This window comes from Enterobacter sp. ku-bf2 (assembly GCF_001742765.1).
Classification (GTDB): Bacteria; Pseudomonadota; Gammaproteobacteria; order Enterobacterales; family Enterobacteriaceae; genus Enterobacter; species Enterobacter quasiroggenkampii.
Map to the genome: position 1 here is coordinate 115,344 of NZ_MDVW01000012.1, position 56,849 is coordinate 172,192.

Annotated in this window: 52 protein-coding genes, 1 other RNA gene and 2 pseudogenes (2 of these 55 cut by a window edge); 30 read left to right on the forward strand and 25 right to left on the reverse strand. The window is 56.0% G+C overall.

The features are described 5' to 3' along the window. From infB to mtr, 9 genes and pseudogenes are all read left to right on the forward strand, one after another. Positions 1-2,269: the 3' portion of a translation initiation factor IF-2 gene (gene infB / locus BFG58_RS12900; protein ID WP_045910098.1), read on the forward strand. It extends 419 nt beyond the left edge of the window; the window shows 2,269 of its 2,688 coding nt (coding positions 420-2,688); its start codon lies off the left edge, out of view; it ends in the stop codon at positions 2,267-2,269. Positions 2,270-2,358: 89 nt separating this feature from the next. Then, entirely contained in the window at positions 2,359-2,763 is a 405-nt protein-coding gene (gene rbfA, locus BFG58_RS12905) for a 30S ribosome-binding factor RbfA (RefSeq protein WP_003024988.1), read from the forward strand. Continuing rightward, on the forward strand, positions 2,763-3,713 hold the full coding sequence (truB, locus tag BFG58_RS12910) for a tRNA pseudouridine(55) synthase TruB (protein ID WP_069719909.1): 951 nt from the start codon (positions 2,763-2,765) through the stop codon (positions 3,711-3,713). The genes rbfA and truB overlap by 1 nt, the downstream gene beginning before the upstream one ends. Positions 3,714-3,867: 154 nt before the next feature. Then, the gene (gene rpsO, locus BFG58_RS12915; protein WP_003861789.1) at positions 3,868-4,137 is read left to right on the forward strand and encodes a 30S ribosomal protein S15; all 270 of its coding nucleotides are present in this window, start codon (positions 3,868-3,870) and stop codon (positions 4,135-4,137) included. A gap of 242 nt (positions 4,138-4,379) precedes the next feature. After that, a pseudogene (gene pnp / locus BFG58_RS12920) lies at positions 4,380-6,576 on the forward strand (polyribonucleotide nucleotidyltransferase). 50 nt (positions 6,577-6,626) lie between these two features. Continuing rightward, complete coding sequence (gene nlpI, locus BFG58_RS12925) at positions 6,627-7,511, forward strand: lipoprotein NlpI (protein WP_008501476.1); 885 nt, start codon at positions 6,627-6,629, stop codon at positions 7,509-7,511. 107 nt (positions 7,512-7,618) lie between these two features. Next, complete coding sequence (gene yrbN / locus BFG58_RS24450; RefSeq protein ID WP_100122156.1) at positions 7,619-7,699, forward strand: protein YrbN; 81 nt, start codon at positions 7,619-7,621, stop codon at positions 7,697-7,699. Continuing rightward, the gene (locus BFG58_RS12930) at positions 7,692-9,587 is read left to right on the forward strand and encodes a DEAD/DEAH family ATP-dependent RNA helicase (protein WP_069719910.1); all 1,896 of its coding nucleotides are present in this window, start codon (positions 7,692-7,694) and stop codon (positions 9,585-9,587) included. The genes yrbN and BFG58_RS12930 overlap by 8 nt, the downstream gene beginning before the upstream one ends. Before the next feature lie 142 nt (positions 9,588-9,729). Beyond that, positions 9,730-10,974, forward strand: a complete 1,245-nt coding sequence (gene mtr, locus BFG58_RS12935) for a tryptophan permease (RefSeq protein WP_069720039.1) — start codon at positions 9,730-9,732, stop codon at positions 10,972-10,974. A gap of 84 nt (positions 10,975-11,058) precedes the next feature. On the opposite strand, the gene BFG58_RS12940 is transcribed toward mtr, so the two are convergent. The 3 genes from BFG58_RS12940 to BFG58_RS12950 form a co-directional block, all read right to left on the reverse strand. Beyond that, a complete protein-coding gene (locus BFG58_RS12940; RefSeq protein WP_069719911.1) occupies positions 11,059-12,066 on the reverse strand; it encodes an LLM class flavin-dependent oxidoreductase in 1,008 nt (335 codons plus the stop codon). A gap of 78 nt (positions 12,067-12,144) precedes the next feature. Then, positions 12,145-13,023 (reverse strand): U32 family peptidase, encoded by an 879-nt coding sequence (locus BFG58_RS12945; protein WP_008501480.1) that lies wholly within the window; start codon positions 13,021-13,023, stop codon positions 12,145-12,147. Positions 13,024-13,030: 7 nt separating this feature from the next. Beyond that, positions 13,031-14,026 carry a peptidase U32 family protein gene (locus tag BFG58_RS12950; RefSeq protein ID WP_045415306.1) on the reverse strand — a complete coding sequence of 332 codons (996 nt, stop codon included), beginning with the start codon at positions 14,024-14,026 and terminating at the stop codon, positions 13,031-13,033. Positions 14,027-14,237: 211 nt separating this feature from the next. On the opposite strand from BFG58_RS12950, the gene BFG58_RS12955 reads away from it, so the two are divergent. Together BFG58_RS12955 and BFG58_RS12960 are read left to right on the forward strand one after the other, a co-directional pair. Continuing rightward, complete coding sequence (locus BFG58_RS12955) at positions 14,238-14,762, forward strand: SCP2 domain-containing protein (protein WP_045910093.1); 525 nt, start codon at positions 14,238-14,240, stop codon at positions 14,760-14,762. Then, the gene (locus BFG58_RS12960; protein WP_045910092.1) at positions 14,756-15,259 is read left to right on the forward strand and encodes a GNAT family N-acetyltransferase; all 504 of its coding nucleotides are present in this window, start codon (positions 14,756-14,758) and stop codon (positions 15,257-15,259) included. Before BFG58_RS12955 ends, BFG58_RS12960 begins: the two co-directional genes overlap by 7 nt. Here BFG58_RS12960 and BFG58_RS12965 read toward each other — a convergent pair. Beyond that, positions 15,246-15,575: a GIY-YIG nuclease family protein gene (locus tag BFG58_RS12965; protein ID WP_008501484.1), complete on the reverse strand. Its 330-nt coding sequence runs from the start codon at positions 15,573-15,575 to the stop codon at positions 15,246-15,248. The genes BFG58_RS12960 and BFG58_RS12965 overlap by 14 nt on opposite strands. A 14-nt stretch (positions 15,576-15,589) precedes the next feature. Between BFG58_RS12965 and BFG58_RS12970 the strand changes: the two genes are divergently transcribed. Then, entirely contained in the window at positions 15,590-16,024 is a 435-nt protein-coding gene (locus BFG58_RS12970; protein WP_069719912.1) for a YhbP family protein, read from the forward strand. Here BFG58_RS12970 and BFG58_RS12975 read toward each other — a convergent pair. Then, the gene (locus BFG58_RS12975; RefSeq protein ID WP_069719913.1) at positions 16,004-16,522 is read right to left on the reverse strand and encodes a type 1 glutamine amidotransferase domain-containing protein; all 519 of its coding nucleotides are present in this window, start codon (positions 16,520-16,522) and stop codon (positions 16,004-16,006) included. The genes BFG58_RS12970 and BFG58_RS12975 overlap by 21 nt on opposite strands. A gap of 128 nt (positions 16,523-16,650) precedes the next feature. On the opposite strand from BFG58_RS12975, the gene BFG58_RS12980 reads away from it, so the two are divergent. After that, entirely contained in the window at positions 16,651-17,295 is a 645-nt protein-coding gene (locus BFG58_RS12980) for an NAD(P)H-binding protein (RefSeq protein ID WP_045910091.1), read from the forward strand. A gap of 39 nt (positions 17,296-17,334) precedes the next feature. After that, on the forward strand, positions 17,335-18,372 hold the full coding sequence (locus tag BFG58_RS12985) for a permease (protein WP_069719914.1): 1,038 nt from the start codon (positions 17,335-17,337) through the stop codon (positions 18,370-18,372). Between the two features lie 65 nt (positions 18,373-18,437). On the opposite strand, the gene dolP is transcribed toward BFG58_RS12985, so the two are convergent. Genes dolP through BFG58_RS13005 form a run of 4 tightly spaced genes read right to left on the reverse strand, consistent with a single transcriptional unit; the run spans position 18,438 to position 22,162 of the window. Further along, positions 18,438-19,013 carry a division/outer membrane stress-associated lipid-binding lipoprotein gene (gene dolP, locus BFG58_RS12990; RefSeq protein WP_024906379.1) on the reverse strand — a complete coding sequence of 192 codons (576 nt, stop codon included), beginning with the start codon at positions 19,011-19,013 and terminating at the stop codon, positions 18,438-18,440. Between the two features lie 9 nt (positions 19,014-19,022). Next, positions 19,023-19,613: a DnaA initiator-associating protein DiaA gene (diaA, locus tag BFG58_RS23890; RefSeq protein ID WP_003861754.1), complete on the reverse strand. Its 591-nt coding sequence runs from the start codon at positions 19,611-19,613 to the stop codon at positions 19,023-19,025. Between the two features lie 21 nt (positions 19,614-19,634). Beyond that, positions 19,635-20,030, reverse strand: coding sequence for a YraN family protein (locus BFG58_RS23895; RefSeq protein WP_045910089.1), 396 nt, complete (start codon positions 20,028-20,030; stop codon positions 19,635-19,637). After that, entirely contained in the window at positions 19,988-22,162 is a 2,175-nt protein-coding gene (locus BFG58_RS13005) for a penicillin-binding protein activator (protein ID WP_069719915.1), read from the reverse strand. Before BFG58_RS13005 ends, BFG58_RS23895 begins: the two co-directional genes overlap by 43 nt. Positions 22,163-22,224: 62 nt before the next feature. On the opposite strand from BFG58_RS13005, the gene rsmI reads away from it, so the two are divergent. Further along, the gene (gene rsmI, locus BFG58_RS13010) at positions 22,225-23,088 is read left to right on the forward strand and encodes a 16S rRNA (cytidine(1402)-2'-O)-methyltransferase (RefSeq protein ID WP_048028870.1); all 864 of its coding nucleotides are present in this window, start codon (positions 22,225-22,227) and stop codon (positions 23,086-23,088) included. Positions 23,089-23,157: 69 nt separating this feature from the next. Here rsmI and BFG58_RS13015 read toward each other — a convergent pair whose 3' ends face one another. The 11 genes from BFG58_RS13015 to kbaZ form a co-directional block, all read right to left on the reverse strand. Further along, positions 23,158-25,047, reverse strand: coding sequence for an enterotoxin (locus tag BFG58_RS13015; RefSeq protein WP_069719916.1), 1,890 nt, complete (start codon positions 25,045-25,047; stop codon positions 23,158-23,160). 16 nt (positions 25,048-25,063) lie between these two features. Continuing rightward, positions 25,064-26,236 carry a MalY/PatB family protein gene (locus BFG58_RS13020; RefSeq protein WP_069719917.1) on the reverse strand — a complete coding sequence of 391 codons (1,173 nt, stop codon included), beginning with the start codon at positions 26,234-26,236 and terminating at the stop codon, positions 25,064-25,066. Positions 26,237-26,248: 12 nt separating this feature from the next. Further along, positions 26,249-27,820: a maltose/glucose-specific PTS transporter subunit IIBC gene (malX, locus tag BFG58_RS13025; RefSeq protein ID WP_045415298.1), complete on the reverse strand. Its 1,572-nt coding sequence runs from the start codon at positions 27,818-27,820 to the stop codon at positions 26,249-26,251. 115 nt (positions 27,821-27,935) lie between these two features. Next, entirely contained in the window at positions 27,936-28,808 is an 873-nt protein-coding gene (gene kbaY / locus BFG58_RS13030) for a tagatose-bisphosphate aldolase subunit KbaY (protein WP_048225073.1), read from the reverse strand. Positions 28,809-28,820: 12 nt separating this feature from the next. Continuing rightward, positions 28,821-29,966, reverse strand: a complete 1,146-nt coding sequence (locus tag BFG58_RS13035) for an SIS domain-containing protein (protein WP_069719918.1) — start codon at positions 29,964-29,966, stop codon at positions 28,821-28,823. 246 nt (positions 29,967-30,212) lie between these two features. Next, entirely contained in the window at positions 30,213-31,346 is a 1,134-nt protein-coding gene (nagA, locus tag BFG58_RS13040) for an N-acetylglucosamine-6-phosphate deacetylase (protein WP_069719919.1), read from the reverse strand. Then, positions 31,343-31,777 (reverse strand): PTS galactosamine/N-acetylgalactosamine transporter subunit IIA, encoded by a 435-nt coding sequence (agaF, locus tag BFG58_RS13045; protein WP_045355421.1) that lies wholly within the window; start codon positions 31,775-31,777, stop codon positions 31,343-31,345. The genes nagA and agaF overlap by 4 nt, the downstream gene beginning before the upstream one ends. 16 nt (positions 31,778-31,793) lie before the next feature. After that, the gene (gene agaE, locus BFG58_RS13050) at positions 31,794-32,672 is read right to left on the reverse strand and encodes a PTS N-acetylgalactosamine transporter subunit IID (RefSeq protein ID WP_024906386.1); all 879 of its coding nucleotides are present in this window, start codon (positions 32,670-32,672) and stop codon (positions 31,794-31,796) included. After that, positions 32,662-33,441, reverse strand: a complete 780-nt coding sequence (gene agaW / locus BFG58_RS13055) for a PTS N-acetylgalactosamine transporter subunit IIC (protein WP_024906387.1) — start codon at positions 33,439-33,441, stop codon at positions 32,662-32,664. Before agaW ends, agaE begins: the two co-directional genes overlap by 11 nt. A gap of 10 nt (positions 33,442-33,451) precedes the next feature. Further along, positions 33,452-33,925 carry a PTS N-acetylgalactosamine transporter subunit IIB gene (gene agaV / locus BFG58_RS13060; protein ID WP_023333561.1) on the reverse strand — a complete coding sequence of 158 codons (474 nt, stop codon included), beginning with the start codon at positions 33,923-33,925 and terminating at the stop codon, positions 33,452-33,454. A gap of 18 nt (positions 33,926-33,943) precedes the next feature. Beyond that, positions 33,944-35,251, reverse strand: coding sequence for a tagatose-bisphosphate aldolase subunit KbaZ (gene kbaZ / locus BFG58_RS13065; RefSeq protein WP_069719920.1), 1,308 nt, complete (start codon positions 35,249-35,251; stop codon positions 33,944-33,946). A gap of 239 nt (positions 35,252-35,490) precedes the next feature. Here kbaZ and BFG58_RS13070 point away from each other — a divergent pair, with 239 nt between their 5' ends. Next, positions 35,491-36,294, forward strand: coding sequence for a DeoR family transcriptional regulator (locus BFG58_RS13070; protein ID WP_045415290.1), 804 nt, complete (start codon positions 35,491-35,493; stop codon positions 36,292-36,294). Between the two features lie 45 nt (positions 36,295-36,339). On the opposite strand, the gene garD is transcribed toward BFG58_RS13070, so the two are convergent. Then, positions 36,340-37,911, reverse strand: a complete 1,572-nt coding sequence (garD, locus tag BFG58_RS13075; RefSeq protein WP_069719921.1) for a galactarate dehydratase — start codon at positions 37,909-37,911, stop codon at positions 36,340-36,342. Between the two features lie 374 nt (positions 37,912-38,285). On the opposite strand from garD, the gene garL reads away from it, so the two are divergent. The 13 genes and pseudogenes from garL to BFG58_RS13135 all read left to right on the forward strand — a co-directional run bounded on the left by garL (position 38,286) and on the right by BFG58_RS13135 (position 53,126). After that, entirely contained in the window at positions 38,286-39,056 is a 771-nt protein-coding gene (gene garL, locus BFG58_RS13080; protein ID WP_045910075.1) for a 2-dehydro-3-deoxyglucarate aldolase, read from the forward strand. 21 nt (positions 39,057-39,077) lie between these two features. Continuing rightward, positions 39,078-39,968 (forward strand): 2-hydroxy-3-oxopropionate reductase, encoded by an 891-nt coding sequence (gene garR, locus BFG58_RS13085; protein WP_069719922.1) that lies wholly within the window; start codon positions 39,078-39,080, stop codon positions 39,966-39,968. A gap of 59 nt (positions 39,969-40,027) precedes the next feature. Further along, an RNA gene (gene rnpB, locus BFG58_RS13090) (RNase P RNA component class A) lies at positions 40,028-40,404 on the forward strand. Positions 40,405-40,828: 424 nt separating this feature from the next. Then, positions 40,829-41,080 (forward strand): annotated as a pseudogene (locus BFG58_RS24405) (pentapeptide repeat-containing protein); the annotation flags it as partial. A gap of 54 nt (positions 41,081-41,134) precedes the next feature. Continuing rightward, positions 41,135-41,992 (forward strand): colanic acid biosynthesis glycosyltransferase WcaA, encoded by an 858-nt coding sequence (gene wcaA / locus BFG58_RS13095; RefSeq protein WP_048029294.1) that lies wholly within the window; start codon positions 41,135-41,137, stop codon positions 41,990-41,992. Positions 41,993-42,747: 755 nt separating this feature from the next. After that, positions 42,748-43,668 carry a transcriptional regulator TdcA gene (gene tdcA, locus BFG58_RS13100; protein WP_045910073.1) on the forward strand — a complete coding sequence of 307 codons (921 nt, stop codon included), beginning with the start codon at positions 42,748-42,750 and terminating at the stop codon, positions 43,666-43,668. 100 nt (positions 43,669-43,768) lie between these two features. Next, positions 43,769-44,758 (forward strand): bifunctional threonine ammonia-lyase/L-serine ammonia-lyase TdcB, encoded by a 990-nt coding sequence (gene tdcB / locus BFG58_RS13105; protein WP_023326154.1) that lies wholly within the window; start codon positions 43,769-43,771, stop codon positions 44,756-44,758. 9 nt (positions 44,759-44,767) lie between these two features. Beyond that, positions 44,768-46,099: a threonine/serine transporter TdcC gene (gene tdcC / locus BFG58_RS13110; protein WP_045415282.1), complete on the forward strand. Its 1,332-nt coding sequence runs from the start codon at positions 44,768-44,770 to the stop codon at positions 46,097-46,099. Positions 46,100-46,129: 30 nt separating this feature from the next. Continuing rightward, positions 46,130-47,338, forward strand: coding sequence for a propionate kinase (gene tdcD, locus BFG58_RS13115; protein ID WP_069720040.1), 1,209 nt, complete (start codon positions 46,130-46,132; stop codon positions 47,336-47,338). Positions 47,339-47,353: 15 nt separating this feature from the next. After that, the gene (pflB, locus tag BFG58_RS13120) at positions 47,354-49,648 is read left to right on the forward strand and encodes a formate C-acetyltransferase (protein WP_069719923.1); all 2,295 of its coding nucleotides are present in this window, start codon (positions 47,354-47,356) and stop codon (positions 49,646-49,648) included. 149 nt (positions 49,649-49,797) lie between these two features. Then, positions 49,798-50,208, forward strand: coding sequence for a Spy/CpxP family protein refolding chaperone (locus tag BFG58_RS13125; protein ID WP_045415278.1), 411 nt, complete (start codon positions 49,798-49,800; stop codon positions 50,206-50,208). A 261-nt stretch (positions 50,209-50,469) separates the two neighbouring features. Further along, positions 50,470-51,801: an amino acid permease gene (locus BFG58_RS13130; RefSeq protein WP_069719924.1), complete on the forward strand. Its 1,332-nt coding sequence runs from the start codon at positions 50,470-50,472 to the stop codon at positions 51,799-51,801. Positions 51,802-51,821: 20 nt separating this feature from the next. After that, the gene (locus tag BFG58_RS13135) at positions 51,822-53,126 is read left to right on the forward strand and encodes a serine dehydratase subunit alpha family protein (protein ID WP_069719925.1); all 1,305 of its coding nucleotides are present in this window, start codon (positions 51,822-51,824) and stop codon (positions 53,124-53,126) included. An 80-nt stretch (positions 53,127-53,206) separates the two neighbouring features. On the opposite strand, the gene BFG58_RS13140 is transcribed toward BFG58_RS13135, so the two are convergent. After that, complete coding sequence (locus BFG58_RS13140; RefSeq protein WP_023309295.1) at positions 53,207-53,908, reverse strand: pirin family protein; 702 nt, start codon at positions 53,906-53,908, stop codon at positions 53,207-53,209. 104 nt (positions 53,909-54,012) lie between these two features. On the opposite strand from BFG58_RS13140, the gene yhaJ reads away from it, so the two are divergent. Continuing rightward, positions 54,013-54,915: a DNA-binding transcriptional regulator YhaJ gene (gene yhaJ / locus BFG58_RS13145; protein WP_008503135.1), complete on the forward strand. Its 903-nt coding sequence runs from the start codon at positions 54,013-54,015 to the stop codon at positions 54,913-54,915. 39 nt (positions 54,916-54,954) lie between these two features. Here the strand turns inward: yhaJ and BFG58_RS13150 are convergent, their stop codons facing one another. From BFG58_RS13150 to BFG58_RS13160, 3 genes are all read right to left on the reverse strand, one after another. Next, complete coding sequence (locus BFG58_RS13150; RefSeq protein ID WP_023615581.1) at positions 54,955-55,320, reverse strand: DUF805 domain-containing protein; 366 nt, start codon at positions 55,318-55,320, stop codon at positions 54,955-54,957. Positions 55,321-55,426: 106 nt separating this feature from the next. Then, positions 55,427-56,413, reverse strand: coding sequence for a glutathione S-transferase family protein (locus tag BFG58_RS13155; protein WP_045910067.1), 987 nt, complete (start codon positions 56,411-56,413; stop codon positions 55,427-55,429). 71 nt (positions 56,414-56,484) lie between these two features. Then, positions 56,485-56,849, reverse strand: partial view of a DoxX family protein gene (locus BFG58_RS13160; RefSeq protein ID WP_023309292.1) — the 3' portion only. Its footprint extends 28 nt past the window's final position; only the last 365 of its 393 coding nucleotides appear in the window; its start codon lies off the right edge, out of view — the gene reads right to left on this strand; the stop codon is at positions 56,485-56,487.

A 56,849-nucleotide genomic window follows, 5' to 3' on the forward strand; every position in this document is an offset into this window, starting at 1 on the left:
AGCGAAACGCGACGCAAGTGATAAAGTGAAGCGTGACGCTGCGGAAAAAGACAAAGTGAGCAATCAACAGACAGACGAAATGACCAAAACCGCCCAGGCTGAAAAAGCCCGCCGTGAAAATGAAGCTGCCGAGCTGAAGCGTAAAGCGGAAGAAGAAGCCCGCCGTAAGCTGGAAGAAGAAGCTCGCCGCGTCGCCGAAGAAGCGCGTCGTATGGCTGAAGAAAATGAGAAGAACGGTGTTGATACCGCTGAGCAGTCTGAAGACACCAGCGACTATCACGTGACCACTTCTCAGCACGCACGTCAGGCTGAAGATGATAACGACCGTGAAGTAGAAGGCGGCCGTGGCCGTGGTCGTAATGCAAAAGCAGCGCGTCCAGCGAAAAAAGGCAACAAGCACGCTGAATCCAAAGCTGACCGTGAAGAAGCACGCGCGGCTGTTCGCGGTGGTAAAGGCGGCAAGCGTAAAGGTTCCGCTCTGCAGCAGGGCTTCCAGAAGCCGGCTCAGGCCGTTAACCGTGACGTTGTGATCGGCGAAACCATTACCGTTGGCGAACTGGCGAACAAGATGGCGGTTAAAGGCTCTCAGGTCATCAAAGCGATGATGAAGCTGGGCGCGATGGCAACCATCAACCAGGTGATCGATCAGGAAACTGCACAGCTGGTTGCGGAAGAGATGGGTCACAAAGTTATCCTGCGTCGTGAAAACGAGCTGGAAGAAGCAGTAATGAGCGACCGTGACACAGGTGCTGCGGCAGAACCGCGCGCACCGGTAGTGACCATCATGGGTCACGTTGACCACGGTAAGACCTCTCTGCTTGACTACATTCGCTCTACCAAGGTTGCCTCTGGCGAAGCGGGTGGTATTACCCAGCACATCGGTGCATACCACGTAGAAACTGACAACGGTATGATCACCTTCCTGGATACCCCGGGCCACGCCGCGTTTACCTCTATGCGTGCTCGTGGTGCTCAGGCGACGGATATCGTTGTTCTGGTTGTTGCGGCGGACGACGGCGTCATGCCCCAGACCATCGAAGCTATCCAGCACGCGAAAGCAGCCGGTGTGCCGGTTGTGGTTGCCGTGAACAAGATCGATAAGCCAGAAGCGGATCCCGATCGTGTTAAAAACGAACTTTCCCAGTACGGTATCCTGCCGGAAGAGTGGGGCGGCGAAAGCCAGTTCGTACACGTGTCTGCGAAAGCGGGTACCGGTATCGACGAACTGCTGGACGCGATCCTGCTGCAGGCCGAAGTTCTGGAGCTGAAAGCCATCCGTAACGGTATGGCGAGCGGTGCGGTTATCGAATCCTTCCTGGATAAAGGACGTGGCCCGGTTGCTACCGTTCTGGTTCGTGAAGGTACGCTGCATAAAGGCGATATCGTTCTGTGCGGTTTCGAATACGGTCGCGTTCGTGCGATGCGTAACGAACTGGGTCAGGAAGTGCTGGAAGCGGGTCCGTCCATTCCAGTGGAAATCCTGGGTCTGTCCGGTGTTCCGGCTGCCGGTGACGAAGTGACCGTTGTGCGTGACGAGAAGAAAGCGCGTGAAGTGGCACTGTATCGTCAGGGCAAATTCCGTGAAGTTAAACTGGCTCGTCAGCAGAAATCTAAACTCGAGAACATGTTTGCCAACATGACCGAGGGCGAAGTTCACGAAGTGAACATTGTGCTGAAAGCCGACGTTCAGGGCTCTGTGGAAGCGATCTCCGACTCCTTGCTGAAACTGTCTACCGACGAAGTGAAAGTGAAGATCATCGGTTCTGGCGTAGGTGGTATCACCGAAACCGACGCAACCCTGGCTGCTGCGTCCAACGCTATCCTGGTTGGCTTCAACGTTCGTGCGGATGCGTCTGCGCGTAAAGTGATTGAATCCGAAAGTCTGGATCTGCGTTACTACTCCGTCATCTATAACCTGATCGACGAAGTGAAAGCAGCAATGAGCGGCATGCTGTCTCCTGAGCTGAAACAGCAGATCATCGGTCTGGCTGAAGTACGTGACGTGTTCAAATCACCGAAATTCGGTGCGATCGCGGGCTGTATGGTTACCGAAGGTAACATCAAGCGTCACAACCCAATCCGCGTACTGCGTGACAACGTGGTTATCTACGAAGGCGAGCTGGAATCCCTGCGCCGCTTCAAAGATGACGTTAACGAAGTCCGTAACGGCATGGAATGTGGTATCGGCGTGAAGAACTACAACGACGTTCGCGTTGGCGATATGATCGAAGTGTTCGAGATCATCGAAATTCAGCGTACCATCGCTTAATTACCGATTGTAAGCCGGGATCGCCTCGCGCCACCCGGCAATAATTTCAAAAAGGGGCTTTAGCCCCTTTTTTGTCTGGAGAATTTATTATGGCGAAAGAATTTGGTCGCCCTCAGCGCGTAGCGCAGGAAATGCAGAAAGAGATCGCACTCATTCTGCAACGTGAAATTAAAGACCCACGCGTTGGCATGATGACCACCGTTTCCGGTGTGGAAATGTCCCGTGACCTGGCCTATGCCAAAGTGTTCGTCACCTTCCTGAACGATCAGGACGAAGCCGCAGTGAAAAACGGCATCAAAGCGCTGCAGGAAGCGTCTGGTTTCATCCGCTCTCTGCTCGGCAAGGCGATGCGCCTGCGTATCGTGCCTGAACTGACCTTCTTCTACGACAACTCGCTGGTCGAAGGTATGCGTATGTCCAACCTGGTGACCAGCGTGGTTAAACATGACGATGAGCGTCGTGTTAACCCGGCGGACGACAGCAAGGAGGACTGATGAGTCGTCCTCGTCGTCGTGGTCGCGACGTGCATGGTGTGCTGCTGCTGGATAAACCCCAGGGCGCTTCCAGCAACGACGTGCTGCAGAAAGTTAAGCGTATTTATAACGCCAACCGTGCGGGCCACACTGGCGCGCTCGACCCGCTGGCAACCGGCATGCTGCCGGTCTGTCTGGGAGAGGCGACAAAATTTTCCCAGTACCTGCTCGACTCCGATAAGCGTTACCGCGTTATCGCTAAGCTGGGCCAGCGCACGGATACCTCCGACGCGGATGGTCAGGTCGTGGAGGAGCGTCCGGTGACGTTCAGCGCGGAGCAGCTTGATGCGGCGCTGGAGAGCTTCCGTGGGGATACGATGCAGGTACCGTCGATGTATTCGGCGCTGAAGTATCAGGGGAAAAAACTCTACGAATATGCGCGCCAGGGCATTGAGGTCCCGCGTGAAGCCCGTCCGATTACCGTGTATGAGCTACTCTTTATTCGCCACGAAGGCGATGAGCTGGAGCTGGAAGTGCACTGTTCGAAAGGGACCTATATTCGCACCATCATCGACGACCTCGGTGAAAAGCTGGGCTGCGGCGCGCATGTGATTTACCTGCGTCGTCTGGCAGTGAGCAAGTATCCGGTGGAGCGGATGGTGACCCTGGAACATTTGCGCGAGCTGGTTGAACAGGCGGAAGCGCAGGGGATCGCGCCGGCAGATTTGCTGGATCCGCTGCTGATGCCGATGGACAGTCCGGCTGCGGACTTCCCGGTTGTTAATCTTCCTTTAACATCGTCCGTTTACTTTAAGAACGGCAACCCGGTTCGTACGGCGGAAGCGCCGCTGGAAGGCCTGGTGCGCGTGACCGAAGGTGACGAAGGGAAATTCATCGGGATGGGCGAAATGGATGGCGAAGGGCGCGTTGCGCCGCGTCGTCTGGTCGTCGAATATCCGGTCGACGCGTGACGGTGATAACGGCTCACCTTGCGATAAGCAGGGGAGACGAGTAGAATATCGCCGCTTAACGCCTGGTAAATTGTTTAACAATCTGCGGGGCGTACATGGGATTGCTGAATTAGAGATCGGCATCCTTACATTCTTTATACTTTGGAGTTTGAAAATGTCTCTAAGCGTTGAAGCTAAAGCTAAAATCGTTTCTGAGTTTGGTCGTGGTACTAACGACAGCGGTTCTACCGAAGTTCAGGTTGCACTGCTGACTGCACAGATTAACCACCTGCAGGGTCACTTTGCAGAGCACAAAAAAGATCACCACAGCCGTCGTGGTCTGCTGCGTATGGTTTCTCAGCGTCGTAAACTGCTCGACTACCTGAAACGTAAAGATGTTGCACGCTACACCGCGCTGATCGAGCGTCTGGGTCTGCGTCGCTAATTCTTGCGAGTTTCAGAAAAGGGGGCCTGATGGCCCCTTTTTTCAAGCAGACGGCAGCAATTCACTGGAAACTATTGTATTGTTGCTATAAATGATCTTCATTGCAGAGGTTCGCGCGGCTAATGAGAGGCTTCACCCAGGGGGGTGTTGGTTGTCATTAGTCGCGAGGATGCGAAGAAGGTCGGGTCAAATCGACAGCACACCGGTGGTGTGCTGTCAAACATTTAAGAAAGGACAGAACTTTGCTGAATCCGATCGTTCGTAAATTCCAGTATGGTCAACATACCGTCACGCTGGAAACCGGCATGATGGCACGTCAGGCTACTGCTGCCGTTATGGTAAGCATGGATGACACCGCGGTATTCGTTACCGTTGTTGGCCAGAAAAAAGCTAAACCAGGTCAGGACTTCTTCCCGCTGACCGTTAACTACCAGGAGCGTACCTACGCTGCCGGTAAAATCCCGGGTGGCTTCTTCCGTCGTGAAGGCCGTCCAAGCGAAGGCGAAACCCTGATCGCGCGTCTGATTGACCGCCCGGTTCGTCCGCTGTTCCCGGAAGGCTTCGTTAACGAAGTACAGGTTATCGCGACCGTTGTTTCCGTTAACCCACAGGTTAACCCGGACATCGTGGCGATGATCGGTGCGTCCGCTGCCCTGTCACTGTCTGGTATTCCATTCAATGGCCCAATCGGTGCCGCGCGCGTCGGTTACATCAACGACCAGTACGTACTGAACCCAACTCAGGAAGAGCTGAAAGAAAGTAAGCTGGACCTGGTGGTTGCGGGTACTGAAGCCGCTGTGCTGATGGTTGAATCCGAAGCTGAACTGCTGAGCGAAGACCAGATGCTGGGTGCTGTGGTCTTTGGCCATGACCAGCAGCAGGTTGTTATCCAGAACATCAACGATCTGGTGAAAGAAGCCGGTAAGCCACGTTGGGACTGGCAGCCAGAAGCAGCAAACGACGCGCTGAATGCACGCGTTGCAGCTCTGGCAGAATCTCGTCTGAGCGATGCGTACCGCATCACTGACAAACAGGAGCGTTACGCTCAGGTTGACGTGATCAAGTCTGAAACTATCGCAACGCTGGTTGCTGAAGACGAAACGCTGGATGCTAACGAGCTGAGCGAAATTCTGCACGCTATCGAGAAAAACGTTGTTCGTAGCCGCGTTCTGGCAGGCGAGCCGCGTATCGATGGCCGTGAAAAAGACATGATCCGTGGTCTGGATGTGCGTACTGGTGTGCTGCCACGTACTCACGGTTCCGCGCTGTTCACCCGTGGCGAAACGCAGGCGCTGGTTACCGCGACCCTGGGTACGGCACGTGACGCACAGATCATCGACGAACTGATGGGCGAGCGTACTGACAGCTTCCTGTTCCACTACAACTTCCCTCCGTACTCCGTAGGCGAAACCGGTATGGTTGGCTCGCCGAAGCGTCGTGAAATTGGTCACGGTCGTCTGGCGAAGCGCGGCGTGCTGGCAGTCATGCCAGAAGCAGACAAATTCCCGTACACCGTACGTGTGGTGTCTGAAATCACCGAATCCAACGGTTCTTCTTCTATGGCTTCCGTGTGTGGTGCCTCTCTGGCGCTGATGGATGCAGGCGTGCCAATCAAAGCCGCCGTTGCGGGTATCGCAATGGGCCTGGTGAAAGAAGGCGACAACTATGTTGTTCTGTCTGACATTCTGGGCGACGAAGACCACCTGGGCGATATGGACTTCAAAGTGGCGGGTTCCCGCGACGGTATCTCTGCGCTGCAGATGGATATCAAAATTGAAGGTATCACCAAAGAGATCATGCAGGTTGCTCTGAACCAGGCTAAAGGTGCGCGTCTGCACATCCTGGGCGTGATGGAACAGGCTATCAACGCGCCACGCGGTGATATCTCTGAATTCGCACCGCGTATTCACACCATCAAGATCAATCCAGACAAGATCAAAGATGTTATCGGTAAGGGCGGTTCCGTAATCCGTGCGCTGACCGAAGAGACTGGCACCACCATCGAAATCGAAGATGACGGTACTGTGAAGATCGCAGCAACCGACGGCGAGAAAGCGAAATTCGCGATCCGTCGCATCGAAGAAATCACTGCAGAAATCGAAGTGGGCCGCGTCTATGCAGGTAAAGTGACCCGTATCGTTGACTTTGGCGCGTTCGTTGCCATCGGTGGCGGTAAAGAAGGTCTGGTTCACATCTCTCAGATCGCTGACAAGCGCGTTGAGAAAGTGACCGATTACCTGCAGATGGGTCAGGAAGTACCGGTTAAAGTTCTGGAAGTTGATCGCCAGGGCCGTATCCGTCTGAGCATTAAAGAAGCAACCGAGCAGTCTCAGCCAGCTGCTGCGCCAGAAGCACAGGCCGCAGAACAGCAAGGCGAGTAAGTTGCCATTTGCCCTCCGCTTTGCGGAGGGCCTATTATCAGGCAGGACGCCTTGTTAAGCCGCCGGGGGACAGGACGTTCATCCAATAGTTGTCTTCGGGAGTGGGAAATGAAGCCTTTTTTGCGCTGGTGTTTCGTTGCGACAGCTTTAACGCTGGCAGGATGCAGCAACTCTGCCTGGCGTAAGAGCGAAGTCCTCGCAGTGCCATTGCAACCGACTTTGCAGCAGGAAGTGATCCTGGCACGCATGGAACAAATACTTGCCAGTCGGGCTTTAACCGATGACGAACGCGCACAGCTTTTATATGAGCGCGGAGTGTTGTATGATAGTCTCGGTCTGAGGGCATTGGCGCGAAATGATTTTTCACAAGCGCTGGCTATCCGACCTGATATGCCTGAAGTATTCAATTACTTAGGCATTTATTTAACGCAGGCAGGCAATTTTGATGCTGCCTATGAAGCGTTTGATTCTGTACTTGAGCTTGATCCAACTTACAACTACGCGCACTTGAATCGCGGTATCGCATTGTATTACGGCGGTCGTGACAAGTTAGCGCAAGATGATCTGCTGGCGTTTTATCAAGACGATCCTAATGATCCTTTCCGTAGCCTGTGGCTTTACATCGTTGAGCGGAAGCTCGATGAGAAGCAGGCAAAAGAGGCACTGAAACAGCGCTTCGATAAATCGGACAAGGAACAGTGGGGATGGAACATTGTCGAGTTCTACCTGGGCAACATTAGCGAAGCAACGCTGATGGAACGCCTCAAGGCGGACGCAACGGATAACACCTCGCTCGCTGAGCATCTCAGTGAAACCAACTTCTATTTAGGTAAGTACTACCTAAGTCTGGGGGATAAGGACAGCGCTACGGCACTGTTCAAATTAGCGGTTGCTAACAACGTACACAACTTCGTTGAGCACCGTTATGCATTGTTGGAATTATCGCTCTTGGGCCAGGAGCAAGACGACCTGGCAGAATCGGACCAGCAATAGCTGACGACATAAACATCAGCCCGTAATCTTTTGATTGCCATCACCTTAACTGGTGAGGGCGTTGTTGTTCGTCAATACACCTACTTTGAGCCGGTTCACACTTTTCAATGAAAATTGCTAATCATTTTCACGATGAGCTAAGTAGACTGGCCGCCATTGACATTGAGGCACTCGTACTACATGGCTGAATTCGAAACCACTTTTGCAGATCTGGGCCTGAAGGCTCCTATCCTTGAAGCCCTTAACGATCTGGGTTACGAAAAACCATCTCCGATCCAGGCTGAGTGTATCCCACACCTGCTTTCTGGTCGTGACGTGCTGGGCATGGCCCAGACTGGTAGCGGTAAAACTGCAGCGTTCTCGCTGCCGCTGCTGAACAACATTGATCCGGACCTGCGTGCACCGCAGATCCTCGTTCTGGCTCCAACCCGTGAACTGGCTGTTCAGGTTGCAGAAGCCATGACGGAATTCTCTAAACATATGCGCGGCGTAAACGTGGTTGCCCTGTACGGCGGCCAGCGTTATGACGTGCAGTTACGCGCCCTGCGCCAGGGCCCACAGATTGTTGTCGGTACGCCGGGCCGTCTGCTGGATCACCTGAAGCGCGGTACCCTGGACCTCTCTAAACTGAGCGGTCTGGTACTGGATGAAGCAGATGAAATGCTGCGTATGGGCTTCATCGAAGACGTTGAAACCATTATGGCGCAGATCCCGGACGGTCATCAGACCGCGCTGTTCTCTGCAACCATGCCGGAAGCTATCCGTCGCATTACCCGCCGCTTCATGAAAGAGCCGCAGGAAGTGCGTATTCAGTCCAGCGTAACCACTCGCCCGGACATTAGCCAGAGCTACTGGTCTGTGTACGGCATGCGTAAAAACGAAGCGCTGGTACGTTTCCTGGAAGCGGAAGATTTTGATGCGGCGATTATCTTCGTTCGTACCAAAAACGCGACCCTGGAAGTGGCTGAAGCCCTGGAGCGTAGCGGCTACAACAGCGCAGCGCTGAACGGTGACATGAACCAGGCCCTGCGTGAGCAGACTCTGGAGCGTCTGAAAGACGGTCGTCTGGATATCCTGATTGCAACCGACGTGGCAGCACGTGGTCTTGACGTTGAGCGTATCAGCTTGGTTGTTAACTACGACATCCCGATGGATTCCGAGTCTTACGTTCACCGTATCGGCCGTACCGGTCGTGCGGGTCGTGCTGGCCGTGCGCTGCTGTTCGTTGAGAACCGCGAGCGTCGTCTGCTGCGCAACATCGAACGCACCATGAAGCTGACCATTCCAGAAGCGGACCTGCCAAACGCAGAGCTGCTGGGCAAACGCCGTCTGGAAAAATTCGCCGCCAAAGTACAGCAGCAGCTGGAAAGCAGCGATCTGGATCAGTACCGTGCGCTGCTGTCGCAGATTCAGCCTGTTGCTGAAGGCGAAGAGCTGGATATGGAAACCCTGGCTGCAGCACTGCTGAAAATGGCTCAGGGCGAACGTAGCCTGATCGTGCCACCAGATGCACCGATGCGTCCTAAGCGTGAATTCCGTGACCGTGACGACCGCTTCGAACGTCGTGGCGACCGTAACGATCGTGGCCCACGTGGTGACCGTCCAGAGCGTGGTGGTGAAGACCGTCCTCGTCGTGAACGTCGCGACGCAGGCGATATGGAACTGTACCGCATTGAAGTGGGCCGTGATGATGGCGTTGAAGTTCGTCACATCGTTGGCGCGATCGCTAACGAAGGCGACATCAGCAGCCGTTACATCGGTAACATCAAGCTGTTCGCAGCCCACTCAACCATCGAGCTGCCAAAAGGCATGCCGGGTGAAGTACTGCAGCACTTTACGCGTACCCGCATCCTGAACAAGCCGATGAACATGCAGCTGCTGGGCGATGCACAGCCACGTCCTGACCGTGGCGGCGAACGTCGTGGCGGTGGTCGCGGTTTCGGCGGCGAGCGTCGTGAAGGCGGCCGCAGCGAAGGTCGCGGTGGTGAAGGCCGTCGTTTCTCCGGCGAGCGCCGCGAAAGCCGTGGTCCACGTCGTGAAGAAGGCACCAGCCGTCGTCGTTTCGGTGACGCGTAAGCCTTACGCTTCTGACGTAAAGTAAAATATACAGCCCCGATACATGCTATCGGGGCTTTTTTTATTCCCTTTGTACTCTTGTACTGGTACAGTGCGTCACATTAAAATGCAGAACCGCATGATTGACTGGAGAAAAGGCTGTATGGCGACACTAACCACCACCCAAACGTCACCTTCGCTGCTTGGCGGCGTGGTGATCATCGGCGGAACCATTATAGGTGCCGGGATGTTCTCCCTGCCCGTGGTCATGTCCGGTGCGTGGTTCTTCTGGTCGCTGGCCGCGCTGGTCTTTACCTGGTTCTGTATGCTTCATTCCGGGCTGATGATCCTCGAAGCCAACCTGAACTACCGCATTGGCGCGAGCTTCGACACCATCACCAAAGACCTGCTGGGCAAAGGCTGGAACCTGGTGAACGGTTTGTCCATTGCCTTTGTGCTCTATATCCTGACCTACGCATATATTTCGGCGAGCGGTTCGATTCTGCATCACACCTTCTCTGAGATGTCGCTGAACGTTCCGGCGCGTCTGGCCGGGCTGTGTTTTGCGCTGGGCGTGGCGTTTATCGTCTGGATGAGTACCAAAGCGGTAAGCCGGATGACGGCAATCGTACTGGGCGCGAAGGTCATCACCTTCTTCCTGACCTTCGGCAGCCTGCTGGGGCACGTGACGCCCGCCACGCTGTTTAACGTTGCCGAAGTGAATACCTCCTATACGCCGTACTTGCTGATGACGCTGCCATTCTGTCTGGCATCGTTCGGCTACCACGGCAACGTGCCGAGCCTGATGAAGTACTACGGCAAAGATCCGCGCACCATTGTGAAGTGTCTGGTCTACGGCACGCTGCTGGCGCTGGCGCTGTATGTCATCTGGCTGCTCGGAACGATGGGCAACATCCCGCGCCCGGAATTTATCGGTATTGCGCAGAAGGGCGGTAACATTGACGTGCTGGTGCAGGCGCTGAGCGGCGTGCTGAACAGCCGCAGCCTGGATCTGCTGCTGGTTATCTTCTCTAACTTTGCGGTGACGAGCTCTTTCCTCGGCGTGACGCTGGGCCTGTTTGACTACCTGGCGGATCTGTTCGGCTTTGATGATTCTGCGATGGGGCGCTTCAAAACCGCGCTGCTGACCTTCCTGCCGCCGATTGTGGGCGGCCTGCTGTGGCCGAATGGCTTCCTGTACGCCATCGGCTATGCCGGACTGGCGGCAACCATCTGGGCGGCGATTGTGCCGGCGCTGTTGGCACGTAAATCACGTAAACGCTTCGGTAGCCCGAAATTCCGCGTCTGGGGCGGTAAGCCGATGATTGCGCTGATCCTGGTGTTCGGCGCGGGCAATGCCCTGGTACACGTGCTGTCGAGTTTTAATCTGTTGCCTGTCTATCAGTAAATGCAAAGCCCGGTGGCGCTACGCTTACCGGGCCTACAGGGATCGCGTAGGCCGGATAAGGCGCAGCCGCCATCCGGCAAAAAACTACCCCACCAACTCCTCTTTCACCTGCATGGCTAGCTCAAACGAGTGCAAACGCGCCTGGTGATCGAAAATCTGGCCGTTAACCATAATTTCATCCGCCTGCGTTTCACGCAGCACCGCCTCCAGCCCGTGACGCACTTTCGCTTTATCGCCTACCAGCGACATGCTCAGCGCCTGCTGAACGCCATACCGCTCTGAAGCTGACCACAGCTGATGCATATTCTCCACCGGCGGCGGAAGCTGGCCCGTCTCCCCGCGACGCAGCTTCATAAACGCCTGCTGCATGGAGGTGAACAGGAATTCCGCGTCGCGATTGCTGTCGGCAGCAATGATGTTGATACACACCATCGCGTACGGTTTCTCCAGACGCTCCGACGGTTTGAAGTGCGTACGGTAAAGATGCAGCGCCTGATGCAGCATATCCGGCGCGAAATGGGAGGCAAACGCAAACGGTAGCCCCAGCTGTGCGGCGAGCTGTGCGCTGTAGAGGCTTGAGCCCAACAGCCATACCGGGATCTTCTCGCCGTAACCCGGTACCGGGCGCACGTGCGGGTTCGGGTCACGCGCGTCGAACCAGTCCACCAGTTCGGCCACGTCGCGTGGGAAGTTATCAATATCGCCGCTCATATGGCGACGCAGGGCGCGCATAGTCGGCTGGTCGCTGCCCGGTGCACGGCCAATCCCTAAATCAATACGGCCCGGATAGAGGGTATTCAGCGTGCCGAACTGCTCGGCGATCACCAGCGGGGCGTGGTTCGGCAGCATCACGCCGCCGGAGCCCAGGTGCAGCGTGGTGGTATTTGCCGCCAGATAACCAATCAGTACCGAGGTGGCGGCGCTGGCAATGCCCACCATGTTGTGGTGTTCGGCCAGCCAGTAGCGGTGATAGCCACGCTTTTCGGCCAGCTGAGCCAGATCCAGAGAGTGCGAAAAGGCTTCTCTTGCCGAGGCGCCTTGTGGGATCGGCGCCAGATCCAGCACCGAAAACGGAAGGGTTTTGTCAGTCATAACAGCTCACTTTGTCGACGGTGAATCTTTAATACTGCATTAAAAAATGATAACCGTTGTTAACAAAGTGAGCCTTTTTTAGGCCTGAAGTTCCAGCCCGGCCAGACGCTTCCAGTAGCCGTTACAGTCGCTGTTTGCCGTCAGCGGCAGCGGAGCAGCGCCGTTTTCGTTAGCGCGGAAGGCGTCCAGCATCGCGAACACGCCGGTATCCAGCGGTGACAGGCGCACCATATCGACCAGCCCGTCCATCGACGCCAGCTCGTTGCCCAGGTTATAGACATAGCCGCTCATGGTCTGAATACCGTTGAGAACAAACACCTGCTGATTCTCCTGCGACAGCATGCTGCGCCCGTTCGGATACTTAATGCAGCAGGTTTCGCACTCGTCTTTCGGACGATCTTCCGAGCGTGCGGTAAAGCAGCGGGCGGAATAGGCCAGCGGCAGATGCCCGTAGCTCAGCACTTCCACTTCAAACTTGTTGCGAATGCCCAGCTCTTGACACTGCGTGAGCAGGTTTGCCAGCCAGTCGCGGGAGAGTTCCACCGGCATGCACCAGCGCGTCATCCCCTGTTTGAGCAGCAGGCGCAGGGTCACCGCGTTGTAGCAGTTCAGGGCATGACCCGCGACAAACGGCAGCTTGCGCTCGGCACACATGTTCACCACGCCGAGATCGCTCGCTTCCAGCAGGAACTCGCCGTTCTCAACGTAGCGTTTCAACTCGCCCAGTTCAGAAGAGGCCTGCACCAGCGCGAGCGTGGAAAGCACCACCTGTTTGCCGCTTCCCGCCAGGCTTTTCGCCATCTCCAGCCAGTCGCCCACTTTCGTCGCCCGGCGTTTGCTGCACACCGCTTCGCCGAGGTAAATCACATCGGCGCTGCTGGTGGCGGCCTGCTGGTAAAAATCTTCCAGCGTCTCTTTTGGCCAGTAGTAAAGCACCGGCCCTAATGAATATTTCATGATTTTCTCACTGCCATTTACGGTGATACGCGCCCAGCGTGGTTTGCGTGCCTTCGGACATCGATCCGAGCGTTTCCATCCAGGCCTGCTGCGGCGCGTAGTTCTGCGGGTCCGCCAGGCAGCGGTCGATGGCCTGACGCCACACTTTCGCCACCTGGCTCACGTACGCCGGGCTGCGCTGGCGACCTTCGATTTTCACCGAGGCAATATTGGCCGCCAGCAGCTCCGGCAGCAGCTCCAGCGTGTTAAGGCTGGTGGGCTCTTCCAGGGCATGGTAACGCTCGCCGTCGACCAGATAGCGGCCTTTACACAGGGTGGGATAACCGGCGTTTTCACCGTCCTGATAGCGGTCGATCAGCACCTCATTCAGGCGGGATTCCAGCCCCTGCGGCGTTTGCTGCCAGCGGACAAAGCGGGCAGGGGAGCAGGCCCCGACGGTATTTGGCGACTCACCGGTCAGATACGAGGAAAGATAGCAACGGCCTTCGGCCATAATGCACAGGCTGCCAAAGGCAAAAACTTCCAGCGGCACTGGCGTGACGCGTGCGAGTTGCTTAACCTGATGGATAGAAAGCACGCGCGGCAGCACCACGCGGGCCACGTCAAAGTTTCGGTGATAAAAACGCACGGCCTCTTCGTTGGTGGCAGATGCCTGAACAGAGACGTGGCGCTCAATATGGGGATAGCGTTCTGCCGCATACTCAAGCATGGCGAGGTCGGCCAGAATCAGCGCATCGGCACCCAGTTGTGCCGCCATATCCACCGCGCGCTGCCAGCGGGCGTACCCGTCAGGATGAGCAAAGGTATTGATGGCGATATGCAGCTTGCGGCGGTGCTGGTGAACGAAGTTAACGGCTTCCTGAAGCTTTTTCTCCGTAAAGTTGAGGCCAGCAAAATGGCGGGCATTGGTGTCATCTTTCAGCCCGATATAGACCGCATCGGCCCCATTTTCGATGGCCGCCTTAAGCGCCGGAAGGTTTCCGGCAGGGCAGAGCAGCTCCATAATTTATCCTGATGTTGTCGATCGCAAAAATGTTAACGAGCTGGGATTTTAATTAACCCATACGCGACAATTTTTGATTTAAGGCAGCTAATGGCGTATTGATGGCACCAATAATGAGGTTGTCCGGACGACGGTTTGTTGATTTACGCCGCTATGTTGTGCGTCGGATATGGCAAAATAGCAGGACTATAGATATCAGGGAGTAAAGCTCGTGCTGGATAAACTGCGTTCACGTCTCGTACAATTTGGCCCATCAATGCTGAGCGTGCCGGTCAAGCTGGCGCCGTTCGCGCTTAAACGTCAGGTGCTGGAGCAGGTCCTGAGCTGGCAGTTCCGCCAGGCGCTGCAGGATGGCGAGCTGGAATTCCTGGAAGGCCGCTGGTTGAGCATTGAGGTGCGTGACATCGGGCTGCGCTGGTTTACCTCCGTTGAGAATGACCAGCTGATCGTCCGCGAAACCGCCGAGGCGGACGTGAGCTTTAGCGCCAACGCCAGCGATCTGCTGATGATCGCCGCGCGTAAACAGGATCCGGATACGCTCTTCTTCCAGCGCCGTCTGGTGATTGAAGGCGACACGGAGCTGGGCCTGTACGTGAAGAATTTAATGGATGCCATTGAGCTGGAGCAGATGCCGAAAGCGCTGCGCGTGATGTTGATGCAAATGGCAGATTTCGTTGAGGCCGGGCTGAAAGCCCCGCCGGACAGTAAACACACTTCAGTAGGTGAGCCATGCTGATTCGAGTCGAAATAGGGATTGATGCGCCGGGGATCGATGCGCTGCTGCGCCGTGCTTTCGCGAGCGATGCCGAAGCCCAGCTGGTCCACGATCTCCGCGAAGACGGTCTGATTACGCTGGGGCTGGTCGCCACCGATGACGAAGGTCAGGTGGTGGGCTATGTTGCCTTCAGTCCGGTCACCGTTCAGGGCGAAGAGCTGCAGTGGGTCGGTATGGCGCCGCTGGCGGTGGATGAAAATTATCGCGGGCAGGGGCTGGCGCGTCAGCTGGTCTATGAAGGGCTGGATTCGCTCAATGAGTTCGGTTATGCGGCCGTTGTTGCGCTGGGCGATCCGGCGTTCTATGGCCGTTTAGGCTTCGAGCAGGCCGCGCATTACGATCTGCGCTGCCGCTGGCCGGGTACGGAATCCGCATTCCAGGTGCACCGTCTGGCGGACGACGCGCTCAACGGCGTCAATGGCCTGGTCGAGTACCACGACCATTTCAATCGCTTTTAATCAGGCTCTCGCGTAGCGCCTCAAAGGAGCCGTCTCCGGTCACGAGGCGCTCTTTCTGGCGCTTCGTCAGCTGTTTGATGCGGTATTCCAGCCTGAGCGCCAGCGATCGGTCACCGACGGGCGCCGAAAAGGCGAGCTGTAATTCCCCTTTCCCTCGCAGCGCTTTTGCCCCTTTCCCCGTTTGATGTTGTAAAAAACGCCGCGCCACATCGGTGGTTATTCCGGTGTAGAGTGCGTTATCAGCGGTTCGGACGAGATAGAGAAACCAGCACACGGTAAACAGATTCAGTATGTTAAGGTGAACGCACCATAGCATGAGAGAGAACGAAAATGGAAACACTGGCAGCCATCAACCGCTGGCTGGCGAAGCAGCACGTCGTCACCTGGTGCGTCTACAGCGAGGGTGAGATGTGGTGCGCAAACGCGTTTTACTACTACGATCCGGAGCGCGTCGCGTTTTATGTCATGAGTGAAGACAAAACGCGTCATGCGCAGATGACCGGCCAGCAGGCGAAGGTCGCGGGCACGGTGAATGGCCAGCCGAAAACGGTCGCGCTGATCCGTGGAGTACAGTTTAAAGGGGAAATCCGTCGTCTGGACGGAGAAGAGAGCGACGCGCGTCGTAAGCAGTACACGCGCCGCTTTCCGGTTGCCGCTGCGCTAAAAGCCCCGGTGTGGGAAATCCGCCTCGATGAGCTGAAATTTACCGACAACACCCTGGGCTTTGGCAAGAAGCTGCACTGGCTACGCGCCGAGCAGGCGTAGCGCTTCGCGGTTAAACGCCGGAAGATCGTCCGGGGTCCGGCTGGTGATCAGCTGGTCTTTGTCGTTGACCACCTCCTGATCGTAAAACTCGGCCCCCGCGTTTTTCAGATCGATAACGATCGGTTTCACCGCCGTGAGCTTACGCCCGCGGACAACCTCCGCGCTGATGAGCAACTGCGGGCCGTGACAGATGGCAAAGACCGGTTTGCCGGTAGAGACAAAGTCCCGGGTGAAAGTCACGAAGCGCTCGTCTCCGCGCAGGGAATCCGGTGAATGGCCGCCGGGTAACAGCAGGGCGTCAAAATCGGAGGGGCTAACGTTATCGATGGTCTCATCAATGGTTACGGTCGCCTCGCCCTTATGACCTGTCACCGTTTTGCCCACTTCTTTCTCGATGGTGATGACCTCATGTCCCGCCTTGCGGAACGCCTCTGCAGGAGAGGTGAATTCTGAATCTTCAAACTCGTCGGTAATCAAGACTGCGATTTTCTTGCCCATGCTTCCTCCGTTGTTTTGGCTTCAGACTGATTTTTCTCCGCTTGTGGTAAATACTTACCTGTAACAGACTTCTAAGTGTGGTCGACGACGCTGAGTTCGCAAACGGACAATTCTGTAAAGGGGATACGATGAGTCAGGTACTGATTACCGGGGCTACCGGGCTAGTGGGCGATCATCTGCTGCGGCTGCTGATTCAGGATCGCCGCGTGAACTACATCGCCGCCCCGACGCGTCGACCGCTGGCGGACATCTCCGGCGTCTTTAATCCGCACGATCCTCAACTGACGGATGCGCTGGCGCAGGTGCAGGATCCCATTGATATCGCGTTTTGCTGTCTGGGTACCACGCGGCGGGAGGCGGGGAGCAAAGAGGCATTTATCCACGCCGACTATACGCTGGTGGTGGACACCGCGCTTACGGCGAAAAAGCTGGGGGCCAGACATTTTCTGGTGGTCAGCGCGCTGGGCGCCAGTGCCGGATCGCCTTTCTTCTACAACAAGGTGAAGGGCAAGATGGAGGATGCACTGATTGCGCAGAAATGGGAGCAGCTGACGATTGTGCGCCCCTCGATGCTGATCGGCCACCGCGACGAGCGTCGCTTTAACGAGTCGATCCTGGCCCCGCTGTTTCGGATCCTTCCCGGCAACTGGAAAGCCATCGAGGCGCGGGATGTCGCGCGGGCGATGTTAAAAGAGGGACTGGCCCCGTCAAAAGCGGGCGTAAACATTATCCCTTCGGCAAAACTGCGTGAAATCGCGCAGGGCGAGGCGTAAACTCCCCCGGCTAATTACTCATACTCTCCGGGGAATGCTATGACTGGTCAGTCTTCATCTCAGGCGGCAACACCTGTTCAATGGTGGAAGCCCGCACTCTTCTTTCTCGTGGTCATTATTGGCCTCTGGTACGTGAAATGGCAGCCGTACTACGGCAAAGCCTTCACCGCCGCCGAAACGCACAGCATCGGTAAATCTATTCTCGCTCAGGCGGATGCCAGCCCGCTTCAGGCGGCGTGGGACTATGCCATGGTCTACTTCCTTGCCGTCTGGAAGGCTGCCGTCCTGGGCGTGATCCTGGGCTCACTGATTCAGGTGCTGATCCCGCGCAACTGGCTGGTGAAAACCCTCGGGCAGCCGCGCTTTCAGGGGACGCTGCTGGGGACGATTTTCTCCCTGCCGGGCATGATGTGCTCCTGCTGTGCTGCACCCGTGGCGGCAGGCATGCGCCGCCAGCGCGTATCAATGGGCGGCGCACTGGCGTTCTGGATGGGCAACCCGCTGCTCAATCCGGCGACGCTGGTGTTTATGGGCTTTGTCCTGGGCTGGCATTTCGCGTTCATTCGTCTGGTGGCCGGACTGCTGACCGTGCTGGTGGTGGCGACGCTGGTGCAAAATCTGGTGAAGGATAAGATGCCAGAGTCCGCGTCTGTTGAGCTGGACGTCAGCGAGCCGCAGGGCGGGTTCTTTGCCCGCTGGGGCAGGGCGCTATGGCAGCTTTTCTGGAGCACCATCCCGGTCTATATCCTGGCGGTACTGGTTCTCGGCGCGGCGCGCGTCTGGCTCTTCCCGCATGCGGATGGCGCTATCGACAACACGCTGTTGTGGGTCATTGCGATGGCCGTTGCAGGCTGCCTGTTTGTGATCCCTACCGCCGCAGAAATTCCTATTGTTCAGACCATGATGCTGGCCGGCATGGGCACCGCACCGGCGCTGGCGTTGCTCATCACGCTGCCTGCCATCAGTCTGCCGTCGCTGATTATGCTGCGTAAGTCATTCCCGGCGAAAGCGCTTTGGCTGACCGCGGGGCTGGTGGCGTTGAGTGGGATGATGGTGGGAAGTATTGCGCTTCTGTGAAAAACGCCCGGTGGCGCTACGCTTACCGGGCCTACAAAAAAATCCCCTCACTTGAGGGGATTTTTTTATTTAATGTAAGTAAACGCGGTGGTGACGTGCTTCACGCCGCTCACCCGGCTGGCGATATCGGCCGCCGCTTTCCCTTCACGGTCGGTCACCAGACCCAGCAGGAACACTTCACCGTTTTCCGTCGTCACCTTCACGTTGGAGGATTTCACCTGGTCCGAACCCAGCAGCTGGGAACGCACTTTGGTGGTGATCCAGGTATCGGAAGAAGCATCACCCAGGCCAATTGGCTTGCCTTGACGCACTTCGTTAAACACCTCTGTGGTCCCTTCAACGCCCATCGCAATCTGTTTCGCACGCGAGGCGAGTTCCATATTCGGCGCCTGGCCTGCCAGCAGCACTTTGCCCTGGTAAGCCGTCACGTTGATACGCGCCTCTTTTTTGATCTGTTCGTCTTTCGACAGCGCACTGTTGACGCGCAGCTCCAGCGTACCGTCATCCACCTGTGTCCCCACAGAGCGCGGATCGGTTGCCGCTTTGGTGCCTACTGCGGCGGTACCCACAACGGCCGCAGCGATACATCCCTGAAGCAGTAATGCAGACATAAGGACTGCGAGGGTCGATAAAGCCTTCATAAGAACTCCTTAATCATCCTGGTGAGGGAAAAGCGTGTTATCGATCAAGTCACATAAGCAGTTCACCGTGAGCATATGCATTTCCTGAATACGTGCGCTCCGGTGAGAAGGAATGCGGATTTCCACATCCTGCGGCCCAAGCAGACCCGCCAGCTCACCCCCGTCATAGCCGGTTAAGGCCACGATAGTCATGTCGCGGGTGACGGCGGCTTCAACGGCTTTGACAATATCCCGGCTATTGCCGCGCGTGGAGATGGCCAGCAGCACATCTCCGGCATGACCCAGAGCTCGCACCTGCTTTGCGTAAATTTCGTCATGCAGACGATCGTTAGCAATCGCCGTTAAGACCACATTATCGGTGTTAAGTGCAATGGCAGGTAAACTCGGGCGTTCTGTTTCAAAACGATTGATCATGCTGGCAGCAAAATGCTGTGCGTTGGCGGCTGACGTGCCGTTGCCACAACAGAGGATTTTGTTGCCGTTTAGCAGGGATTGCACCAGCGTCATTGCGGCACGCGAGATAGCATCCGGAAGGGCTTCCGCCGCGGCAATCTGAGTCTGGATGCTTTCTGTGAAGCACACTTTAATTCTTTCGAGCACGTTATCCCTTTTAAATCTTAATTATGCGTCTTCGCCAAAAGCGTTTTTAAGCCATTCGATCTCATTTCCGGTGAAGGCTATCACATCGAACCGGCAATCCACAGTATCAAAACTCCCATTATGGCGGGCAAGCCACAAGTGGGCAGTCTGTAATAATTTATGTTGTTTGGCGAGCGTCACGCTGGCGGCAGCACCGCCAAAACGGGAGGACTGTCGAAAGCGCACTTCTACAAACACGATGACCTGACCGTCTTTCATGATCAGGTCGATTTCGCCGCCACGCCCGCGGACGTTGGCGGCGATGAAATGCAGTCCTTTGCCTTCAAGCCAGCGACGCGCCTTTAACTCCCACGCATCGCCGGTCTGTTTACGGCTTAACTGGCCGGGACGATCTGCCCCTGCTGGTATTTGAGCCATGATAACTTCCTGTTAATCACACAATCCTGAGTGGCGGTCAGATCGCCGGTGTTGCCGTTAAGCTCGAAGCCCGGCATCTGACGCATCTGGGTAAAGTGGTTCGCCAGCGCCCACGCATCAACCCCCATCGCATACAGACGCGCCAGAGAGTAATCGTTACGCACCGCGCTCAGCGCCTGCTGCATCAGGGATGGATTGCTGCCGGCCAGCATCGGGATTTCGCTGTACTGCAGACCGTCCATTTCCAGACGGAAATCTGGACCTGCGGTGCCCTGTGCGCTACGGGAGCTGGCGTAGAGCGTTGCGCCGCTCTGGCTGCCGTTACGCATTGCAATCATCGGTTTGATAAAGGCGATCTCCTGCGGTGTGGCAACGATATAGGCCGCATCCACTTTACCGCCACCGCTAATCTGCGCGTCGGTTGGCGGTGCAGGGATCGTCAGGCCGCCAATCGTCACGCCCTGCTGCTGTGGCAGGCTCGCGGTAACCGGGCTACCGTTAAGCGCGATACCCGCCCCGCCGTTGACGCCCGCGCGCAGTTCAGAGACGGAACCGAATTTCTGATGCAGTACCACGCCGCCGCCCAGCTTCTGCCACTCATCGGCAAAGGCATTGGCCACGCGATCGCCCAGCGCGCTGCGTGGGATGAGCAACAGCGGTGCCTGCTTACCCTGTTCGTGAATATGACGCGCCGCATCGCGGGCTTCATCTTCCGGAGAGAGCGCGAAGTAGCAGATATTGGCCCGGTTCTGAACCTGCTCTGGCTGGTTGAGCGCCAGCACGTTCAGCGTGGTATTGCTCTTCATCAGCTCTTCCACGTTGTTTTTCAGCAGCGGTCCGACAACGATGCTCGCGCCATCCTGTTGAACCTGCGCCAGAACCTGGTCCAGCGGCTGCGAACTGGTATCGTAGATTTTCAATTCAGCGCCCGGGTTGGCGCTGGTGGTTGCCACGGACTGCGGCTGCGCGGCAGGTTGAGCAGTTGGCTGTGCAGGCTGCTGTTGAGGCTGTTCTGCTGTTGTGGCAGGAACTGGAGCAGCGGCTGGCGCCGCTTGCGTCTCGGCCGGAGCCTGGGTCACAGGTGCTGTAGTAGACGGAGCTGCTGTCGCTGGCGGCGTCGTCGGGGCCGTCACCGGGTTTTGCATCGTGCCCTGCGCTGGCGCTTGCGCCGTGGTCAGGTCGCTGGTCTCTGCGGCGGATGGGCTGACAACCTCATTCACGTTAGCCGCCTGGGCCGCCTGTGCGGGAACGGCGCTGCCGGTGACCGCCGTCGTGCCGTTTTTCGCCGCTTCAAAGCCCTGCTGAATGGTGCGTCCAAACACCGCCGCCTGGCCGTTGAGTGGCAAAAGGAGGGCGATTTTGCTGGTCGAGGCAGGCTTAAAGTTCTGCACGTTCACCAGCTGGGTTGGCAGCATTTTCGCGCCCGGGTTTTGCGGGTAGCGCGTCTGCCAGTCCGTAATGCCGGCTTTTAACATCTTAGGATCGCTGCGGTTGTTAAACCACATCTGCTGCAGATCCAGCCAGCCCTGCAGGACGTTTTCATCCGCGTTGATGACCAGCGCCTGCGCCTGTTCCTGCGTCATCGACGCCAGCGCTTGCCAGGTGGCATCAATATTTTTCTGCTTATCAGCACCGCCAAGCAGCGGCTCTTGCGCGACGAGCGCACGGAGCAAGGTCAGGGAAGGGCGTCCCTGCTCAGCGATAATGCCCGCCTGCCAGAAGCGCGCCTGCTGGTTTTTATCCAGCGCGCTCACGTCGATATCACCGAGGATCTTCTTCGCGGCGGCGTAATCTTTCAGCGCAACTTTCAGCTCGGCAGAGAGCAGGCTCTGCTCACGACGCTGGGCGTCGTTAAGATCTTTTGGCAACTGGTTAAACAGTTCGGCTGCCCGCTGGGTTTTACCCTCTTTTAGCAGTGCACGAATGGCGAGTAATTGCCAGTTGGTCTTGGTATCATTTGAACTCTGCGACATTTGTTGCAGATAAAAGCCAGAATCAGCCTGAGCAGAACCCTGGAGATGGGCGGTGCTCTGGTCAGGTGCCTGGGTGCCACAGCCTGCAAAGATCAGGGCTGCCAGCAGAAGCGGCACGCTGCGCGCGGCTTTTTTTCGAAGAAACGTTAACGGTACCATACTGTATCCAGTGATTTTTTTTACGCAATGCTCAATATTAAATCGGCAATACGGACGAAACAATGAAACAACACGAAACGGCAGATAATTCTCAAGGCCAGCTTTATATTGTACCTACTCCTATCGGGAATTTGTCTGATATTACCCAACGTGCGCTGACCGTACTGCAAGCTGTTGATTTAATTGCTGCTGAAGACACCCGCCATACCGGCTTACTGCTGCAACATTTCGCGATTAACGCCCGTTTGTTTGCTCTGCACGATCACAATGAGCAACAAAAAGCCGAAACGCTGGTGGCCAAACTGAAAGAGGGGCAAAACATTGCCCTGGTCTCCGATGCCGGTACGCCGCTGATCAACGATCCGGGCTATCACCTGGTGCGTACCTGTCGCGAAGCCGGTATTCGCGTGGTACCCCTGCCGGGACCGTGCGCCGCGATTGCTGCGTTAAGCGCCGCAGGTCTGCCGTCTGACCGTTTCTGCTATGAAGGCTTCCTGCCCGCTAAATCCAAAGGCCGCCGCGACGTCTTAAAAGACCTGGAAGCGGAACCGCGTACCCTGATTTTCTACGAATCCACGCACCGCCTGCTGGAGAGCCTGGAAGATATGGTGACCGTCTGGGGGGAAGGCCGCTACGTGGTGCTGGCGCGCGAGCTGACCAAAACCTGGGAAACCATCCACGGAGCACCGGTAGGTGAACTGCTGGCGTGGGTGAAGGAAGACGAAAACCGCCGCAAGGGTGAAATGGTGCTGATCGTCGAAGGGCACAAGGCGGAAGAAGACGCGCTTCCAGCCGATGCGCTGCGTACGCTGGCGCTGCTGCAGGCGGAACTGCCGCTGAAGAAAGCCGCTGCGCTGGCGGCAGAAATTCACGGCGTGAAGAAAAATGCGCTGTATAAGTATGCGCTGGAGCAGCAGGGGGAGTAAGGCATCTCCTGCCCGTTTTTGCCGGGTGGCGGCTACGCCTTACCCGGCCTACAGATCTTTAAGCGTCTTTTAGCTAGCAGGTATTGCCTCAAACACCAGCGTTTCCAGCGGTTGCAGCGTAATCACCACGGCGTTTTTGTACGCCTCCGGTACGGTTGAATTACGGCCATACACCGCCTTCAGACTAAACTGCGCCGCGTTTCCTGTCGGGACTTCGAAATCTCTCGTCAAATCCAGGTAGTAGCTTTGCGGCTTATCCGACGGGTTACGCAAGCCGAGAATCGCTTTGTCCTTGCTCCATGATGCCCAGCCGTAAACCTGCAGCGCCGTTGGGTCGCCGCCTATCCAGTGGGTGTCCACCAGCACGCTGGCGTTTTCCCGGGACCATTTCGCGGCCTGCGCCAGGGTGTCCCACTTCGCCTTATTCAGCATTGACGGGGTGATATACAGCTCCTGCAGCTGCGTACCGGTCGCGAAATAGCTCCAGACCTGGTCGGCAAAATCGCTGTCCGTTTGTACCTTCTCCAGACCGTAGTAGGCATTCTCCGCGCTGACGATCCCGTGGTACATCAAGGAGTTCAGCGGGAACAGCGGGCCCTTGCGCACAATCGAGCGGTACGTTTCCGCATCGCGGTAGGTCATCCACTGCTGCACCGGCGTGCCGGGGCCGTACAGGTTGATGTCGTCCCCCTGGCGCCAGATCGAATCAGCGTAGAACAGCCAGGACGGGCTGGCGTTGGTCCCGGTGGTCAGGTTGATAAACAGGTTTGGGTTAGCGCTGCGCATGTTATGCAGCAGGGCGATAGAGGCGTCAAAATCCGAGGCGAACGGACTGCCCTTAATATGCGAATTGGCGTTTCCCATCCCATCAAGTTTGAACGAGGTAATGTGTTCGTTTTTGATCAGCTTAACGATCTGCTCATTGAAGTTCTTAAAGTAGTTCGGCCCTGACAGCGCCAGCTTCCCGTCGACGGTTTCGAATCCATACTCTTTTGCATGCGAGACGCGAATGTCGCGGGGCTTGTTGTAGCCTCCCCACGGTGAGAGCCACAGCCCGACCGAGCTGTGCAGGCTGTCGGCTTTTTCCCGTACCTTGCCAAAACCGTTGCTGAATGCCGGGCCAAACAGCCAGCGCCCGGTAAGGTCGTCCCAGCCGTCGTCCAGCAGGAACGCGTCCAGCGCCACGCCGCGTCCGGTGATAAATTCCTTATTCCACTCGTCCATCCGCCCCAGCACATCCTGCTCGGAGTAAGGTGTAAAGAAGCCGATGTCCATCCAGCTGTTGTAGTGCAGGTAAGGCTTATACGGACGGGGGCGCACGGCATCGATGAACTGGTTCACGCTGCGGCGCAGTTGGCTGGTTTCCGGGAAGGTGCCGAAATACATCGTGTAGCTGACCGGCGTTTCAGGCTGAATGGGGGTTTTCAGCTCGACGTTGAGGTTGGTCGTCGCTTCATAGGCGTAAGTATTCACGATCGGTTTATCCGGCAGAATAAAGAACGAATCAGCCACGATCGGCGAACTGTTAATGGCACCGTCAACATACGGTGCCTGAGACTGCTTTTTTGTCGGGAAGAAGGTGATTTTCGCCACGTCTCGCGGCTGACCAACAGCCGCGAGGGTGTAATCGATACTGGCATACTTATCCTTCACCAGATTCAGCTTCACCGTTACGTTAAAATCCGGGCGCGTAAAGTCGATGACAATCGCGTTGTCCCGCTTTTCGACATGCTTGATGGAGAAATCAGCGGCGTGGATTTTTGTCTCATCCGGCAGCGTTAGAAAGAACAGCTCCTGGGGCGTGAGCGGATGGTTAGCCTTGCTGTCCTTCACTACTACCGTTGCGTTTGCATCATCAAACGAAAGGGCAATATTGTCGTTATTGAGCGCGTAGTTGGCGGCCGCCGCGCCATGAGAAACAGAGAGAGCCAGCAGCGAAAGAGTGAGCACTTTTTTCATCGGGTTTAGATCCTTATCAGTAATGCTTCAGCATTCGGGTAATGGACTGCTCCAGCCAGTAGCGCTGGGTGCCGAAGTTAATCCGCAGGTAGTTTTCGCCGTTTTGCACGTAGTGGCTGCCGTCTTCAATGACCACGCCCGCCTGCCGGGCAAAATGTTGGGTTAACTGGGTGGCGCTGCGCTCGTCGGCGCTCACGTCTATCCAGGCCAGATACGACGATTCCGGGTTCATCATCTTCCACGCCGGGAAGTGGGTCTGAATCGCGTCTGCAAGGTAGCGCGCGTTGCCTTGCAGATACCCGTTCAGCGCGTCGAGCCACGGCAGACCGTGTTGATAGGCGAGGATAATCCCCCATACGCCGAACATATTGGGGGAAGTAATCGAGTTCTTCTCAAGCTGCTGGCGGAAGCGCTGGCGCAGCGAATCGTCCGGGATCATCGAATAAGACGTTTTCAGCCCGCCCAGGTTGAAGGCTTTATTGGGGGACGTCAGCACGATCAGGTTGTCCTGCGCGGCACAGCCCGAAGTCAGACAGCTGACGAATGTACCGTCCAGAATGTGCTCGGCGTGAACCTCATCGACCACCAGAATCGTGCCGTAGCGTTTACAGAGATCGGACACCTGCCGTATCTCATCTGCGCGCCAGATTCGGCCCGAGGGGTTATGCGGCGAGCAGAAGAACCACAGTTTTGGACGGTGGGTTTTGAGCTGATCTTCAATCAGATGAAAATCCAGCTGATAGCGGTTTTCCTCCACGCGAAGCGGGTTAACGAGGACCTTAACGCCCTGGCGCTGTGCCGCCATTGCAAACGGGTCGTAGACTGGGGTGTTCATCATCACGCTGTCGCCAGGCTGGCAGAACGCCTGAACCGTGTAGTGCAGGGTGGACACGGTGCCGTAGGTCAGCGTGATCCACGACCTGTCTACCTCAACCTGATGACGCGTGCGCTGAAAGGCGATCGTCGCGTCGTAGAATTCGTCGAAACACCACGTATAGCCAAAGGTGCCGTGCTCCACGATGCGCTGGAAGCCTTCAATAACGGCGGGCGGTGAGGTGAAATCCATATCTGCGATCCACAGCGGAATAAACCCCTCCGGAACATCACCAAAGCGTGAGCAGACAAACGCATGGTCCCATTTACGGCACTTATCGCTTTTACGCTCGATGATTTTGTCGAAATCAAACACAACGACCCCCTGTTAAATTAAGGCTTCAATGCCGGTTTTGACGCTCTGCACCTGCGGGCCGATGATCACCTGTACGCTGTGAGCATCCAGCACCACCACCGACAGGGCGCCCGCTGCTTTCAGCGCCTGCTGATCGATAAGGCCCATCTCTTTCACCACCAGACGCAAGCGGGTGATGCAGTTGTCGAGCGACTCGATGTTCTCTTTGCCACCGAGCGCCTGCAGGATAAGCCCATGATCGTATTTCGATTTTCCACGCGCGCGGGTGTTGGCTTCGACGGCCTGCTGTGCAGCCTGTACATCCACTTCACGTCCCGGCGTCTTGATATCGTGTTTGAGGATGTACCAGCGGAAGACGACGAAGTAGATAGCAAACCAGGCGATACCGACCGGGAACAGCAGATACCATTTGGTCGACATCCCCTGCATCACGCCAAAGATCAGCAGATCCAGAATCCCACCGTCGGTGTTGCCGATGGTCACCCCAAGCAGGGCCATCACCATCAGCGCCAGGCCCGACATCACGATATGGAAGGCGTAAAGCGCAGGCGCGATAAACAGGAACAGGAACTCAATCGGCTCTGAAATACCGGTAACGACGGACACCAGCACGCCGGAAAGCAGCAGTCCCTTAATCACCGGGCGGTTTTCCGGACGCGCGGTGCGGTAGATGGCGTAGGCCACGGCAGGTAAGCCAAAGATAAAGGTCGGCATAAACCCTTGTGACAGAAACGCGGTAACGTGCGGGCTAAACGGCAGTCCGGCTTTCAGCTCGGCGTAGAAGATATTCAGCGCGCCGGCCACTTCATGGCCGTTGACCATCTCAATCCCGCCTGCTGGCGTGAAGCGCACCATCGCCAGCAGAATGTGGTGCAGGCCGAAGGGTTTAAGCAGCAGCACGCCCACGCCGTAAAGGAAGGGGCCGAAAACGCTGGTGCTCTGGATAATATGGCCAATCCCGGCAATCCCCAGCGCCACGTATTCCCACAGCAGGGGAATGAACAGCCCGACCAGTGAAAGGGTAAGGGCGGTGATAATCGGTACAAAACGGATGCCGCTAAAGAAGGCAAAGGCGTCGTGGAGGACCGTGTCCTGAAAACGCTCGTGCAGGAAATAGGTAATCACCCCCACCACGATGCCGCCCAGCACGCCCATCTCCAGGGTCTGGATCCCCAGCACGATCGATTGTCCCACCTGTCTCATGGTCGCGGCATCGGCAAGCTGGTGGGTGGCGGTCAGGTAGTAGTTGATACTCATGTTCATCAGCATGTAGCCAACGAACCCGGCAAAAGCGCCCACGGCCTTGTTGCGTTTCGCGAGGCCCATCGGGATCGCCATGGCGAACATCAGCGGCAGATACGTAAAGGCGAAGCCGCCCACCATGGCGATAAAGCCAAAGGTCAGCTGCGTTAACTCGCCGCCCAGAAAGGGAAAGCTTTTAATGGTGGAAGGGCTGGTGACGGAGCTACCGATCCCCAGCAGCAACCCCATGAAGGCCAGCAGGGAGACCGGGAACATAAAGGTCTTTCCCAGGCTTTGGAAAAATTCCCACGCTTTCGATTTAAACGACTTTTCCTGTGTCATGTAGGGACTCCTCGGATTTTTAGGATAATGGAAGGCGCTGTCCGGCTTAAGGACGCGCCTTCATATTTGCGAGGCTTATAGTTATTTTTAAGTACTGACGTAATGCGCGATGGGATCAGGCTTCCGCTGGAAGCAGCAGCCGGTTTGCGGAGCCGCAAACGGTGATTTTGCTTCTGACCACCTCTTTCATGGCGTCCATGCCGACCCGCATATAGAAGCGCGGATCGTTGCCCTGCGGGTTGTCGGCAAACCAGGCTTTCACCGCGTCAGAGAAGGCGATTTTCAGCTCGGTTGCCACGTTAACTTTGCACACGCCCAGTTCGATGGTGCGACGCACATCCTCATCCGGCACATCGCTCGCGCCGTGCAGCACCAGCGGCACGGTGACGACTTCACGGATCTCGGCCAGCCGCTGGAAGTCGATTTTTGGGCGCTTGGTATACAGGCCGTGAGCGGTGCCGATGGCGACGGCAAGGCTGTCGACGCCGGTCAGTTCGACAAAGCGTTTCGCTTCCTGTGGATCGGTGAGAAACGCGCTTTCCGCATCAACACTCATGTCATCTTCCACACCGCCCAGGCGGCCCAGTTCGGCTTCGACGCTGCAGTCGTTGAGGTGGCAGAAATCGACCACCGACTTCACCAGCTTCACGTTCTGTTCAAACGGATAGTGGCTGCCGTCGATCATCGCGCTGCGCACGCCCGCGTTGACCTTGCGGCGAATATCGTCCAGCGATTCGTGGTGATCGAGGTGCAGCGCCAGCGGCATGTCGTAGGTGAGGGAGTAGGCGCTGCACAGGGCGTAAATCTCTTCCAGCGCAATATGCTTAAAGGTTCCCGGCGTGCCCGCGAGGATCACTGGCGATCGCATTTCGCTGCACACTTCTAAGATCGCCTGGATCGTCTCCGCGTTGTGGATGTTGAACGCCGGAACGGCATAGCCTTTTGTCTGCGCGTCCTGGAGAAGATATTTGGTCGAGATAATACTCATAATCAGTTCCTCTTAAGCCTGCCACGGATGAATAACAACGCCCTGCACCACGCGGTTGACCGTCCCGCTGGCGGATGGCGTATCGGGCGTATTGCCTACGCTGAGCGACTGGGTAAGGGCAAAGACCTGCGCATACATCAGGAAGCAGAACGCCTGTTCCATATCGCTAAACGGACGGGAAGGCGGCAGGAGAATATGCGGCCCCGCTTCAATGGCCGGATCGTTTTCAGCGGCGATGGCGACGACGCGCAGGGCCTGGCGATCGCGGCGCAGCTCGGCCAGCAGATCCAGATCGTACTGGCGCGTATACGGATGGCTGGAGATGAACACCACCACCAGCGTTTCGTTATCCACCAGCGACTTCGGCCCGTGACGGAAACCGGTGGGGGAGTCGTAGAATGCCGCCAGCTTGCCCGCCGTCAGCTCCAGCACCTTCAGCGCCGATTCGCGTGCCGCGCCCTGCAGACCACCGCTTCCCAGATACACGACGCGTTTCCACGGTTCGCTGCCAAAGACGCCGTGGCTGAAATCGCCGAGCGAGGAGAGGATCGCCTGACAGCGATCGGCCACGTCGCGGAAGGTTTGACTGTTGATCGTTTCCGGGGCGAATACGGCCAGACAACTCGCCATCATGGTGGTGATGCTGCTGGTCATCGCGAACCCGCGATCGTGCGTTTCGGCAGGCATCAGCAGGGCATAAGCGTTATCGCTGTCGACGGCGGTCTGGTACAGGCTTCCGGCCTCGTTACAGGTGATCGACAGGTGGTAGCACTCCGGTACGAACTGATTGGCCAGCTCAACGGCTGCGACGCTTTCCGGACTGTTGCCGGATCGGGCAAACGAAACCAGCAGCAGCGGATGCGCAGGGCTGAAGTAATCCATCGGGTTTGTGACCAGGTCAGTGGTCGGGACGGCGGAGATAGTTTTCCCGGTGTGGCTCGCAAGCCATGGCGCAATGATATCGCCGATAAACGCGGACGTGCCCGCGCCGGTCAGGACGATCCGCAGATCGTGCTTGCGCAGCAGCGGCGTCAGGAAGCTGTCGATCGAAGAACGCAGGCTATCGATATTGTTGAGCGAGCGGATCCAGCTGGCAGGCTGCTGGCGGATCTCTTCCTCGGTCCAGGTGCCGGTTGCGGCGGTGGTAGTTTGTGGCATAACTCAGTCCTTAGTCGTGTGAATTCCACATCAGACGCTGGCAATCGTGTCGCTATCTTTCGTTTCGTTTCACTTGTTCACTTTAGCAGTTGAATAAAATCTATAGAAAAGAAATCGAAACTTCAACGAAAGAAAAGAAATAAAACGAAAAGTGTGATCGTGAAAGGAAGAGGCAGATTAAAGGAAAGGAAAAGAAAGGCCTTACGGTTTCAGGCCGTAAAGCTAAAAGGAGACACAATGAAAGGGCTAAAGGGGGAGAGCCTGGCCCTGAATCCAGATCTGCTGGAGGTGTAAACCCCCGTTCAACGCATTGAGATTCGCGCGTTTACCCGGCGCTAACGAACCGAGTTGGTTATCCATACCCAGCAGGCGGGCGGGATGCAGCGAGGCCATATGAATGGCGTCTTCGGCAGAGATACCTGTATGTTCCACCATATTGCGTACAGCGGCATCCAGCGAGAGCGTGCTCCCGGCCAGCCCGCCGGAGCTGGTTCGAACCACGCCGTTTTGCATCGTGACCGCTTCACCACAGAGCGTATACCGACCATCCGGCATACCGGCTGCCTGCATGGCATCGGTGATCAGCACCAGGCGTTCTTTTGCGCAGCAACGGCATAACCGCATGGCTCCCGGATGGACATGGTGGCCGTCGGCAATCAGCTCCAGCCACGCCCGTTTGTCCGTCAGCCCTGCGCCGACCATGCCGGGTTCCCTGTGGTGCAGTCCCGTCATGCCGTTATAGCAGTGCACCAGCCCATCGGCACCCGCGTCAAACGCGGCGAGGGTTTGATCGAACGTAGCGGCGCTGTGGCCCAGCATCACGCGTATTCCGCGCTGTTTAAGATGGCGAATCGCCAGCAACGCGCCAGGTTTTTCCGGCGCCAGCGCCACCACCCGTAACGTGCTCAGTGAAACGTCAATCAGGCCGTCCAGCTCGGCGACATCCAGTTCCCGGAACAGGTCAGGCGGATGCGCCCCTTTGTTCTGCGGCGTAAAGTACGGTCCTTCCAGGTAGCTGCCCAGGATCTGCGCGCCGGGGCCGCCCGACTGACAGCGACGGGCGATTCGCGCGAGCGCGCCGTGGATAGCCTCCAGCGGCGCGGTAACGGTGGTGGGTAAAAAGGCGCCCACGCCTTCGCGCGCTTTATGCATCGCGAGAATATCCAGCACGTCAGGCGCATCATCCATCACGTCCACGCCCGCGCCGCCATGGACGTGCGTATCGATATACGCCGGGCAGAGCAGTTCCGCATCGCGCGACGTCACGCCCGCCGGGACAGGCTCAATAGCCGCAATCACGCCGTTTTCAATGCGTAGCTGGTGGTCATCCAGCCAGCCCTGTTCGGTAAGCACCCGCCTCGCGCGCAGCAGCTGCCTCATATCCCTTCCTCGGCAGGGGCTTCCTCGCGACAACGTCCCAGTTCGTCTACGAGGCTCGTCAGGCCGCGGTGCCCGCACTCCAGCGCCTGCAGACGAAACGCTTCGCTGCTTAATCCGTCGCGCTCCAGCACCATCTCCAGCAGCAGCTGCAGGTTGGTCCCGGTGATCACTTCGCTCCCCGGCCGTTGCATGGCGAGCGTCGATGCTACGCGAAACGGCGTGCCGCCGAGCAAATCGGTGAGAAACACAATATCGTGCTCTGCATCGAGTTCACTCACAGCCTGCTCAAGCTGAGCGGTCAGCCGCGCGGTGGTGGACGTTTCAGGAAAATCGATGGCGATAAACTGTGGTTGTTCGCCAAGGATCTGCTTCATCGCCTGCTCAAGCCCGCTGGCAAAACCGCCGTGACCCGTCAAAATAATGCCTAACATCGCAACCTCTTTGCTTTTACAGGAAGTGACAGAACTTACCGACTACGCCCAGCAGCACGGTGATACCAATCAGACGCAGCGGGCTCCAGCCGCGGCGTACCAGCCAGAACATGGTCAGGGTGTAGACCAGCGGCAGGAACGCGGGCATCAGCTTGTCGATAACGTCGGCCTGCAGTTTGACGACGGCATCTCCCGCCTTGATTTCAAGCGTCGTATTGAGTCGGACATAGGTTGCCACCAGCGCGCCAATTACCGTCATCCCGACGATAGACGCCGCGTGACCGACCTTTTTGGTGTTGGCTTTGATCAGCGGAATGGCCGCCACGCCCATCCGGTATGCGTAGTGCGCCAGACCAAAACGCAGGCCGAGGTGCACCACGTTAAAGAGCACGATAAAGACCACGGCCCCCAGAATCGACCCTTGCAGCGCCAGGCTGGCGCCGATACCGCCGCAGATGGGCAGCAGGGTTAGCCAGAACATGGCGTCGCCGATACCGCCGAGCGGCGCGCCGACGGCAATTTTGGTGCTCTGGATGCTGTTCACATCCTGCTTGGAGCGCTCCATCGCCAGAATGATGCCGATAACAAAGGTCACCAGGAACGGGTGGGTGTTAAAGAAGCCCATATGGCCTTTCATCGCCCGCGCCAGGTCTCGCTTGTTGGTGTGGATCTTTTTCAGCGCGGGCAGCAGCCCGTACAGCCAACCGGAGGCCTGCATACGTTCATAGTTAAACGAGGCCTGCAGCAGCATTGAACGCCAGGCCACGCGGTTAATATCTTTTTTCGTCAGTTCGGCACCGATGCTCTGGTCTTCGTAGACGTTTTCGTTGACGCCGGTCAGCAGCGTCTCTTCGGATTCAGACACGCCCGGTAACGTTGTTTGATTAGATGCCATCTTCGAATTCCTCTTTCTGGGCCGCAGGAGCCGTCGGTTCAGGTGATTTACGCATCAGGTCGATCAGCGCCATGGCCAGCGCGGCGGCCGCAATCGCCAGCACCGGAAGCTTGAGCCAGGCGGCGGCGACAAAACCGATAATGAAGTAAGGGATGTAGACGTTTTTCATCATGATCTTCAGCAGCACGGCGAAGCCGATGGCAGGCATGATGCCGCCCGCGACGCCGAGGCCGTCAATCAACCGTGCCGGCAGAACATCAATGGCGGTTTTCGCATGTTCCGCACCGAAGTAGATCGGCAGGAAGGCGCACAGAAAATAGAAGATGCCGAGCGCCAGCAGCGCAAGATAGTTCACCCGTTCAATACCGTGAGTATCTGCATTGGCCGCCATGCGATCGCAGCGTGACATCACGCCGGACATCACCGAGAAGAGGAACGTAATTCCCATCTGTACCGCGACGGCAAACGGGACGGCGACGCCCACGGCAACTTCTGGCTTCACCCCGGTGCTGATGGCAAATGCGGTACCCACAATGGTGCCGATAATGACGTTCGGCGGCTGGGCACCGGCGAGCGGGGCCAGCCCCATCCAGACCAGCTCTAACGTGCCGCCGGTCAAAATACCGGTATGCAGGTCGCCCAGAATCAGGCCGACCAGCGGCCCGAGCACCACCGGGCGGTGCATGTGTGTTAACCCGTTAAACATATCCAGACCGGCGATAAAGGCGAGTATTCCCAACCCCAGCGCCTGCAACAGACTGATTTCCATTATGAATCCCTCAGAGCAGTTTAAAGAGATCCAAAGCAGTTTCTGTTGGAACGCCCTGAACGAAGCATTCCACCCCGGCCGCTTTCAGGCCGTTGAACGCGGCGATGTCGTTCGCGTCGACAGAGACCGTTTTGGCAATTTGTTGTTTGCCACTGGCGTAGTGCATGTTTCCTACGTTGATACGGGTGATGGGCACGCCGCCCTCAACCAGCTTCAGAAAATCAGCGGGTGATTTGCAGACCAGCAGGATTTTCTGGCGGTCAGCTGCGCGGTGAATGTTGTCGATCACTTTTTGCAGTGACCAGAAGCGCACGGCGATCCCTTCCGCGAGCACCATCTCCATCAGGTTCTGTTGAACCGGATCTTCAGCCACCTCATCGTTGGCGACGAGTACCAGGTTTGCCCCCGCAAACCCCACCCACTGCACGCCCACCTGACCGTGAATCAGGCGTTCATCAATGCGGCATAAGACAATGTTTGGCATAGCGCTTTCCTCTTTTTATTATGCGTTTTGCGTTGTTACACCTTCGCAGGCGGCGTGGTACTGCTGGAGTATGTCCTGAATGTGGTCGATGATGAGTTCCCGTGGCGTTGACTTGAGAGCGCCCTCGCGAACTTTGCCGTACTGCAGCGGCAGGTACTGGCTGATCAGCGGCAGCGGAATGGGCTCGTCTGCCAGGTTGCGCACCAGCCGTTCAAAAGCGTCGTCAATCTGGCTGTCCGGCCAGTAATAGCGCACGCGGTCAGAGTAGCTGTAGCCGCGGGCAAGGCGACGCGCGTTGCCGTCACCGTGGTAATGGCTTTGCCAGTATTCCGGGCGATCGAGCATGACGTTTTCCAGCACGTGACGCAGGCCAGAAACGGCTTTCGCTGGCAGCAGTTCCTCTTCGATGGCGGCCAGCGCGAAGAGCGCTTCGCGCAGGGCGAAGGTCAGGGCGGGGCCAACCTTCAGAATCGCAAAGTGATCGTTGACCAGCTTTCGCAGCGCCTGCGGCGTCTGGTAGTCGGTGGAGTGCGCTTCAAACACCAGCGTGTCGTAGGCTTCAACCATTTTGCTCAGGGCGACGGCTTTCTGCGGCTGATAGTCGCAGACGTGCGCATGGTCGAACTCCACGCCGGGCTGGACGACCAGACCAATAATGCGCGGCCAGATGTCGGTTAAGCCTTCCTTTTCGAATGCATGACGGTGCGCTTCAAGCGTGGCGCGGGCTGCGTCCGGCGTGGTGACTTCAAGTTCGGTGAGCGTGTCGTGCGCGCCACCGGGAACCGGTACTTCCGTGCCGATAACGTAGACCAGATCGGCTACACCAAACTGCTCGCGACAGGTCGCTTCGGCAATCTTCGCCAGGCGTGCGGCGCGTCCGGCGACGATCGCATCGGTCAGGGGAACCGGATCGTCCTCACAGGACATGCTGCAGTCGAGGTGGATCTTTTTGAATCCGGCAGAAACATAGCTTTTGATCAGATCGTCTGCGTTGGCCATCGCCTGTTCCGCAGGGAGATTTTGCCAGCGGTTGGGGCCTAAATGATCGCCGCCGAGGATCAGCTGTGACGTCGGGAAACCGAGCGAGTCCGCCAGCTGGCAGACAAACCCGTGAAAATCAGCGGGCGTCATGCCGGTATAGCCGCCAAATTGATCCACCTGGTTGGAGGTGGCCTCGATCAGCAGCGGGGATCGATGCGAATGCGCATAACGAATGGCCGCTTCCAGTACCAGCGGATGCGCAGAGCAGACGGCGTAAATCCCGTTTGAATTCCCCCGTTTATGGTGTTCCACCATTTCTGTCAGATGTTTCACTTTCCTCTCCATTTCGGATGGTAATGATATTTATCTTTCGTTTTGTTTCATTTAATCCTGCATCATGGTGATATAAAAATAAAACGAAAGATAATAGTTTTCCGATCTGTTTCACAAAAGAAACATAATGAAAGGTTTCAGCGTGATGCCAGCTTGCGTATCGTCACCATGCAGGGCTTGCATTCCCGTAAAGGAAAGGCCTTAATAGGCAAAACGAAATGAAACGAAAGAATATTGATTAAGGAGCTCGTATGAGCAGCACCGATTCATCCGCAGAAAAGCGCATCACCGGCACCAGTGAAAGGCGAGAGCAGATCATTCAGCGGTTGCGGGCGCAGGGAAGCGTGCAGGTTAACGATCTGTCTCATCTGTACGGCGTTTCGACGGTGACGATCCGCAATGACCTCGCCTTTCTTGAGAAGCAGGGCATTGCCGTTCGCGCCTACGGCGGGGCATTGATTTGCGAAGGTAATGTGCCGGGCGCTGAGCCTTCCGTGGAAGATAAAAGCTCGCTAAATACGGCGGTGAAGCGCAGCATCGCCCAGGCCGCTGCCGCGCTGGTCAAACCCGGGCACCGCATCATTCTGGATTCGGGTACCACGACGTTTGAAATCGCCCGCATGCTGCGTCAGCACACGGATGTGATTGCGATGACTAACGGCATGAACGTGGCGAACGCGCTGCTGGAAGCTGATGGGGTGGAGTTGCTGATGACCGGCGGGCATTTGCGTCGTCAGTCGCAATCCTTCTACGGTGACCAGGCCGAGCAGTCGCTACAGAATTACCATTTTGACCTGCTGTTCCTGGGCGTCGATGCCATCGATCTCGATCGGGGCGTGAGTACGCATAACGAAGACGAAGCCCGTCTGAATCGCAAAATGTGCGAGGTGGCGGAGCGTATTATCGTTGTTACTGACTCCAGCAAATTTAATCGCTCAAGCCTGCATAAAATCATTGATACGCAAAGGATTGATATGATTATTGTCGATGAAGGTATTCCGGCGGAAAGTCTTGAAGGATTACGGAAAAGCGGGATTGAGGTGGTGTTGGTTTAATTTTTTTTACCCTCTCCCTGGGGGAGAGGGTAGAGTGAGGGGAAATCACGTCACCGGTGCCGGGTTAAACACCGCCAGCTGGTTGTGTAATCCCCACTGATCCGAAAAGGTTTTCTTCCGCCCGCTGGCGACATCGAGAATGAAGTGGAACAGCTTCCAGCCCACGTCCTCAATGCTCTCTTCTCCGGTGGCGATGGTGCCCGCGTTGATATCCATTAAGTCATACCAGCGGTTCGCCAGCGCGGTGCGGGTCGCCATTTTGATCACCGGTACCGCCATCAGACCGTACGGCGTGCCGCGCCCGGTGGTAAAGACCTGCACCGTAATGCCGGATGCCACCTGCTGCGTGCCGCACACAAAATCGCTGGCCGGCGTTGCCGCGTAGATCAGGCCGCGTTTCGTCGGGCGCTGTCCCGGAGAGAGCACCTCTGCAATGGCGCTCTGCCCGGATTTGGCAATAGAGCCGAGGGCTTTTTCCACCACGTTTGCCAGGCCGCCTTTCTTGTTCCCGGGGGAGGGATTGGCGCTGCGGTCGGTTTTGCCCATATCGAGATAGTTATCGTACCAGGCCATCTCCTCAAGCAGGCGCTTGCCGACCTCTTCATTAATCGCGCGCGGCGTCAGCAGATGGATGGCGTCTCGCACTTCGGTCACCTCGGAGAACATCACCGTGGCGCCGCAGCGAATGAGCAGATCGGACGCATAGCCCACCGCCGGGTTGGCCGTTACGCCGGAGAAGGCATCGCTGCCGCCGCACTGGGTGCCCACAACCAGCTCCGAGGCCGGGCACGTTTCGCGCTGGCGGCTGTTGAGCTTGTCCAGATGGCGTTCTGCCACCTGCAAAATATCGTCGACCATTGAGCGGAAACCGACGTGGCGTTCGTCCTGCAGGCGCACGATGCTGGCATCGTCTGCCGGGATGGCTTTGACATCCTCGGTCCCCTGAAGTAAACGTTCTGGCTGCAATTTTTCACAGCCGAGGCCAATGACCATCACCTCGCCGCCAAAGTTCGGGTTCAGGGCGATATTGTGGATGGTCCGGATAGGCACCACGGCAGCAGGGGCGTTAATCGCCACGCCGCAGCCGTAGAGGTGGTTCAGGCCCACCACGCCGTCGACGTTCGGGTATTTTGGCAGCAGATCGCGTTCGATGATTTTCACCACGTAATCCACTACGCCCGCCACGCAGTGCACGCTGGTGGTAATGCCGAGCAGATTTTTGGTGCCGACGCTGCCGTCCGCATTGCGATAGCCTTCAAAGGTATAGCCTTCCAGTGGGGGAAGCGGTTCCGGCACGCGGGTTGCCAGCGGAAGCGTATTCAGCGGCGGCGCTTCTGGCAGCGCCACCAGCGACTCCTCCACCCAGCTTCCCTGCGGTATCGAACGAACGGCATAGCCGATGACTTCACCGTAACGCACGATTTCGCTGTTAACAGGGATATCCACCAGGGCGACTTTATGTCCCTGCGGAACATGCTCAATCAGTTCCAGCCCGTCCGGAAAGCGGGTTCCCGCTTTTAAGCCATTGTCGTTGACGATAATCGCCACGTTATCGGCGTCGTGCACTTTTATATAAAACGCTGTCGGCGGTGCCTGTCGAATTTCAATGTCGGCCATTGTTCAGTATTCTCCAGCAAAAACTCTGATAATAAATTCAGCCATTTTTCTAATGGTAGAAATAAATACGCGGCTTTCAGAAATAAAGCATGTCAGCAGAATGAATAGCAAAATGTGATCCCGATCGCTTCAGAACCCGTAATCCTTGATTCTGTGCATTAGCGCCCAGTGCTTTGTGCATATGCAAAAATTTTTATCAAAATATACCGTAATACCTGAGCATTAAAACAATGTGCGGTCGCGGATAGCGTCTTATACTGAATGACGTTTTTATCACGCCAGAATACGGCAGAATAATAAATATCATGCTGGCGCGGTGTCTGAATAAATAAAATGATGCTGAAAAAGGCTGCTGAATTAAAAAGGTAAATACGATGAATAACGCGATCTTCCCGAATAAATTTAAAGCGGCTCTCGCGGCGCACCAGATTCAGATTGGCTGCTGGTCCGCGCTGGCAAATCCCATCAGCACCGAAGTGCTGGGCCTGGCTGGTTTCGACTGGCTGGTGCTGGACGGCGAGCATGCGCCGAACGATATCAGCACCTTTATTCCGCAGCTGATGGCGCTTAAAGGCAGCCACAGCGCTCCGGTGGTGCGTGTCCCCACCAACGAACCAGTGATTATCAAGCGTCTGCTGGATATCGGCTTCTACAACTTCCTGATCCCGTTTGTGGAGACGGAAGAGCAAGCGGCGCTGGCCGTTGCGTCAACGCGCTACCCCCCGGAAGGGATCCGCGGCGTCTCCGTTTCACACCGCGCCAATATGTTTGGCACCGTCCCGGACTATTTCGCGCAGTCCAACAGCAACATCACCATTCTGGTTCAGATCGAGAGCCAGCAGGGCGTTGATAACGTCGACGCGATTGCCGCCACAAACGGCGTGGACGGTATCTTCGTCGGTCCAAGCGATCTGGCTGCTGCCTTTGGCCATCTGGGCAACGCCAGCCACCCTGACGTGCAGCGCGCGATCCAGCACATCTTTGCCCGCGCCAAAGTACACGGTAAACCGTGCGGCATTCTGGCGCCGGTTGAGGCTGACGCACGCCGCTATCTGGAGTGGGGAGCCACGTTTGTTGCCGTCGGCAGCGACCTCGGCGTTTTCCGCTCGGCTACGCAGAAATTAGCGGACGCTTTTAAAAAATAACCATCATTGAGGAAACAGATTATGACGCTGAAAGTGGGCTTTATTGGCCTGGGGATCATGGGTAAACCAATGAGTAAGAACCTCATCAAAGCGGGTTACTCACTGGTGGTATCCGATCATAATCCACAGGCCGTGGCTGAGGTGATGGCGGCGGGAGCAGAAACGGCCACCACCGCGAAAGCGATTGCCGAGCAGTGCGATGTCATCATCACCATGCTGCCAAACTCCCCGCATGTTAAAGAGGTTGCGTTGGGTGAAAACGGCATTATCGACGGCGCGAAACCGGGCCTGGTGCTGATCGATATGAGCTCTATCGCACCGCTTGCAAGCCGTGAAATCAGCGAGGCGCTAAAAGCAAAGGGCGTCGATATGCTGGATGCGCCGGTCAGCGGCGGTGAGCCGAAAGCGATCGACGGCACGTTGTCGGTGATGGTCGGCGGTGATAAAGCCGTTTTCGATAAATTTTACGACCTGATGAAAGCCATGGCGGGCTCCGTGGTGCACACCGGAGAGATCGGGGCGGGTAACGTGACCAAGCTGGCAAACCAGGTGATTGTGGCGCTCAACATTGCCGCCATGTCTGAAGCGCTGACGCTGGCAACCAAAGCGGGCGTCAATCCGGACCTGGTCTACCAGGCCATTCGCGGTGGTCTGGCGGGCAGTACCGTGCTGGATGCCAAAGCGCCCATGGTCATGGATCGCAATTTCAAACCTGGTTTCCGCATCGACCTGCATATCAAAGATCTGGCGAACGCGCTGGATACCTCCCACGGCGTGGGCGCACAACTGCCGCTGACCGCAGCGGTCATGGAGATGATGCAGGCGCTGCGTGCCGATGGCCTGGGCACGGCCGATCACAGCGCAATTGCATGCTACTACGAAAAACTGGCGAAGGTGGAAGTGGCGCGATAATCACGCCTTACCTATACCTGAGGGTGACAGCGGCGTGCAAACCCTCTATACTGCGCGCCGAAGCTGACCAGACAGTCGCCGCTTCGTCGTCGTCCCTTTCGGGGGAGACGGGCGGAGGGGAGGAAAGTCCGGGCTCCATAGGGCAGGGTGCCAGGTAACGCCTGGGGGGGAAACCCACGACCAGTGCAACAGAGAGCAAACCGCCGATGGCCCGCGCAAGCGGGATCAGGTAAGGGTGAAAGGGTGCGGTAAGAGCGCACCGCGCGGCTGGTAACAGTCCGTGGCACGGTAAACTCCACCCGGAGCAAGGCCAAATAGGGGTTCACATGGTACGGCCCGTACTGAACCCGGGTAGGCTGCTTGAGCCAGTGAGCGATTGCTGGCCTAGATGAATGACTGTCCACGACAGAACCCGGCTTATCGGTCAGCTTCAACTTCTTCTAAAACAATTCGTTGGTGTGTCTCAGGCTTTCTAAGGCAAAACTGTGACACAGACTGTGATACAAACGAGGCACACCAACGGCTGTTCCATCCCGACTATCCAGAAACCTGGCAACCGCGACAGCCTTCATTTCTGACTACCTTCAGGTGGTTTTTTCGTATGTCTCTGGATTGCGATTCATGTTTATTCCCTGTCAATATTTGATCTTCAGACCACCCTGGCTCACTAAAATGTATGAGAAAAATAAATGAATCGTTAATAAATACAGTTTACCCCTAATTAATTTCTGAAAATGAAGAGGGGCTATTGCTACAGGATGATAAGAGCGCTTAACTCAACGCCTAATTTACCCATCGGTATTCAGTTGAGCATGAACAAAAAAAACAAACGAAAAAAACTGATTAAATATCATAGAAAGATGCTGAAAAATCGCCGATACCAGCCTGATTTGGCAGGTGCAGACCTGCGGTTTATGGATCTCAGGGGGCTCTATTTACGCAATATTGATTTATCGGGATGCGATATTTCGTTTTGTGATCTTCGGGGAGCCGATTTCTCCTGTGCTAATCTTGCAGGCGCTAATCTTAGCTACTGTAAAACGGAAGGTACTATTTTTTGTCATGCTGATTGTACTTGCGTGGATTTTACTGGAAGCGATATCCATAATGCCTGCTTCAACGATCGCACCGGGCCATTGATGGAACATGAGAAAATTGAAAGTGACATGCCACTATCCCGACCACTCATCTCCATCTATATGCCAACCTGGAACCGCCAGACATTGGCGATCAGAGCCATACAATCGGTGCTGAATCAAGACTATGTGCACTGGGAACTCATTATCATTGATGATTTCTCATCGTCATTTGACCAGCTCTTGACGTATATCACTGAACTGAATGACCCGCGCATTACCTATATTCGCAATGAATTTAACTCTGGCGCTTGTGCAGTTCGAAATCAGGCTATACGGATGGCCCGGGGTGATCTTATTACGGGTCTGGACGATGATGATGAATGGCTGCCGACACGCCTGTCCTCTTTTCTTACCTGTCAACATCAACTTCAGTTGCACAGTTTTTTATACGCAAATGATTATCTCTGTGACGGTACCGGATATCATCACCCTCATGAGTTGCAGGTATATCCGAAACCGGCTTATAAAAAAAGCCTGTTTGATAAACGCAATATTATAGGCAACCAAATGCTGACCTTAACCAGTAGAATGCAACAGATCCTGTTCGACGACGCCTTGCCTGCGGCTCAGGATTATGATGCGTTTTATCGGCTTGCAGAAACCTTCGGTGAACCTTTCAAACTGGATGACATCACCCAGGTGCTTTATGTCAATCACGGCGACGTCCGCATTACCTGCTCAGGACGAAAATTTTCAGGTTATCTACGTTTTTACCGGAAACACAAAGCCAAATTAGACGTACCGAGTAAAAAATATCAGCTCTTCACTCTTTACTACATTCGCAACAAAAAAATGCGCCCGCAAACCCTGATGAAATTGATGACGCTACGCAATCTGAAACGCTATCTGATGATGTATACCCGCTTCCGGAACAAAAAGTTCTAAGGTGTACAAACGCCAAGAGTCGTTGTGGTGTTCAGAATGAGTAGATTGATACGGAAATCTTAGCGACGAGGGGCTGGATAAGTCGCCGGGAATCACCCCGGCAGACAACCACGACGAACGGGTAAGCGCTGCGCCACCCCACAACCACACAAACGACATCAATTCTCATATTTGCGACATTAAGCACATTTCACTGTTTTTCCCTTATCAATTCCACCCCAGTATCTGCATACGATCGACATCACAAAATTTAAATCCAAAAAACCGACGATCTGCAGTATTGATAATTTGTTATGATTGTTAGCTTAATGATCGCAAATCTTTTCTCGTTTGATATGCACATATTGAAATCAAATACATTTCTCCCATGAATGTGTGACGTATTCCACTCTTTTCCTGAAGTCTGAAAATTCACGCCGTAAAAAATTGATAAATTGAAAGAATGTTTCAAACAAATAACGGTTATTTATTGGTCTTTAATTGCCTGAAATATCGTCTTTATTGATTTTTTAAGAGCGATGAATTTTATCCGGGTTATCGCCATAAAATAAATTTATTACCGCTATTTTTGTTGATCAATATCAGCGTTGTAGCGTATTTTTATGTTTCTATTTTGTTGATTTGTAAGGTTTTTAATGGGTTTTTGAGAGGTGAGTTAAAAGGGCTGAAAAGCAAATTGTGAGTAACAGCACATACCCCTTTAAACATTATTGAGTAGAATTCACCCCGTCATAGGGAAATAAGCGCAGAATATTATGAACACTATTATTCTACCGAAAACACAGCACCTCGTGGTATTTCAGGAAGTCATTAAAAGTGGCTCCATAGGTTCTGCAGCAAGGCAGCTGGGCCTGACGCAACCCGCCGTCAGCAAAATTATCAGCGATATTGAGTCCTACTTCGGCGTGGAAGTGATGGTGCGCAAAAACACCGGCGTGAAACTGACCGCCGCGGGCCAGGTTCTGCTCTCGTACTCAGAGTCGATCACCCGCGAAATGAAAAACATGGTGAGCGAAATCAACAGCCTGAGCTTCAGCACCGTTATGGATGTCTCCTTTGGCTACCCGTCACTGATCGGCTTTACCTTCCTGTCCGGGATGATCAAAAAATTTAAGGAAGTGTTCCCGAAAGCGCGCGTCTCAATGTATGAAGCCCAGCTCTCCTCTTTCCTCCCGGCCATTCGCGACGGCCGTCTGGATTTTGCCATCGGCACGCTGAGCGACGAAATGCTGCTGCAGGATCTCCACGTCGAACCGCTGTTTGAGTCCGAGTTTGTGCTGGTCGCCAGCAAAACGCGAACGTGCACCGGCCCGACGACACTGGCATCGCTCACGCACGAGCAGTGGGTGATGCCGCAAACCGATATGGGCTACTACAAAGAACTCCTGACTACTCTGCAAGACAACCACATCAGCATCGAAAACATTGTCCAGACCGATTCGGTCGTCACCATTTATAACCTTGTCCTGAATGCCGATTATCTGACGGTGATTCCCCGCGACATGATCGCCCCATTCGGTTCGGATCAATTTATTGTGCTACCTGTGGAAGATGAATTACCCGTGGCGCGTTATGCCGCCGTGTGGTCTAAAAATTACAGAATTAAAAAATCGGCGTCCGTATTAGTTGAGCTTGCAAAACAATATTCGTCGATGAATGTCGAAAGACGACGATAAATAATAAGTTACTATTTAAAAAATACCCAGAGCTTAACGTATTAACGCTCTGATACCCTGACTTTGCCTGAAAAGAATGAATTATTATAACGAGGATATTATGCATATTACTTACGATCTCCCGGTAACCATTGAAGATATTCAGGATGCCAGAAAACGCCTGGCAGGCAAGATATATAAAACCGGTATGCCACGCTCGAATTATCTCAGCGAACGTTGTAAGGGCGAAATATTCCTGAAGTTTGAGAACATGCAGCGTACCGGCTCGTTCAAAATTCGTGGCGCGTTTAATAAATTAAGCTCGCTGACCGATGCTGAAAAACGCAAAGGCGTGGTCGCCTGCTCAGCGGGAAACCACGCGCAGGGGGTTTCCCTTTCCTGCGCCATGCTCGGCATCGATGGCAAAGTGGTGATGCCAATGGGCGCACCAAAATCCAAGGTGGCCGCGACGCGCGACTACTCGGCGGAAGTGGTGCTGCACGGTGAGAACTTTAACGACACCATCGCCAAAGTCAGCGAAATCGTCGAGATGGAAGGGCGTATTTTTATTCCGCCTTACGATGACGCCAAAGTGATTGCCGGGCAGGGCACCATCGGCCTGGAAATTCTCGAAGATTTATATGACGTGGATAACGTGATTGTCCCTATCGGCGGCGGCGGTTTAATTGCCGGGATTGCGACGGCGATTAAATCCATCAACCCGACCATTAATATTATCGGCGTACAGTCTGAAAACGTGCACGGAATGGCAGCCTCCTGGCAGGCAGGAGAAATAACCAACCATCGCGTCACCGGCACGTTAGCCGACGGCTGCGACGTCTCTCGCCCGGGCAAATTAACCTTCGAAATCGTTCGTGAACTGGTCGATGACATTGTGCTGGTGAGCGAAGACGATATTCGCAACAGCATGATTGCCCTTATTCAGCGAAATAAAGTGGTGACGGAAGGCGCTGGCGCACTGGCCTGCGCGGCGTTATTAAGCGGCAAACTGGATCACTATATTCAGGGCCGCAAAACCGTCTGCATTATTTCCGGCGGCAATATCGATCTCTCCCGTGTTTCCCAAATTACTGGCTTCGTTGACGCATAAAGGTGACCTATGAGCAACACAGAAAGCATTATCGTTGGCCAGACAAAAACGTCCTCCTGGCGTAAGTCTGATACCACCTGGACGCTTGGCCTGTTTGGTACCGCCATTGGCGCAGGCGTGCTGTTCTTCCCCATTCGCGCAGGCTTTGGCGGATTAATCCCTATCCTGCTGATGCTGGTTCTCGCGTTCCCGATTGCGTTTTACTGCCACCGCGCGCTGGCGCGCCTCTGCCTGTCCGGCAGCAACGTCTCCGGCAACATTACCGAAACGGTGGAAGAGCATTTCGGTAAAACCGGCGGGGTGGTGATCACGTTCCTCTACTTCTTTGCCATTTGCCCGCTGCTGTGGATTTACGGCGTCACCATTACTAACACCTTCATGACCTTCTGGGAAAACCAGCTCCAGCTGCCTGCGCTGAACCGCGGCGTGGTGGCGCTGTTCCTGCTGCTGCTGATGGCTTTTGTCATCTGGTTCGGTAAGGACCTGATGGTGAAGGTGATGAGCTTCCTTGTATTCCCGTTTATTGCCAGTCTGGTGCTGATTTCGCTGTCGCTGATCCCTTACTGGAACTCCGCTGTGATCGACCAGGTCAACCTGAGCGATATCGCCTTCACCGGCCATGACGGCATCCTGGTCACGGTGTGGCTGGGGATCTCCATCATGGTCTTCTCCTTTAACTTCTCGCCTATCGTCTCCTCGTTTGTGGTTTCCAAGCGCGAAGAGTACGAGCCGGAGTTCGGTAAAGAATTCACCGAGCAGAAATGTTCCAAAATCATCGGTCGCGCCAGCATGCTGATGGTCGCCGTGGTGATGTTCTTCGCCTTTAGCTGCCTGTTTACGCTCTCTCCGCAGAACATGGCGGATGCCAAAGCGCAGAACATCCCGGTGCTCTCTTACCTGGCGAACCATTTTGCCTCCATGTCCGGCACCAAATCGACGTTTGCGACGGTACTGGAATACGGCGCTTCCATTATTGCCCTGGTCGCTATCTTCAAATCCTTCTTTGGCCACTACCTGGGCACGCTGGAAGGGCTGAATGGCCTGATCCTCAAGTTCGGCTACAAAGGCGATAAGAAGAAGGTCTCTGTCGGCAAACTGAACACCATCAGCATGGTCTTCATCATGGGCTCCACCTGGATTGTGGCGTACGCCAACCCGAATATTCTCGACCTTATTGAAGCCATGGGCGCACCAATCATCGCCTCTCTGCTGTGCCTGCTGCCGATGTACGCCATCCGCAAAGCGCCAGCCATGGCGAAATATAAGGGCAAACCCGAAAACATCTTCGTCACGGTTGTGGGCCTGCTGACCATTCTGAATATCGTTTACAAACTGTTCTAAACCATTGCTCAGGAAGAGCGGAGTCACATGATGATTGAGTTTCCGGTTGTACTGGTAATTAACTGCGGTTCGTCCTCTGTTAAGTTTTCGGTGCTCGACGCCAGCAGTTGCGACGCCCTGATGACGGGCATTGCTGACGGCATCAACACTGAAAAGGCCTTTATTTCCGTGAACGGGGGTGAGCCAGCCAGACTGGCTCACCAGGACTACGAAGGGGCGCTGGCTGCCATCGCCCTGGAGCTGGAGAAGCGTGACCTGATGAGCAGCGTGGCCTTAATTGGCCACCGCATTGCGCACGGCGGCGACCTCTTCAGCGAGTCGACCCTGATTACGGAAGAGGTGATTGAGCAGATCCGCCAGGTCTCTCCGCTGGCGCCGTTGCATAACTACGCCAACCTGAGCGGCGTGGAAGCCGCAGAGCGTCTGTTCCCGGGCGTGCAGCAGGTCGCGGTATTTGATACCAGCTTCCACCAGACGCTGCCGCCGCAGGCGTATCTGTACGGTTTGCCGTACCGCTATTTTGAAGCGCTGGGCGTGCGCCGCTACGGCTTCCACGGCACCTCTCACCGCTATGTGACCGCGCAGGCTCATTCGCTTCTCGGGCTGTCCCCCGATGACAGCGGCCTGGTGATCGCCCATCTCGGCAACGGGGCGTCCATCTGCGCGGTGCGCAACGGCCAAAGCGTGGATACTTCCATGGGGATGACCCCCCTGGAAGGACTGATGATGGGTACGCGCTGCGGCGACGTGGATTTTGGCGCGATGGCGTGGATTGCTCAGCAGACCGGTCAGTCGTTTGAGGATCTTGAGCGCGTGGTCAACAAAGAGTCCGGGTTGCTGGGGATCTCCGGCATCTCTTCAGACCTGCGGGCGCTGGAGAAAGCCTGGCATGAAGGCAACGAGCGGGCTGTGCTTGCGATCCAGACCTTCATTCACCGCATTGCGCGACACATTGCCGGGCACGCGGCGTCGCTGCACCGCCTGGATGCGGTGGTCTTTACCGGCGGCATCGGCGAAAACTCAACGCTGATTCGCGCCCTGGTGGCTGAACGCCTGAAGGTGTTTGGCGTCCTCCTCGACGACGCCAAAAACACCCTGCCGGGTAGCGCGGGTGAGCGCGTCATCAGCACCGATTCGTCCCGCGTGGTCTGCGCGGTGATCCCTACCAACGAAGAAAAAATGATCGCGCTGGACGCCCTCCGTCTTGGGAAGGTTACCCCGGCTGCGGCTTACGCCTGATAAAGCGAGAAACACATGAACGTAACAATCGATACGGGCGTCGCCCCCTACAGCGACGCATGGGCCGGGTTTCGCGGTGAAGAATGGAAAAACGCCGTCAACGTGCGCGATTTTATTCAGCATAACTACACCCCTTACGACGGCGATGAAGCTTTCCTCGCGCAGGCGACGCCAGCAACGACGGCGCTGTGGCAGAAGGTGATGGTCGGCATTCGTCAGGAGAATGCCACCCACGCCCCGGTGGATTTTGACACCAACATTGCCACCACCATTACGGCCCACGGGCCGGGCTATATTGACCAGGATCTGGAGACGATCGTCGGCCTGCAAACCGACAAGCCGCTCAAGCGCGCCCTGCATCCGTACGGCGGGATCAACATGATCCGCAGCTCGTTTGAGGCCTACGGGCGGGAGATGGATCCGCAGTTTGAATATCTCTTTACCGAGCTGCGCAAAACCCACAACCAGGGGGTGTTTGACGTCTATTCGCCGGAGATGATGCGCTGCCGCAAATCCGGCGTGCTAACCGGGTTGCCGGACGGCTACGGGCGCGGGCGCATCATCGGCGACTATCGCCGCGTGGCGCTGTACGGGATCGCTTATCTGGTGCGCGAGCGTGAACTTCAGTTCGCCGATCTGCAGGGCCGGCTGGAGCGCGGCGAAGAGCTGGAGGCGACGATCCGCCTGCGCGAAGAGCTTGCGGAGCACAAGCGCGCGCTGCTGCAGATCCAGCAGATGGCGGCGAACTATGGCTTTGATATCTCACGCCCGGCGATGAATGCCCAGGAAGCGGTGCAGTGGCTCTATTTTGCCTACCTGGCGGCGGTGAAATCCCAGAACGGCGGAGCCATGTCGCTGGGGCGCACGGCCTCGTTCCTCGATATCTACATCGAACGCGACATGCAGGCGGGACGCCTGAATGAGGTGCAGGCCCAGGAGCTGATCGACCACTTCATCATGAAGATCCGCATGGTGCGCTTCCTTCGCACGCCGGAATTCGACACGCTCTTCTCCGGCGATCCGATCTGGGCCACGGAAGTGATCGGCGGCATGGGGCTGGACGGCCGCACGCTGGTGACCAAAAACAGCTTCCGCTATCTGCACACGCTGCACACCATGGGACCCGCGCCGGAGCCGAACCTGACGATCCTATGGTCAGAACAGCTGCCGATCGCGTTCAAGAAATACGCCGCGCAGGTGTCGATTGTCACCTCGTCGCTGCAGTATGAAAACGACGACCTGATGCGTGCCGATTTCAACAGTGATGACTACGCGATTGCCTGCTGCGTCAGCCCGATGGTGATCGGCAAGCAGATGCAGTTCTTTGGCGCGCGCGCCAACCTCGCCAAAACGCTGCTGTATGCGATCAACGGTGGGGTGGACGAGAAGCTGAAGATCCAGGTCGGCCCGAAAACCGAGCCGCTGCTGGACGACGTGCTGGATTACGACACCGTGATGGCGAGCCTCGATCACTTTATGGACTGGCTGGCGGTGCAGTACATCAGCGCGCTGAATCTCATTCACTACATGCATGATAAGTACAGCTACGAAGCCTCGTTGATGGCGCTACACGACCGGGACGTTTACCGCACCATGGCCTGCGGCATTGCCGGGCTATCGGTAGCGGCGGACTCCCTGTCCGCCATTAAATACGCCACGGTGAAGCCGGTGCGCGACCATACCGGTCTGGCGGTCGATTTCGTAATAGAAGGGGACTATCCGCAGTACGGCAACAACGACGATCGCGTGGACAGCATCGCCTGCGATCTGGTGGAGCGCTTTATGAAGAAAATTCAGGCGCTGCCAACCTACCGCAATGCGGTACCGACTCAGTCGATCCTGACCATCACCTCCAACGTGGTTTACGGGCAGAAGACCGGGAACACGCCGGACGGACGACGCGGCGGCACGCCGTTTGCCCCTGGCGCGAACCCAATGCACGGCCGCGACAGAAAAGGGGCGGTGGCTTCGTTAACGTCGGTCGCCAAGCTGCCGTTCACCTATGCCAAAGACGGGATCTCTTACACCTTCTCCATCGTGCCGCAGGCGCTGGGCAAAGATGAGCTGGTGCGCAAAACCAACCTGGTAGGGCTGCTGGACGGGTACTTCCATCACGAAGCGTCTATTGAGGGCGGGCAGCACCTGAACGTTAACGTGATGAACCGGGAGATGCTCCTCGATGCCATTGCGCATCCCGAGAACTACCCGAACCTGACCATCCGCGTCTCGGGCTATGCGGTGCGGTTTAATGCCCTGACGCGCGAGCAGCAGCAGGATGTGATTTCGCGAACGTTTACCCAATCTATCTAAATGTGAGTTCTCATGCCCCCTCAACGCAGGGGGCATTTTTTTGCCCGCTAAACATACAAAATTGTTTATATAATTACTCACACATATTCATCCGCTCTTGAAAAACAATGCTCCTGCTTTTTCCTATAACAGAATGTAAGGACAGTAAGATGATGAAAATGACCCGTATTGCGTTGGCCGCCGCCACGCTGGCCGTGTGCAGTTTTACGGCGCAGGCCGCTAACGTTGAGGCTGCTCCGTCTCCATCGCAGGACCCGCTGGTTCAGCACCTGAAGCTCAGCAATGAGCAGGTTAAGAAGATTGAAGATCTGCATAAGCAGCTGGAACAAAATGTCAGCAAGATCCCAATGACGGGCGTGAAGGACGGTGCGCTGATCGACATGTTCCAGGCGGGTAAATGGGACGAAAGCACGGTGAAAAGCCAGCTTAGTGCATTCAGCAAAATTGAAGAGCAGACCCGCTATTACCGCGTGAAATATTACTTCGACGTCAGCCAGGTGTTAACGCCGGAACAGCGCAAACAGATTAGAACGGATATGGCTAACGCGCTGGCTAACTGATTTCCTGCCCGCGCACCGCGCGGGTTTTTATTTCTTGATCGGCGTCACTTTTAGAAAAATACCGTCTATCAACCCAGTAAAAAAGCAAATTTTCCTCTATCATTCGAAAATCCTCATAAAAGTTGTGACTTTTTTCTCCCTCGCTCCGGTTAAGATTTTCTCACACCAATAACAAGCACCTGCTGCCATCTGAATCGCAATCGCTGGCGATCGGAACCCTATAAAAACAACTGTTTACCCTACAAAATAAGCGAGTGCCCCATGGATACGGCAACAAACAGCAGTGTCATTGTGAATGATTCCCCCGCGGCAAGGCGGGCGGGAATGAGTGAAAGCGAGTGGCGAGAGGCGATTAAATTCGACAGCACCGACACGGGTTGGGTCATCATGAGTATTGGGATGGCTATCGGCGCGGGGATTGTTTTTCTCCCCGTGCAGGTCGGATTAATGGGGCTGTGGGTATTTTTGCTCTCCTCCATTATTGGTTATCCCGCCATGTATTTATTCCAGCGGTTGTTTATTAACACGCTGGCGGAATCCCCGGAATGTAAAGACTACCCGAGCGTGATTAGCGGGTATTTGGGTAAAAACTGGGGCATTTTATTAGGTGCGCTCTATTTCGTGATGCTGGTGATCTGGATGTTTGTCTATTCCACGGCCATTACCAACGACAGCGCCTCGTATTTGCACACCTTCGGCGTGACCGACAGTTTGCTCTCAGAAAATCCGTTCTACGGTTTATTTCTGATTTGCATTCTGGTCGCGATTTCGTCACGCGGTGAAAAGCTGCTGTTTAAAGTGTCCAGCCTGATGGTGCTTACCAAGCTGTTTGTCGTTGCGGCGCTGGGGCTGTCAATGATTGGCCTCTGGCATTTAGCCAACGTGGGCATGCTGCCGCCGCTGGGGCTGTTGATTAAAAATGCCATCATTACGCTGCCCTTTACCTTAACCTCCATTCTCTTTATTCAGATCCTGAGCCCGATGGTGATCTCATACCGTTCACGTGAAAAATCGGTGGAGGTGGCGCGTCATAAGGCACTGCGGGCGATGAACATTGCCTTTGGCATCCTGTTTGTGACGGTCTTCTTCTACGCCGTCTCCTTCACCCTGGCGATGGGGCACGATGAGGCGGTCAAAGCCTACGAGCAGAATATCTCTGCCCTGGCGATTGCGGCGCAGTTCATCAGCGGCGACGGCGCGGGCTGGGTCAAAATCGTCAGCGTGATCCTCAATATCTTCGCCGTGATGACCGCGTTCTTCGGCGTCTACCTCGGCTTCCGCGAGGCTACGCAGGGTATCGTCATGAACATCCTGCGCCGCAAAATGCCGGCAGAAAGAATCAATGAAAACGCCGTCCAGCGCGGGATTATGCTGTTCGCCATTCTGCTGGCCTGGAGCGCGATAGTCCTGAACGCGCCGGTGTTGAGCTTCACCTCCATTTGCAGCCCCATCTTCGGCATGGTGGGCTGCCTGATCCCGGCATGGCTGGTCTACAAGGTACCGGCGCTGCATAAATATAAAGGCGTATCGCTGGTGATAATCATCATCACCGGACTGCTGCTTTGTGTTTCCCCTTTCCTCGCATTCTCCTGAGGGTCATTAAGGTCGTAACGATGTCTGAGCATACTCATCCTTTATGGAATCAATTTATTCGCGCGGTGCAGGAAGAAGTGAAGCCTGCCCTTGGGTGTACCGAACCCGTCTCTCTGGCACTGGCCTGTGCGATTGCCGCAGACTTTCTGCCGGGGGAGGTCACACGGATTGAGGCGTGGGTCTCGCCGAACCTGATGAAAAACGGACTGGGCGTGACGGTGCCGGGTACCGGCATGGTCGGGTTACCGATTGCGGCGGCGCTGGGCGCAATTGGCGGTAACGCGCACGCCGGACTGGAGGTGTTGAAAGATGCCACCGCCGATGCACTGGTCCGCGCCAAAGCCCTGCTTGAGGCAGGGCAAGTGCAGGTAAAACTGCAGGAGCCGTGTGATGAGATCCTCTATTCCCGGGCCTGCGTTTATGCCGGGGATATCTCGGCGATGGTGACCATCGCAGGCGGGCATACCCGGGTGGTGGAAGTGGTTTGCCAGGGGGAAACGCGCTTTACGCTGGATAAGCCCGTGACCGAGGCGGATGACGACCCGCTGGCGGTACTGTCGCACGCTACGCTGTCGCAGATCCTGGAATTTGTCGAGCAGGTGCCGTTTGAAGCCATCCGCTTCATCCTGGAAGCAGGACAACTGAACGATGCGCTCTCCCGGGAAGGGCTCAGCGGGAAGTGGGGGCTGCATATTGGCGCAACGCTTGATAAGCAGCGCTCGCGCGGATGGCTGGCGCAGGATCTGGGTTCAGACATTGTTATTCGCACCAGCGCCGCCTCGGATGCCAGGATGGGCGGCGCGACGCTGCCAGCGATGAGCAATTCGGGCTCCGGTAATCAGGGGATCACCGCCACCATGCCCGTCGTTGTTGTGGCTGAGCATCTTCAGGCCGGTGACGAACGGCTGGCGCGGGCGCTGATGCTGTCGCATCTGTCGGCGATCTATATCCATTATCAGCTTCCACGCCTGTCCGCACTGTGTGCGGCGACAACGGCGGCGATGGGCGCTGCGGCGGGAATGGCGTGGCTGATGGGTGGCCGTTACCAGACCATCGCGATGGCGATCGGCAGTATGATCGGCGACGTCAGCGGGATGATTTGCGACGGCGCGTCAAACAGCTGCGCCATGAAGGTCTCTACCAGCGTCAGTAGCGCCTGGAAAGCGGTGATGATGGCGCTGGATGAGTCGGGCGTAACGGGCAACGAGGGGATTGTCGCGCACGATGTGGAGCAGTCGATCGCGAACCTGTGCGCGCTAGCGTGCCGCTCGATGCAGGCAACGGACCGGCAGATTATTGAGATTATGGCGAGTAAGGTGTCGTGATTTAATCCAACCCGTTACCCCTCACCCTAACCCTCTCCCACTGGGAGAGGGAGCCGATCGAGCGAGGGAGCGTGTTTATCTTAAACCGGCAAATCAATCAGCAGCGCGCGCAGTGGCGTATCCGCCACCAGGGTGATATTCGCTTCATCACGAATAAACGCCCCGTCGCCGCAGGTGAGGGCTTCTTTCTCTTCCGTGTGCGTCACCGCATGCACCGTACCGTGAATGGACTGCAGATAGGCGCGCGGACCATGAAGCTGGAAGCTTGCCTGTTCACCTTTTTTCAGCTCGATATGATGCAGCCACACCTGCTGACGCAGCTGCAGGCTCCCTTTGCTGCCATCCGGCGATGCAATCAGCTGCTGCTTATCGCCCGTTAAATCTAACTTCTGTACCAGCGGATTTTCACGCTCAGGGCAGGCGTCGAGCCACAGCTGCATGCGCGTCAGCGTTTTGTCTTTGCTGAGGTTATGCTCGCTGTAGCTGATGCCCGGCTGCGTGGAAATTAACAACGCTTCGCCAGCCTTTGCCTGGACATGATTGCCCTCGCTATCGCGGTATTCTGCCTCGCCTTCCAGGATCAGGTTCAGGATATCGACTTTCGGATACGTACGCGGCTGGAAGGAGGCACCCGGGGCGAGCACTTCCTGGTTCAACACGCGCAGTGAAGCGTAACCGAGGAGTTTAGGGTCAAAGTAGTGTCCAAAGGAAAAGGTGTAGCGGGCCTGCAGCCAACCGAAATCGGCTTGTCCGCACTGTTTAGCTGTTCTTGTCGTAATCATAAACTTGACCTCGCTTTACACTAAAACAATGGTAAAGGTATGGACGCTTCATTGTTAGCCAGATATTCTGCCTGGTATGTTCAAATTTCCTGAATGAGAACGAGATGGCTAAAGAGAGAGCATTGACGCTTGAGGCGCTTCGCGTCATGGACGCGATTGACCGGCGCGGCAGTTTTGCGGCGGCGGCCGATGAACTGGGGCGCGTTCCGTCTGCGCTGAGCTACACCATGCAGAAGCTGGAAGAAGAGCTGGACGTGGTGCTTTTTGACCGCTCCGGTCATCGAACAAAATTCACCAACGTGGGCCGAATGCTGCTGGAGCGCGGCCGCGTGCTGCTGGAAGCGGCGGATAAGCTGACGACAGACGCCGAAGCGCTCGCGCGCGGCTGGGAAACGCATCTGACGTTAGTTACCGAAGCGCTGGTCCCGACCGAAGCGCTGTTCCCGCTGGTGGATCGCCTGGCGGCGAAGGCCAATACGCAGTTGTCCATCATCACCGAGGTGCTGGCAGGGGCGTGGGAACGTCTGGAGACGGGCAGGGCAGATATCGTTATTGCGCCGGACATGCACTTCCGCTCATCGTCAGAAATCAACTCGCGCAAGCTCTACAGCGTCATGAACGTCTACGTTGCCGCCCCCAACCACCCGATTCACCAGGAGCCGGAGCCGCTCTCTGAAGTCACACGCGTGAAGTATCGCGGCGTGGCGGTCGCGGATACCGCGCGCGAGCGTCCGGTGCTGACGGTGCAGCTGCTGGATAAACAGCCTCGTCTGACGGTGACCTCACTGGAAGACAAACGGCAGGCGCTGCTGGCCGGTCTGGGCGTGGCGACGATGCCGTACCCGTTTGTGGAAAAAGATATTGCGGAAGGGCGACTGCGGGTCGTGAGCCCGGAGTACACCAGCGAAGTGGATATCATTATGGCGTGGCGTCGCGACAGCATGGGCGAAGCCAAATCGTGGTGCCTGCGTGAAATTCCAAAGCTGTTTGCGCACCACAACAAATAACCGAGTAGGCCCGGTAAGCGAAGCGCCACCGGGCTTTTTTTATGCGCCGATCTTAGGATCCGGACCAAAGCGGTTTTCGCCCGGCGTCCCACTCTGACAGTTGAAGATCAAAATCACGATCCAGCCCACGATCGGAATCAGCAGCAGCAGTAACCACCACGCCGAACGATCGGTATCGTGCAGCCGACGGAACAGTACCGCCCATGATGGCAGCAGGACTAACAGGCCATAGATGGTGGTCAGTACGCCTTCACCACCAGCCCGCTCCCAGCCGAGAATTTTATCCACGATGCCCAGCACCATAATCAGGACGAAGTTCACCAGAACGAACATCCAGTACTCTTTGCGGCGGGCGCGGCCACCAAATCCAATGTAGTTGCGCAGTACTTTTAAATACCAGTCCATTTTCCTTGCCTCAATAATCGGTCAATCACTTGTTTTCTAAGCAATCAAAGTAAGGATAGATGGAGATTGTGAATTAAAAAAGGGCATCTGGTGATGCCCTTACTTTTTATCCAAAACGCACGTCGCGCCCGTGCGGTTCATCCAGGTCCTGCCAAGGGCCGATGGAGATAATACCCGTCGGGTTGATGGTCTTGTGGCTGCGGAAATAGTGGGTGCGAATATGGTCGAAGTCGACCGTCTCCGCGATGCCCGGCATCTGGTAGATGTCGCGCAGGAAACCATACAGGTTCAGGTAGTCGCTGATGCGGTGTTTATCGCACTTAAAATGGGTGACATAGACCGGATCAAAGCGAACCAGCGTGGTCCACAGGCGAATGTCCGCTTCCGTCAGGCGATCGCCCGTCAGGTAGCGATGCTGGCCCAGAATCTGTTCCAGGCGTTCCAGTGATTCAAACACCTTCCCGACCGCTTCGTCATACGCTTCCTGGCTGGTGGCAAAACCGGCCTTATAAACACCGTTGTTGACGTTGTCGTAAATCCAGCTGTTCAGCTCATCAATCTTATCGCGCAGTTCAACCGGGTAGTAATCCCCGGCGCGGGCGCCGTGGGCATCAAATGCGGTATTGAACATGCGGATGATTTCTGCAGACTCATTGCTGACAATCGTCTGGTTTTTCTTGTCCCACAGCACCGGCACGGTCACGCGACCGGTGTAATGCGGATCGGCGCGCAGATAGAGCTGGTACAGGAAATCGTGGTGATAGAGTTCGTCGCCGGTTGCCGCAGGGAAATCACTGTCAAACGTCCAGCCGTTTTCCAGCATCAGCGGGTTAACGACGGAAACCGGAATGAAGGATTCGAGACCTTTCAGCTTGCGCACGATCAGCGTGCGGTGGGCCCACGGGCAGGCGAGGGAAACATAAAGATGATAACGATCTTTCTCAGCCGCGAAGCCGCCTTCGCCGCTTGGGCCCGGCGCACCGTCGGCGGTCAGCCAGTTACGGAAGGCCGAAACAGAGCGCTTAAAGCGACCTCCGGTGGATTTGGTGTCATACCAGACATCCTGCCAGACGCCGTCTACGAGTTGTCCCATTTTTTCTCCTCCGTCAGATAGCAAAAGCGAGGAGATGTCTCCTCGCTTTGTGTTTATTCAGTATAGCGTGCTTACCATTTCTTATTCAGAACGCGGTCGATGCTGTATGCGCCCGGGCCAGTAACGGCCAGCAGAAGGAAGCCACCCGCGATGGTCAGGTTTTTCATGAACATCAGAGAGTTCACGCCTTCCGCAAAGTTGCTGTGGAAGATGAACGCCGTCAGCACGGTGAAGCCTGCAGTAAACAGCGCGGTGGTGCGGGTCAGGAAGCCGAACAGGACTGCCAGGCCGCCGCCGAACTCAAGAAGAATGGTCAGTGGCAACAGGAACCCCGGAACGCCCATGGCTTCCATATATTGCTGGGTGCCTGCATAACCAGTGATTTTTCCCCAACCTGCCACGATGAACAGAATTGGCATCAGAATACGCGCTACCA

What these genes read in the sequence shown, in the direction of transcription:
- rbfA (WP_003024988.1), top strand. Translation starts at nt 2,359, where the DNA reads ATGGCGAAAGAATTTGGTCGCCCTCAGCGCGTAGCGCAGGAAATGCAG.
- truB (WP_069719909.1), top strand. Translation starts at nt 2,763, where the DNA reads ATGAGTCGTCCTCGTCGTCGTGGTCGCGACGTGCATGGTGTGCTGCTG.
- rpsO (WP_003861789.1), top strand. Translation starts at nt 3,868, where the DNA reads ATGTCTCTAAGCGTTGAAGCTAAAGCTAAAATCGTTTCTGAGTTTGGT.
- nlpI (WP_008501476.1), top strand. Translation starts at nt 6,627, where the DNA reads ATGAAGCCTTTTTTGCGCTGGTGTTTCGTTGCGACAGCTTTAACGCTG.
- yrbN (WP_100122156.1), top strand. Translation starts at nt 7,619, where the DNA reads ATGAAAATTGCTAATCATTTTCACGATGAGCTAAGTAGACTGGCCGCC.
- BFG58_RS12930 (WP_069719910.1), top strand. Translation starts at nt 7,692, where the DNA reads ATGGCTGAATTCGAAACCACTTTTGCAGATCTGGGCCTGAAGGCTCCT.
- mtr (WP_069720039.1), top strand. Translation starts at nt 9,730, where the DNA reads ATGGCGACACTAACCACCACCCAAACGTCACCTTCGCTGCTTGGCGGC.
- BFG58_RS12940 (WP_069719911.1), bottom strand. Translation starts at nt 12,066, where the DNA reads ATGACTGACAAAACCCTTCCGTTTTCGGTGCTGGATCTGGCGCCGATC.
- BFG58_RS12945 (WP_008501480.1), bottom strand. Translation starts at nt 13,023, where the DNA reads ATGAAATATTCATTAGGGCCGGTGCTTTACTACTGGCCAAAAGAGACG.
- BFG58_RS12950 (WP_045415306.1), bottom strand. Translation starts at nt 14,026, where the DNA reads ATGGAGCTGCTCTGCCCTGCCGGAAACCTTCCGGCGCTTAAGGCGGCC.
- BFG58_RS12960 (WP_045910092.1), top strand. Translation starts at nt 14,756, where the DNA reads ATGCTGATTCGAGTCGAAATAGGGATTGATGCGCCGGGGATCGATGCG.
- BFG58_RS12965 (WP_008501484.1), bottom strand. Translation starts at nt 15,575, where the DNA reads ATGCTATGGTGCGTTCACCTTAACATACTGAATCTGTTTACCGTGTGC.
- BFG58_RS12970 (WP_069719912.1), top strand. Translation starts at nt 15,590, where the DNA reads ATGGAAACACTGGCAGCCATCAACCGCTGGCTGGCGAAGCAGCACGTC.
- BFG58_RS12975 (WP_069719913.1), bottom strand. Translation starts at nt 16,522, where the DNA reads ATGGGCAAGAAAATCGCAGTCTTGATTACCGACGAGTTTGAAGATTCA.
- BFG58_RS12980 (WP_045910091.1), top strand. Translation starts at nt 16,651, where the DNA reads ATGAGTCAGGTACTGATTACCGGGGCTACCGGGCTAGTGGGCGATCAT.
- BFG58_RS12985 (WP_069719914.1), top strand. Translation starts at nt 17,335, where the DNA reads ATGACTGGTCAGTCTTCATCTCAGGCGGCAACACCTGTTCAATGGTGG.
- dolP (WP_024906379.1), bottom strand. Translation starts at nt 19,013, where the DNA reads ATGAAGGCTTTATCGACCCTCGCAGTCCTTATGTCTGCATTACTGCTT.
- BFG58_RS23895 (WP_045910089.1), bottom strand. Translation starts at nt 20,030, where the DNA reads ATGGCTCAAATACCAGCAGGGGCAGATCGTCCCGGCCAGTTAAGCCGT.
- BFG58_RS13005 (WP_069719915.1), bottom strand. Translation starts at nt 22,162, where the DNA reads ATGGTACCGTTAACGTTTCTTCGAAAAAAAGCCGCGCGCAGCGTGCCG.
- rsmI (WP_048028870.1), top strand. Translation starts at nt 22,225, where the DNA reads ATGAAACAACACGAAACGGCAGATAATTCTCAAGGCCAGCTTTATATT.
- BFG58_RS13015 (WP_069719916.1), bottom strand. Translation starts at nt 25,047, where the DNA reads ATGAAAAAAGTGCTCACTCTTTCGCTGCTGGCTCTCTCTGTTTCTCAT.
- malX (WP_045415298.1), bottom strand. Translation starts at nt 27,820, where the DNA reads ATGACACAGGAAAAGTCGTTTAAATCGAAAGCGTGGGAATTTTTCCAA.
- kbaY (WP_048225073.1), bottom strand. Translation starts at nt 28,808, where the DNA reads ATGAGTATTATCTCGACCAAATATCTTCTCCAGGACGCGCAGACAAAA.
- BFG58_RS13035 (WP_069719918.1), bottom strand. Translation starts at nt 29,966, where the DNA reads ATGCCACAAACTACCACCGCCGCAACCGGCACCTGGACCGAGGAAGAG.
- nagA (WP_069719919.1), bottom strand. Translation starts at nt 31,346, where the DNA reads ATGAGGCAGCTGCTGCGCGCGAGGCGGGTGCTTACCGAACAGGGCTGG.
- agaF (WP_045355421.1), bottom strand. Translation starts at nt 31,777, where the DNA reads ATGTTAGGCATTATTTTGACGGGTCACGGCGGTTTTGCCAGCGGGCTT.
- agaE (WP_024906386.1), bottom strand. Translation starts at nt 32,672, where the DNA reads ATGGCATCTAATCAAACAACGTTACCGGGCGTGTCTGAATCCGAAGAG.
- agaW (WP_024906387.1), bottom strand. Translation starts at nt 33,441, where the DNA reads ATGGAAATCAGTCTGTTGCAGGCGCTGGGGTTGGGAATACTCGCCTTT.
- agaV (WP_023333561.1), bottom strand. Translation starts at nt 33,925, where the DNA reads ATGCCAAACATTGTCTTATGCCGCATTGATGAACGCCTGATTCACGGT.
- kbaZ (WP_069719920.1), bottom strand. Translation starts at nt 35,251, where the DNA reads ATGGAGAGGAAAGTGAAACATCTGACAGAAATGGTGGAACACCATAAA.
- BFG58_RS13070 (WP_045415290.1), top strand. Translation starts at nt 35,491, where the DNA reads ATGAGCAGCACCGATTCATCCGCAGAAAAGCGCATCACCGGCACCAGT.
- garD (WP_069719921.1), bottom strand. Translation starts at nt 37,911, where the DNA reads ATGGCCGACATTGAAATTCGACAGGCACCGCCGACAGCGTTTTATATA.
- garL (WP_045910075.1), top strand. Translation starts at nt 38,286, where the DNA reads ATGAATAACGCGATCTTCCCGAATAAATTTAAAGCGGCTCTCGCGGCG.
- garR (WP_069719922.1), top strand. Translation starts at nt 39,078, where the DNA reads ATGACGCTGAAAGTGGGCTTTATTGGCCTGGGGATCATGGGTAAACCA.
- wcaA (WP_048029294.1), top strand. Translation starts at nt 41,135, where the DNA reads ATGCCACTATCCCGACCACTCATCTCCATCTATATGCCAACCTGGAAC.
- tdcA (WP_045910073.1), top strand. Translation starts at nt 42,748, where the DNA reads ATGAACACTATTATTCTACCGAAAACACAGCACCTCGTGGTATTTCAG.
- tdcB (WP_023326154.1), top strand. Translation starts at nt 43,769, where the DNA reads ATGCATATTACTTACGATCTCCCGGTAACCATTGAAGATATTCAGGAT.
- tdcC (WP_045415282.1), top strand. Translation starts at nt 44,768, where the DNA reads ATGAGCAACACAGAAAGCATTATCGTTGGCCAGACAAAAACGTCCTCC.
- tdcD (WP_069720040.1), top strand. Translation starts at nt 46,130, where the DNA reads ATGATTGAGTTTCCGGTTGTACTGGTAATTAACTGCGGTTCGTCCTCT.
- pflB (WP_069719923.1), top strand. Translation starts at nt 47,354, where the DNA reads ATGAACGTAACAATCGATACGGGCGTCGCCCCCTACAGCGACGCATGG.
- BFG58_RS13125 (WP_045415278.1), top strand. Translation starts at nt 49,798, where the DNA reads ATGATGAAAATGACCCGTATTGCGTTGGCCGCCGCCACGCTGGCCGTG.
- BFG58_RS13130 (WP_069719924.1), top strand. Translation starts at nt 50,470, where the DNA reads ATGGATACGGCAACAAACAGCAGTGTCATTGTGAATGATTCCCCCGCG.
- BFG58_RS13135 (WP_069719925.1), top strand. Translation starts at nt 51,822, where the DNA reads ATGTCTGAGCATACTCATCCTTTATGGAATCAATTTATTCGCGCGGTG.
- BFG58_RS13140 (WP_023309295.1), bottom strand. Translation starts at nt 53,908, where the DNA reads ATGATTACGACAAGAACAGCTAAACAGTGCGGACAAGCCGATTTCGGT.
- yhaJ (WP_008503135.1), top strand. Translation starts at nt 54,013, where the DNA reads ATGGCTAAAGAGAGAGCATTGACGCTTGAGGCGCTTCGCGTCATGGAC.
- BFG58_RS13150 (WP_023615581.1), bottom strand. Translation starts at nt 55,320, where the DNA reads ATGGACTGGTATTTAAAAGTACTGCGCAACTACATTGGATTTGGTGGC.
- BFG58_RS13155 (WP_045910067.1), bottom strand. Translation starts at nt 56,413, where the DNA reads ATGGGACAACTCGTAGACGGCGTCTGGCAGGATGTCTGGTATGACACC.